Below are 57671 nucleotides of genomic sequence, written 5' to 3'. Positions count from 1 at the left end.
AATGACACAAAAAGAAGTAGCAGATCATTTAGGTATTTCACAGTCATATATTTCACGATTAGAAAAGAAAATTATTTTAGATTTACGTGAATTTTTAAATGAACCAATTGCATAGCACTGGCTAAAATTGGCTCGCATAGCTAAAAATTTTCCGGACAAACTGACTCTAAAGAAAGAGATTATAGAAGTTCGGAAGGTGAAAGCGAATGCGTACAAAAGTAGAGCTTTGCGGTGTTGATACATCTACATTACCTATATTAAAACCTGATGAAATGAAAGAGCTTTTTATACGGTTACAGCAGGGAGAAGAATATGTTCGAGAAGAATTAGTGTTTTGTAATTTACGTTTAGTACTTAGCATTGTCGGAAGATATGCATATAGAGGAGAGCAAGCAGATGATCTGTTTCAAGTTGGTTGCATTGGATTATTGAAAGCGATCGATAATTTTGATCTTAAACATAATGTCCGTTTTTCAACATATGCGGTACCAATGATTATGGGAGAAATACGTCGTCATTTACGAGACCATCATTCATTGCGCGTGTCTCGCTCATTACGAGATATTGCCTATAAGGCGATGCAGGCAAGAGAAAAATTCATTGTCGAAAATTTAGTAGAACCTACAATCGAACAACTTGCAAAAGCAATTGAAATGAAAAAAGAAGATGTGCTATTTGCTCTTGATGCAATTCAAGATCCAGTATCATTACAAGAACCAATCTTTTCAGATGGTGGCGACGCAATTTATATGATCGACCAATTGAAAGACAAAATAACAGAAGAACATTGGGTTGGCACAATTTCATTGCAAGAAAGTATGAAAAAACTAGATGTACGACAAAGGATGATAATAACTAAACGTTTTTATTATGGAGAAACGCAATCAGAAATTGCGCAATCTTTAGGAATTTCACAAGCACAAATTTCAAGGTTAGAAAAAAGCGCTGTTGAAATGATGAAACGAGATTTTCGTTAAGTCTTGAAGGGAATAAGGTAAAGTGTGGGACAGTCCAAGTGTTGTGGGCCGTCCCTTTTCAATACATTGAAGGAAGGATGCGGGCATGCGCTTTACGTCTGTTCAGGAAAAGGAAATTATCGAAGCCTCAAGTGGGAAATTTATTGGTTATATCGTAGATGCGGAAGTTTGCGAAAAGGAAGGAGTTATATTAGCATTCATTATTTCTACACCTAAAAAGTTTTACCACTTATTTCAAGGGGAAGAAGCTATTAGAAAGATTGCCTTTAGTAATATTCTCACAGTTGGAAAAGATGTCATACTTGTAAATACTGGAGAGGAATAGGTCGCGCTATTCATTGAAAATTATAGACTCCCTTGATACAATGAAAGAAACTATTGTTGTAAAGTTGGGAAAAAAGTGGCGAAAATCGTAAATAACTTAGAAAATATCCAAAACAAAATAGAACAAGCAAAACAGCGTGCAATGCGCCAGCAAGATGTAAAAATTATTGCGGTTACTAAAGAAGTAGATGTTCTACGCACAAATGAGGCAATTGAAGCAGGACTTATTCACCTAGGTGAAAATCGTCCAGAAGGATTACAAGTAAAACTGCAATCGATTCAGTCTGAAGTAGCTTGGCACTATATTGGTTCGCTACAAACGCGTAAAGTTAAGCAAGTAATTGATCATATTGATTATTTACATTCTTTAGATCGTTTAAGTTTAGCAGAAGAAATTGAAAAAAGAGCTTCAAAAACTGTGAAATGTTTCGTTCAAGTAAATGTTTCCGGAGAAGAATCTAAACATGGTTTGACAAAAGAGCAAGCGCTTGATTTTGTGAAACAGCTAGAGCAATTTTCAAAAATCGAAGTAATTGGTTTAATGACAATGGCACCTTTTTCTGAAGATGAATCAATCATACGACGCGTATTTCAGGATTTAAAACAGTTGCAACAGGAAGTTCAACAATTAAACATTCCAAATGTACCTTGTAAAGAATTATCAATGGGCATGTCCAATGATTATGAAATTGCTGTTGAAGAGGGTGCAACGTTTGTAAGAATTGGAACAGCTCTTGTTGGTTAAGGAGGATTTACTATGAGCATAAAAAATATTTTCGATAAGTTCTTTTATTTAGAAGAAGCAGAGGAAGATTATCAAGCTCCAGCACAAACAACACAACATGCTGCTCCCAAAGCCGTGCCTGCTCAAAACTATGAGCAAATGCAGCAACAACAAGTTATTCACAATCGTATGAAAAAAGAACGAAAAGTTCAGCAACCGCGAAATGAAGTATCGGTGCAAAATAATGTTGTAAGTTTACAAGCTGCTACGTCTTCAAAAAATTCAAAACTTGTCTTAATTGAACCTCGTGTTTATGCAGAGGCACAAGATATAGCTGAGCATTTAAAAAATAAGCGAGCAACGGTTGTCAATTTACAACGAATTGACCGTGATCAAGGGAAGCGAATTATCGATTTTTTAAGCGGAACAGTGTATGCTTTAGGTGGAGACATTCAACGAATTGGAAATGATATCTTTTTATGTACACCAGAAAATGTAGAAGTATCTGGTGAAATTTCTAATTTAACTTTCGAGTAATTTAAAATAGTGAGGTAAAACAATTTATGATCGTATCACTGATAGGAACAGCATTTCTCGTTTATCGATTTATGCTAATTGGTTACATATTAATGTCTTGGGTACCAGCGCTGCAAGAATCACCAGTTGGTCGCTTTTTAGAAACAGTATGTGAACCGTATTTAGGGTTTTTCCGTAAGTTTATCCCACCGATTGGCATGATAGATATTTCACCAATTGTCGGTCTATTTGTACTATACTTCATTGAGAGTGGAGTTTATAGTGTACTAAGATTTTTCTTATATTAGCGATTTCCCCTGCGTATGTGGGGGTTTTCTTTATTATAGGGACGTATATTATTTTATTAGTAGAAATGTGTTTGTTTTGCCTTTACATGGCATAGTTTAAGGCTATGAGAATGTGGAATACTAAGTATATATTTTGAACGAAGGTGGTAGGGGTAGTTGTGGAGCATTTAATTCAACATTTCCGAAAAGATGAACAGCCTTTTATCGAACAAGTAATGGGATGGCAGCGTGAAGTAGAAGACCGCTACGCGCCAAAATTAACTGATTTTTTAGATCCGAGACAGCGTTTTATTGTTGAATCAATTATTAATCAGTCAGATGACTTAAATGTCTTTACTGAAGGTGTATTTGAGCAACCTGAAAGAAAACGAATGCTAATTGCACCGTCCTATTTACAGCCCTCTGAAGAAGATTTTCAAATTGCTATTTATACCATTAGCTACCCATCAAAATTTATTCAGCTCCGTCATCCAGATGTTTTAGGCGCATTATTATCAGTCGGTATTGATCGTAGTAAATTTGGAGATATACGGTTATCAGAGCATACAATCCAATTTGCTATTGCAACAGAAATTGCTGATTATGTTCGTGCGAATTTAATAAGTATTGGAAAGGCGAAAGTACATGTCGAGGAAGTAAATGGTACAATGCCACTTATTCAAAATGAAGAGCAGTGGAATGAAAGTTCTTACACCGTTTCATCAATGCGATTAGATGTAGTACTGGGAACTGTTGCCAACATATCCAGACAGAAATCACAAAATTTAATAAATGCTGGGAAAGTTAAAGTAAACTGGACTGTACGTGAAGCCGTTGCTTTTGAGTTACAAGAGGGTGATATCATTTCGGCAAGAGGTTTTGGACGCTTAAAGGTGATTATGACCGAAGGACGAACAAAAAAAGATAAAATACGACTACAGGTAGGACGTTTAGAGCAAAAAGCATAAATATCAAGTAATTTTTATTAAAATAGGATGTTATTCAAGTTAGAAACGATTATAATAACAATTAAAGATAATTGATGCAAAGGAGAGTAGAACGATATGCCATTATCACCTCTTGATATACATAACAAAGAATTTACTCGTGGATTCCGTGGTTACGCAGAAGACGAGGTAAACGAGTTTTTAGATCAAATTATTAAAGATTATGAAATTCTATTACGCGAAAAGAAAGAGTTAGAAGAAAAAGTGAAAACGATGTCTGATCATATGAATCATTACAATTCACTTGAAGAGACACTTCAAAAATCAATCGTCGTAGCTCAAGAGGCAGCTGATGAAGTACGCCGTAACTCTCAAAAAGAAGCAAAATTAATTGTAAAAGAAGCTGAGAAAAATGCTGATCGAATTATCAATGATGCTTTAACGAAAGCGCGTAAAGTAACTATTGAAATTGATGAATTAAAGAAACAATCAAAAGTATTCCGAAACCGTTTCAAAATGTTAGTTGAAGCGCAATTAGATTTATTAAATACAGATGATTGGGAACACTTACTTGAATATGATGTAGATATTACAGAAATTCAAAATCAAAATCGTTCAGAGGATTGCCTCGATTCGTCAACTGAAGAATCCAACTTATTAAGGAAACATACTTGACAGTTTGTGCACCTTTTTTCTATACTGAAAAATAATGAATAGGATGCAACTTGCATATAAGCAAAGATGGAGACAGTAAATTTTGAGTTGTGGTGAAGCGATTCGAGGGTGGTGAAAGCTCGAACGAAGCAATCAAAATGGAAAATCACTCCTGAGCTAAATGGCTGAATGAAGTAAGCTATTTCGTTTTACACGACGTTATAGTGTCTAATGAGGCAATTCTTTAGAATTGTGAAATTAGGGTGGTACCACGAGAGTCATGCTCCTCGTCCCTTTTTATGAGGGATTGAGGGGCTTTTTGCATTCAAAAATATTTAGGAGGCTTTTAACAATGGTAGAGTATAAAGATACGTTATTAATGCCGAAAACAGATTTCCCAATGCGCGGTGGTTTACCAACAAAAGAACCGCAAATTCAAGCGCAATGGAATGAAATGGACATTAACAAATTAGTTTTAGAGCGCACAAAGGACCGTCCACATTTTTTATTACATGATGGCCCTCCATATGCAAATGGAGACATTCACACAGGTCACGCATTAAACAAAGTACTTAAAGATATGATTAACCGTCATAAATCAATGACTGGTTATTCTGTTGATTATGTTCCAGGTTGGGACACACATGGTTTACCGATTGAGCAAGCATTAACAAATAAAGGCGTAAAGCGTAAAGAAATGTCAGTTGCAGAATTCCGTGAGCTATGTGAAAAGTATGCTTATGAGCAAGTAGCTAATCAAAGTGCACAATTCCAACGCTTAGGTGTACGTGGTGACTGGGCAAACCCATACATCACTTTAAAACCAGAATTTGAAGCACGCCAAATCGAAGTATTTGGAAAAATGGCGGAAAAAGGCTATATCTATAAAGGTTTAAAGCCAGTTTATTGGTCACCATCATCTGAATCTGCACTAGCAGAAGCGGAAATTGAATACAAAGATGTAAAATCAGCATCAATTTATGTATCATTTGCAATTAAAGATGCAAAAGGTGTTGTTCCTGAAGATGCAAAATTCATTATCTGGACAACAACGCCGTGGACATTACCTGCAAACTTAGGGATTTCCGTATCTCCTGAATTGGAATATGTAGTTGTAGCAGTTGGGGAGAAAAAATTCATTATCGCAGAAGCGTTACTTGAAAATGTTGCAAATGCAATTGGCTGGGAAAGTTATGAAGTTGTTCAAAAAATTAACGGTAAAGAATTAGACCGTATCGTAGCGCTACACCCATTCTATGATCGTGAATCATTAGTAATGGTTGGTGAGCATGTTACTGCAGATGCAGGTACAGGATGTGTACACACAGCCCCAGGACACGGTGAAGACGACTTTAATATTGGTCGTGAATATGGCTTACAAGTACTTTCTCCAGTAGATAATCGTGGTTGCTATACATCTGAAGCACCGGGCTTTGAAGGAATCTTCTACGATGATGCGAATAAAATCGTAACGGAAAAACTAAAAGAAGTAGATGCACTAGAAAAATTAAACTTCTTTACACACTCATACCCGCATGACTGGCGTACGAAAAAGCCAGTTATTTACCGTGCAACACCACAATGGTTCGCTTCGGTAGATATGTTCCGAAGTGAATTATTAGATGCAGTAAAAGCGACTGAATTTACACCTGCATGGGGAGAAACACGTCTTTACAATATGATTCGTGACCGAGGAGATTGGGTAATTTCCCGTCAACGTGCATGGGGTGTACCAATCCCAATCTTCTATGCAGAAAACGAAGAACCAATCATTACACCAGAAACAATTGCTCATGTTTCAAAATTATTCCGTGAGCATGGTTCAAATATTTGGTTCCAAAAAGAAGCAAAAGATTTATTACCTGATGGCTTTACGCATCCTGGAAGTCCAAACGGTGAATTTACAAAAGAAAATGACATTATGGACGTATGGTTCGACTCTGGTTCATCTCACCAAGGTGTATTAGTGGAACGCGGTATGAAATATCCTGCAGATCTTTATTTAGAGGGTTCTGACCAACATCGTGGATGGTTTAACTCATCATTAATTACTTCTGTAGCAATTAACGGATATGCACCATACAAAGGCTTGTTGACGCACGGGTTCGTATTAGATGGTGAAGGACGCAAAATGTCAAAATCACTTGGGAATACAATCGATCCATTAAAAGTAATGGACCAATATGGCGCAGATATTTTACGTATGTGGGTAGCGTCAGTTGATTATACAGGTGACGTTCGTATTTCTATGGATATGTTAAAGCAAGTATCTGAAACATACCGTAAAGTACGTAATACATTACGTTTCTTACACGGTAACGTATCGGACTTTAATCCAGAAACAGATCGTGTAGCATACGAAGATTTACGTGAAATGGATCAATACATGTATATGCGCTTGCAAGATGTTGTTAAAGCGGTACGTGCAGCATATGATCGCTATGACTTCTCAACAGTATATACAACGGTAAATAACTTTGTAGCAATCGAACTTTCTTCATTCTACCTTGATATCGCAAAAGACGTTGTTTATATTGAAGGCTTTGATAATAAAGATCGCCGTGCTATGCAAACGGTTATGTATGATACATTAATGGCACTATTAAAAGTATTAACACCAATCATTCCGCATACGACAGAAGAGCTGTGGGGATATGTTGAATTTGAAGGTAAATCAGCTTCTGTTCAATTGACAGACTTCCCAGAGGTTGATGAAAAGGCAAACTTTGCTGAATTACGTACAAAATGGTCTAAAATCATTGCTGTTCGTAACGAAGTTTTAAAAGCGTTAGAAGAAGCGCGTAATGCGAAAACAATTGGTAAGTCATTAGAAGCGAAAATTTCAGTTTATGCAGATAGCGAAACAGTGGAATTGTTAAATGATGCGAATATTGATTTCGCTCAGCTTTCAATTGTCTCTCAATTTGTTATTGCAGGTAGTAAAGAGGAAGCACCAGCTGAAGGGCTAGTATTAGATAAAACAACTTTAGTTGTTGAAAAAGCCGACGGTGAAAAATGTGAACGTTGCTGGACAATTTCACAAACTGTAGGTACTTCTGAAGCGCATTCGACTTTATGTAAACGTTGTGCAGAAGTGGTAGAAAACTATTACGTATAATATTAAGGGCGCTGTTGTCAATTTGACAATGGCGTTCTTTCTAACTTTTTTTATTTTCTGAATTAATAAATTTTTAGGGGGATATTAAATTGATGCAGGCTCAAGAAAAAGTCATAACACAAAATACTTTTCTGCAGGGCGTGAAGGATTGTATTCCGACTTTATTAGGCTATATAAGTATCGGGGTGGCATTTGGTGTCGTAGGAATTGCTTCGGGCATTTCAGTGTTTGAAGTATTTTTATTGTCAGTGCTTGTGTATGCAGGTTCGGCACAATTTATTTTTTGTGGGCTCTATTTAGCAGGAGCCCCCGTTACAGCTGTAATCGTCACAATATTCATTGTGAATTTACGTCATTTACTCATGTCATTAACGATTGCCCCGTACTTTACAAAGTACTCGACTTTACGGAATATCGGCTTTGGCACATTACTAACTGATGAAACGTTTGGTGTTTCAGTCGTAACAGCAGCAAAAGAAGGGCGCCTTGGTGGAAAATGGATGGATGGGTTAAATATTACCGCCTATACGACATGGATTGCAGCCTGTACGATTGGTGGTATTATTGGGCAGTGGTTACCTAATCCGGAGCAATGGGGCTTAGATTATGCGCTTGTCGCTATGTTTATTGCTTTGCTCGTTTTAACACTTGAAAGTATTCCTCGTCAAAAGCTTATGCATTATTTAAAGCTTATTGTCATCATGATTATTAGTATGTACGGTATGCTCTATTGGATGCCAGGGCATTTAGCGGTATTATTGTCCACATTAGTTGTTGCAACGATTGGGGTGGCAGCTGAAAAATGACAACTTCTATAGCAATGGTATTGTTAATTTTAGGATGTGCACTCGTAACGTGGATACCAAGGATATTACCATTTGTGTTAGTGAAAAATATGAAAATGCCAGACATTGTACTCCGTTGGCTTGCATATATTCCGGTGTGTATATTATCTGCGCTTATTATTGAAGGTTTTTTTGAAAAGGGTAACAAACTTGTTGTCGTCGATTGGATGAATGTTGGTGCATTTATTCCGACTTTAGCTGTTGCATTACTTACGAAAAGTCTTTCGAAAACGGTTGTTGCAGGCGTTGTTACAATGGCAATATTGCGCTTTTTCCTTACATAATTTATATTCTTCGACTTACTTAGCCGTTTGGTTAAGTGAGTTTTTTTAATTATAATGTAATATGTAAAACTATGTTTTCGCACTTTTATCATGCTAAAAGTGTCGTTTAACAGCACAATTATGATAAGATAGGTTAGATATATCGTAAACGGAGGATTAGCTGTGTATAAATATTATGGGTTGGCATTATTTGCAGTCATTCTTGACCAATGGACAAAATGGCTGATCGTTAAAAATATGGAATTAGGGGAACGTATTAGCGTATGGGACCCTTGGTTTGGCATTTTATCACATCGTAATCGAGGCGCTGCTTGGGGCATGTTAGAAGGACAAATGTGGTTATTTACAATTGTCACGGTCGCAGTTATTATCGCCATTTTATATTTTTATCATACAGAAGCAAAAGGCAAACCACTATTTCAAATTAGCTTAATGCTACTTTTAGGTGGTGCTCTCGGGAACTTTATTGACCGATTATTCCGTGGAGAAGTAGTTGATTTTGTGGATGTATATATTCCAATTATTAACTATGACTTCCCGATTTTCAATATTGCGGATGCAGCATTAACAATTGCTGTAGTAATGCTCTTTATTACGATCATTTTAGATGAAAAAGCAGGAAAGAAAAAGGTGAAAAAATGACAGTAGTCACAATAACAATAGAGGAATTTGCGGGTGAACGAATTGACAAGGCACTTTCATTAATGGAAAGCACGTGGTCACGCTCACAAATTAGCAATTGGCTGGACGAAAGCCGCATTACAGTAAATGGTGCAGGTGTAAAAGCGAAATATAAAGTAAAGCAAGGGGACGTGATTGAAATTAACGTTCCTGATGAAGTAGAGGAACTAGAAATCATTCCAGAAGACTTAAACTTAGAAATTGTTTATGAAGATGCGGACGTATTAGTTGTGAATAAGCCACGTGGTATGGTTGTACACCCTGCTCCTGGACATACAACAGGTACTTTAGTAAACGGTTTAATGTTCCATTGTAAAGACTTATCAGGTATTAATGGTGTAGCACGTCCAGGTATTGTACATCGAATTGATAAAGATACGTCAGGTTTACTTATGGTCGCTAAAAATGACGTTGCTCATGAAAGTTTAGTTAATCAATTAGTCGAAAAATCTGTAACACGTAAATACACTGCCCTTGTACATGGTCATATTGCCCATGAAAAAGGGACAATTGATGCACCAATTGGACGTGATCAAAAAGATCGTCAAAAACAAGCCGTTGTAGATAACGGAAAACATGCGGTAACCCATTTCCAAGTAGTAGAACGATTTGGTGATTTTACATTAGTAGAATGTCGTTTAGAAACAGGTCGCACACACCAAATTCGCGTGCATATGAATTACATTGGCTATCCATTAGCTGGTGATCCAAAATACGGACCAAAAAAGACAATAGACTTTGATGGACAAGTATTACATGCAGGTGTGTTAGGTTTTATTCACCCAGTAACAAAAGAGTATTTAGAATTTGAAGCGCCACTTCCTGCAGACTTTGTGGAAGTTTTAGAGGCACTACGAAATTAATTGCTCAAAATTCGTCATTTGAACTTCGGTTTGAATGGCGTTTTTATTATATTGAAATAACTGATAATTCCTACTTTTAAAACATTTTAAATACGTTGTCTGACCTCTCGTACTGTTGTTGACATCGAAATAAAAGAAGCATATACTGACAACAGTGAATGAAAGAACTTGACGAGAGCAAGTGAGTAGTCACGATTACACTTAAATATTGTTCACCTTTAATGACAGTCCAGAGAGGCTGAGAAGGGATTATGTGAAGCTTTAGGGAGATTTTTGTATAAATCTATGCCTAAATGCAATTTAAACATGGACTTTTTCAACCCTCTAGCAAATTCTAGAGGGTTTTTTATTGGCCTAAAAGCATTTTCCGTGAACATAGTAAAAATTTAATGAGAGGAGAATAAACATGCAGCACACTTCGGTATTACTAGATGGTCCAAGCTTGAATCGTGCCGTTACACGCATTGCACACGAAATTATCGAGCGCAATAAAGGGATTGATGAAGTGATATTAGTTGGAATTAAAACGCGCGGTGCTTTTCTAGCAAAACGTATCGCAGAAAGAATTGAAGCAATCGAAGGGAAAGCCATTCGAGCAGGTGAATTAGATATTACACTTTACCGCGACGATTTATCAACAAAGCAAGTTGATGATCAAGCCCAAGTACAGCAAGTAGATATAGAATATCAGGTAAATAATCAAAAAATTGTACTTATTGATGATGTCCTTTATACAGGTAGAACAGTTCGTGCGGCACTTGATGCTGTAATGGACTTAGGAAGACCTTCACAAATACAATTAGCTGTCCTTGTTGATCGTGGGCATCGAGAGCTACCGATCCGAGCAGATTATGTTGGAAAAAATATTCCGACAGCGGGTCACGAACGAATTGTAGTCAACTTGGAAGAAGTAGATGGACAAGACGTAGTAAAGATTGTTAAAGAAGATTAAAAAAGTTCGTAAAAGAATATTGAGAAAAGAGGAAATAAAAATGTCTTCAAAAGCTGTGTTAGATATTAATGACAAGCCAAGTGTCGGCCAGTTGATTACTTTCAGCTTTCAGCATATGTTTGCGATGTTTGGGTCAACAATTTTAGTACCAAAATTAGTAGGGTTAAGCCCAGCAATTGCATTATTAACAAGTGGAATCGCGACAATTATTTTCTTACTTGTAACGCAGTTTAAAGTACCAGCTTATTTAGGTTCTTCATTTGCCTTCATCTCTCCAATCATTTTGGTAGCTGGAATGTCTAAAGCAGGTGTAGCAATTAACCCAGGGAATGCCATGATGGGGGCAATGCTAGTCGGTCTTGTATATGCGATCGTTGCTTTAATTATTTGGAAAACGGGCTATCAATGGTTGATGAATATTTTACCGCCAATCGTCGTTGCGCCAGTAATTATTGTAATCGGGTTAGGATTATCAGGTGTCGCAGTAGATATGGCAATGAATGTGAATGGGGAATATAGCGGACGTCACTTCTCTGCCGCAATGGTTACGTTAGCTGCTGCCATTGTCTTCACAGTATTCTTTAAAAATATATTAAGTGCGATGCCAATCTTACTCGGAATTATCGTAGGGTATATTTATTCGGTAATTGTTGGAATTGTTGACTTCACAGCAGTTAAAGAGGCGAAATTTTTTGCACTACCAGAGTTTTTAATTCCAGGTGTAGATTATGATTTAAACTTTACATGGGCGATCGTAGTTGGTATGGTTCCGATTGTGATCGTAACGATCTCAGAACATATTGGTCACCAGTTAGTATTAGGGAAAGTAGTAAATCGTAACTATGTGAAGGACCCAGGTTTACACCGCTCGATTTTAGGTGACGGCTTAGGAACATTTGCTTCAGCGTTACTTGGTGGACCACCAAAAACAACATACGGTGAAAATATTGGTGTACTTGCGATTACACGAGTTTACTCAGTTTACGTAATATTAGGTGCATCGATCATCGCCATTATCGTTTCGTTCTCAGGTCAGTTAATGGCATTAATTGAAACAATTCCAACAGCGGTGTTGGGCGGAATTTCGATTTTACTATTCGGTATAATCGCATCAAGTGGTTTGCGAATGTTAGTAGAAAATAACGTTGATTTCGGAAATAACCGAAACATGGTGATTGCATCAGTCATCTTAGTTATCGGAATTGGCGGTGCTGCGCTACGTGTAACTGACAACTTCGCGATAGAAGGAATGGCGTTAGCATCAATCATCGGGGTACTTTTAAACTTAATCCTTCCAGGTCGTGAAAAAGTAGAAAAAGATATTTACGAAACAGAATAATACGTACCTTTTAAGACTGTCCGAGAGGCAGGCAAGGGGAATGAATCAGTTTAAAGATAGCGCATTTTGCCTACCTTTAGCCTGTCATATCCTTGTAAGCCTCACTTTCCAAAAAGTGGGGCTTTTTAATGCAAAAAAGTCATGCAGATAGCTGGTACTGCAAAGTGTAAAAGAAATATTCAAAATATAATGGAAGTAAATAAAATACGAGCAATTCAAAATAAAGAGGCGATTTCTAATCGGAGGCGCGAGCATGAAAAATTTATTGTCGATGGAACATTTATCGAATGAAGAAATAGTGGCTATTTTAAACCGAGCACATGATTTTGAAAACGGGATGAAACCAAATTTAACACGCTCATACAATGTAGCAAACTTATTTTTTGAACCAAGTACACGTACAAAGACAAGCTTTGAAATGGCTGAACGTCGGGTTGGATGTAATGTAATCCCATTTGATGCTGGATTTTCGAGTACGACAAAGGGCGAAACAATGTATGACACGGTAAAGACACTTGAAATGATTGGTATTGATGCAGTCATCATTCGAGATAAAGAGGATGAATATTACAACGAGCTATTAGAGGGGATTAACTGCGCAGTCATAAATGCCGGCGATGGTGCAGGGCAACATCCTTCTCAAAGCTTGCTAGATCTTTATACTATCCGAAAAGAATTCGGGGAATTTGAAGGGCTTAATATTACAATCGTTGGCGATATTTCTCATAGCCGTGTTGCCAAATCTAATGCATCTGCATTACAACGTTTAGGAGCAAACATTCGATTTTTATGTCCGCCAGCTTGGGCAGGCGATTTTGAAGCAGCACATTCATGGGATGAAGTACTAGAAGATAGTGATGTCATTATGTTATTACGTATTCAGCATGAGCGACATTCCGTAAGCAAAAATTTCTCAAAAGATAGTTATCATGAGGAATACGGGTTAACAGCGGAACGTGAGAAACGCATGAAAGAGGGTGCGATTATTATGCATCCCGCACCAGTTAATCGCGATGTTGAAATTGCAGATGAATTAGTTGAATGCAGGCGATCACGAATTTTTGAGCAAGTACGAAATGGTGTGTTCATTCGTATGGCCATTGTAGAGACGATTTTGAAAGGAAGAGAATAAATGACAACAGCTATTCAAAACATAAAGCTTCTAAATGAACAAGGGGAATTAGTACTTTCTTCTATTATAATAGTCGATGGGAAAATTGCTTCAATTGGTGGCGAAGTGCCAGAGCACGCAACAATAATTGATGGAAAAGGACACTTTGTTGCACCAGGGTTCATAGATGTACATACGCATTTACGCGAGCCGGGTTTTGAGCATAAGGAAACAATTGCAACGGGTACAGCATCTGCTGCAAAAGGTGGCTTCACAACGATTTGTGCCATGCCGAATACAAAACCGGTTCCTGATTCAATTGAAAATATGAAGTTAATTAACGGTTTAATTAAGGACAGCGCAGTCATTCGTGTATTACCATATGGATCATTAACGAAGGACATTTCCGGTGAAGTACGAACAAATATGGAAGAATTAAAGGCGCATGGTGCGGTTGCATTCTCTGATGATGGAGTTGGGATTCAACTAGCTTCAACAATGTATGAGCAAATGCAGCAAGCAGCAAAACTAAACGCTGTGGTTGTGGCACATTGTGAAGATAACTCACTAATTTATGATGGGGTTATGCATGAAGGGAAGCGTAACAAGGAACTTGGATTACCAGGAATTCCTTCAGTTTGCGAGTCCGTACAAATTGCACGAGATGTTTTACTAGCTGAGGCAGCGGGTGCTCGCTATCACGTATGCCACGTCTCAACGAAGGAATCTGTGCGTGCGGTACGCGACGCCAAAGCAGCAGGCATAAAAGTTACAGCAGAAGTTTGCCCACACCATTTATTACTTGAAGAAATGGATATTCCTTCAGATGATGCAAATTGGAAAATGAATCCTCCATTACGTGCAGCAGACGATAAAGATTCCTTACACGCGGCACTACTTGATGGCACGATTGATTGTATCGCAACAGACCATGCACCACATACAGTAGAAGAAAAATGCTGTGGTATGGTTGGCGCACCATTCGGTATTGTAGGCTTTGAAACGGCTTTCCCATTACTTTATACAAACTTTGTTGAGACGGAAAAATGGACATTAAAGCAATTAGTAGACTGGATGAGTGTTAAGGCTGCTCAAATTTTTGACTTACCATATGGGACACTAGAAGTCGGTGCTTCTGCAGATTTAGTATTAATCGATTTAGAGAAAGAACAAGCAATAGATGCACAAGGGTTTGTATCAAAAGGTCGAAACACACCTTTTGATGGCTGGGTAGCAAAAGGTTGGCCAGTAATGACTATTTGCGAAGGTAACATTGCATATCAGGAGGCAGAATAATGAAAACACGTTACTTAATTTTAGAAGACGGTACAGTATTTACGGGTACTGCATTTGGTAGTGAACAAGCTTCACAAGGTGAGGTAGTATTTACAACAGGAATGACAGGTTATCAAGAAACATTATCTGATCCTTCTTTCTACGGACAAATCGTAACATTAACATATCCATTAATCGGGAATTACGGCATTAACCGTGATGACTTTGAATCAATAACACCGGCAATCCGTGGATTCGTCGTACGTGAATTAGCAGATCAACCATCTAACTGGCGTTCAGATATGACATTAGATGCTTATTTAACTTCTCAAAATATCCCGGGCATTGAAGGGATTGATACGCGTAAATTAACGCGCATTATTCGAGCAAAAGGTGCAGTGCGAGCAATCTTAACAGAAGCTAACGTAGAGGTGGACGTAGAAAAAATCGTAGAAGAATTACAAAATACACCTTACATTACTCACCACGTGCGTGAAGTATCACCAAAAGCAGCATATCCATCACCAGGTCGTGGGAAACGCGTCGTATTACTCGATTTTGGAATGAAGCACGGGATTTTACGTGAGCTGAACAAGCGTGACTGTGATGTAATAGTTGTTCCTTACAATACAACAGCAGAGCAAATTTTAGCGATGCACCCAGATGGTATTATGCTTTCTAATGGTCCTGGTAACCCAGAAGAGGTAACGGAAGGTATTGAAACAATTAAAGGATTAATCGGAAAAGTGCCAATGTTCGGCATTTGCTTAGGTCACCAATTATTCTCTTTAGCATGTGGTGCGAAAAGCTTCAAATTACCATTCGGACACCGTGGCGGTAACCATCCTGTAAAAGATTTGCGAACAGGTCGTACAGATTTAACTTCTCAAAACCATGGCTATGCAATTGATATCGAGTCATTAAAAGAGACGGATCTTGAATTAACTCATATCGCACTGAATGACGGTACTTGTGAAGGTGTTCGCCATAAGAACTATCCAATCTTCACAGTTCAATATCACCCAGAGGCTTCACCGGGTCCAGAAGATTCAAATCACTTATTTGATGAATTCATTGAAATGATGGAAAACGAAGCAGCGAAGGAGAATCAACATGCCTAAACGTACAGATATAAACACAATTTTAGTAATCGGATCAGGTCCAATCGTCATCGGTCAAGCAGCAGAGTTTGACTACGCAGGTACACAAGCGTGTCTTTCATTAAAAGAAGAAGGGTACCGCGTAATTTTAATCAACTCAAACCCAGCAACAATTATGACGGATACAGAAATCGCAGATAAAGTATACATCGAGCCAATTAGTTTAGAATTCGTATCACGTATTTTACGTAAAGAGCGCCCGGATGCGATTCTTTCAACTTTAGGTGGTCAAACAGGTTTAAACATGGCGATTGAGCTTGATGAGTCAGGTATATTAGACGAGTTAGGTATCGAGATTTTAGGTACAAAACTAGATGCTATTCATAAAGCAGAAGACCGTGATTTATTCCGTAATTTAATGTATGAATTAGGTGCACCAGTTCCTGAATCAGATATTATTCACAATATGGAGGAAGCGAAGGCGTTCGTTGCAAAAATCGGTTACCCAGTAATCGTACGTCCAGCGTTCACACTTGGTGGAACTGGTGGCGGTATTTGCTACAACGATCAAGACTTACAAGAAATCGTAACGTCCGGTTTAAAATATTCTCCTGTAACACAATGCTTACTTGAAAAATCAATCGCAGGTTTTAAAGAGATTGAGTATGAAGTAATGCGTGACGCGGCGGATAACGCCATCGTAGTTTGTAACATGGAAAACTTTGACCCAGTTGGGATTCATACAGGTGACTCAATTGTAGTTGCGCCAACGCAAACATTATCAGACCGTGAAAACCAAATGCTACGTAATATCTCACTTGATATTATCCGTGCGTTAAAAATTGAAGGTGGCTGTAATGTACAGTTAGCACTTGATCCAAACAGCTTCCAATACTATGTTATTGAAGTAAATCCACGTGTATCACGTTCGTCCGCCCTTGCTTCAAAAGCAACAGGTTATCCAATTGCAAAGCTAGCAGCGAAAATTGCAGTAGGTCTTACATTAGATGAAATTAAAAACCCAGTTACAGGGTCAACATTTGCTTGTTTCGAGCCAGCCCTTGATTACATTGTAGCGAAAATTCCACGTTGGCCATTTGATAAGTTCGAATCTGCTAAACGTAATTTAGGAACGCAAATGAAGGCAACTGGTGAGGTTATGGCACTAGGGCGTACATTTGAAGAAGCGCTACTTAAAGCAGTTCGTTCATTAGAAACAGGGCATGTGCATATCGAAATGAAAAATGCAGAGGAGTTAACGGATTCATGGATTGAAAAGCGTATTAAAAAGGCTGGAGATGAGCGTTTATTCTTCATTGGAGAGGCACTACGTCGTGGGGTAACAATTGAAAAAATCCATGAGTGGTCTGCGATTGATTTATTCTTCTTAAATAAATTGAAGAAAATCGTGAATATGGAAAGTACATTAGAAGCAAACAAGCATAACAAAGATGTATTGCGTACAGCAAAACGTCTAGGATTTGCAGATAAAAAAATCGCACAGCTGTGGAATACAACAGAGCAAGAAATATATACATTCCGTAAAGAGCAAGGAATTATTCCAGTATATAAAATGGTCGATACATGTGCGGCAGAATTTGATTCACAAACACCATACTTCTACGGCACATACGAAGAAGAGAATGAATCAATTAAAACAGATAAGCCATCTGTAGTTGTACTTGGTTCGGGACCAATTCGTATCGGTCAAGGGGTAGAATTTGACTATGCAACTGTTCACTCAGTATGGGCTATTCAAGAAGCAGGCTATGAAGCAATTATTATTAACTCAAACCCTGAAACAGTTTCAACGGACTTCTCGATTTCTGATAAATTATACTTCGAGCCATTAACAATCGAGGACGTAATGCATATTATTGATCTTGAGCAACCAGAGGGCGTTGTTGTACAGTTTGGTGGACAAACAGCAATTAACTTAGCAGATAAGCTAGAAGCAAATGGTGTGAAAATTTTAGGTACATCATTAGAAGATATTGACCGTGCTGAAAACCGTGATAAATTCGAGCAGGCATTAAAGCAACTAGACATTCCGCAACCACCAGGTGACACAGCAACTTCAGCAGAAGGTGCATTAAAAATCGCTGAAAAACTGGGCTTCCCAGTGTTAGTTCGTCCATCTTACGTTCTGGGTGGTCGAGCAATGGAAATCGTATATAACATGGAAGAACTTGCACACTACATGGCAAATGCAGTAGAAGCATCTCCAGATCATCCGGTATTGGTAGACCGTTATTTAACAGGTCAAGAAATTGAAGTAGACGCAATTTGTGATGGTGAAAATGTGTTAATCCCTGGTATTATGGAGCACGTTGAACGAGCGGGGGTTCACTCTGGTGACTCAATCTCTGTATATCCACCACAAAAATTAACGGATGCACAAAAAGAAACATTAGTTGATTATACGACGCGTCTTGCAAAAGGCCTTGGTATTGTTGGCTTAATGAATATCCAATATGTAATGAGTAAAGGGGAAATTTACGTAATTGAAGTAAACCCTCGTTCATCTCGTACAGTACCATTCTTAAGTAAAATTACAAATATCCCGATGGCAAATATTGCGACGAAGGCAATTTTAGGTCAATCAATTCCATCTCAAGGCTATCCGACAGGGTTAGCTTCAGAAAAACCAGGCGTGTTTGTGAAAGTGCCGGTATTCTCTTTTGCTAAGTTACGTCGTGTAGATATTACATTAGGTCCTGAAATGAAGTCTACAGGGGAAGTAATGGGGAAAGATGCTACGTATGAAAAAGCATTATATAAAGGCTTTGTTGCAGCAGGCATGGAAATAAAAACGCATGGCACTGTTTTGTTTACAGTATCTGACAAGGATAAAGAAGAGGCTGTTTCATTAGCAAAACGCTTCTCAACGGTGGGCTACCGCATCGTCGCAACAGAAGGTACAGCGAAATTATTTGAAAATAATGGTATTAAAGCGGACGTTGTAGAAAAAATCGGTGGTAAAGGTAAAACATTAGTGGACATGATTCAAAATGGTGAAGCTCAACTGATTGTCAATACATTAACAAAAGGCAAGCAACCAGCTCGTGATGGCTTCAGAATTCGTCGTGAGTCTGTAGAAAATGGTGTTCCTTGCTTAACGTCACTGGATACAGCTGAAGCAATGCTTCGAGTTATTGAATCGATGACGTTTACAGCAGAAGAAATGCCGAAAGCGGAGGTAGTACATTAAATGATTCGTCAAGAGAAAATGAGCGTCGTACGACAACAGCAAATTGCTACGAACATTTTCGAATTGACACTTCAAGGACAACTGGTTCAGGACATGATGCCTGGCCAGTTTGTTCATGTAAAAGTGTCAGATACGTTCGAGCCATTATTACGTCGTCCAATTAGTATTGCTAATGTAGACAAGGAAAACAATGAATTTACCATGATTTATCGTGCGGAAGGGCGCGGAACAAAATTTCTTGCGACTAATCGTGAAGGGCAAGTGGTGGATGTATTAGGGCCACTAGGAAATGGATTCCCTTTAGAAGCAATGAAGCCAGGCCAAACTGCACTCCTTGTAGGAGGAGGTATCGGTGTACCGCCACTTCATGAATTATCAAAGCAATTAAACGAACGTGGTGTGAAAACGATTCACGTACTAGGCTTCCAATCTGAAGATGTATGCTTTTATGAGGAACAGTTTAATAAATTAGGCGCTACGTACTATGCAACAGTAGATGGAACGAAGGGGACGAAAGGCTTTGTTACAACTGTATTTGATGAAATAAGGCCAGAGTTTGATGTATTTTATTCATGTGGACCACTGCCGATGTTACGTGCACTAGAGCAATACTATCCAGAAAAAGAAGGATACCTTTCGTTTGAAGAGCGAATGGGCTGCGGAATTGGTGCGTGCTTCGCATGTGTATGTGACACTACAGATCAATATGAAAAAAATTATGTGAAAGTGTGCTCAGATGGGCCGGTATTCCCGAAAGGAGTTGTCGCATTATGAGCCGTTTAACAGTAGATTTACCAGGGTTATCATTAAAAAATCCAATTATGCCTGCGTCAGGCTGCTTTGGCTTTGGACGTGAGTACGCACAGCTGTATGATTTATCCAAGCTTGGTGCCATTATGATTAAGGCGACAACAGTTGAGCCACGTAAAGGAAATCCAACACCACGTGTAGCGGAAACTTCTGCAGGAATGTTAAATGCAATCGGTTTACAAAACCCGGGTATCGAGCAAGTGTTAGCTGAGGAGCTAAAATTTTTACAAGGCTATGATGTGCCGATCATTGCAAATGTTGCGGGGACGGAAGTGGCGGATTATGTAGAAGTGGCAGAACGGATTTCAAAAGCATCGAACGTGAAGGCGTTAGAATTAAATATTTCATGCCCAAATGTGAAATGCGGGGGCATTCAATTTGGTACGGATCCATCGACTGCAATGGAATTAACCCGAGCTGTAAAGACTGTTTCCACTGTACCTGTCTATGTCAAGTTATCTCCAAATGTAACGAACATCGTGGATATTGCTAAAGCAGTTGAAAAGGGTGGCGCAGATGGTATTACGATGATTAATACGCTTGTCGGCATGCGTCTAGATGAGCGTACAGGGAAGCCAGTAATTGCGAATGGTACGGGTGGTCTGTCTGGTCCGGCTGTAAAACCTGTTGCCATTCGTATGGTGTATGAAGTGTATAAGGCTGTCAATATTCCGATTATTGGGATGGGTGGCGTAACATGTGCACAGGACGTCATTGATTTTATGTCAGCTGGAGCATCAGCAGTTGCAGTAGGTACAGCAAATTTTGTTGATCATTTCGTATGCCCAACGATTATTGAAGAACTACCAGCAAAGCTTGATTCTTTAAATGTTGACCATATATCGGAATTAATCGGAAGGAGCCATCGCTAATATGAATAACAGCAAACCAATTATTGCTTTGGATTTTTCAAATGAACAAGATGTATTTTCATTTTTATCTAAATTTAACGAGCCTTTATTTGTAAAAATCGGGATGGAATTATACTTACAGGAAGGTCCGGATATTGTACGTAAAGTAAAAGATCTAGGGCATGATATTTTTTTGGATTTAAAATTACACGATATCCCAAATACGGTGAAGTCTGCAATGAAGGGCCTAGCACGATTAGGCGTTGATTTAGTAAATGTGCATGCTGCGGGTGGTCGTCCCATGATGGAAGGCGCATTGGAAGGACTAGAAGCTGGAACTGCAGCAGGTAAACAGCGCGCAGCATTAATAGCTGTTACCCAATTAACTTCGACAACGGAACAACAAATGCAAAAAGAGCAGAAAATTAATTTAACATTAAATGAATCGGTATTACATTATGCACAGCTAACAAAACAGTCTGGTTTAAATGGAGTTGTATGTTCTGTTCATGAAGCACAGGCAATTCGTGAAGTGTGCGGTGAACATTTCTTACGCGTTACACCAGGAATCCGTATGCTTGGCGGTGACGCTCACGACCAAAAGCGGATTGCTACACCTAATGGAGCACGTAAGGATGGTTCTTCATTAATCGTTGTAGGTCGTGCAATTACAGGGGCACAAAATCCAGTAGAAGCATATAAAGAAGTTTGTGAATTATGGGAGGAAAAATAAAATGTCTTTACAAAATGAAATAGCGCACGCAATGTTAAAAGTCGGAGCAGTGGAATTGAACCCAAAGGATTTATTTACATGGGCATCTGGAGTTAAATCACCAATATACTGTGATACACGTTTAACTATTTCAGATCCAGTAATTCGTAAGCAGCTTGCTCATGGTTTAGCTACGTTAATCCAAGAAAAATTTAGTGAATGTGAAGTGGTAGCTGGTACCGCAACAGCTGGTATTCCACATGCTGCTTGGGTATCCGACATATTAGAATTACCAATGGTTTATGTACGTTCAAAGGCAAAAGAACATGGACGAGGAAAACAAATTGAAGGGAAGTATCGTGCTGGTCAAAAGGTCGTTGTAGTTGAAGATATTGTATCAACGGGTGGTTCATCGATAACTGCAGTAGAAGCTTTGCGTGCAGCTGGCTGTGAAGTGTTAGGCGTCGTTTGTGTTTACACATACAATTTACCAAAAGCTGAGGAAGCATTTAGTAAAGCGGATATTAAATATGTTTCATTAACAAATTTTGACTATTTAATTGATGCTGCAAAAGAATCAGGGACAATTGAAGAAAATCAAATTCCTTTCTTAAAAAACTGGCATAATGATTTAAAAAACGGTAATTTAAAATAAAAAAATATTAAAACAATTCAAAAACGTGTGAATGTATTGAAAATATACTTTACACGTTTTTGCTATAGTTATATAATTCTCCTATGCCAAATATCATTATTTAGTAAAATGAAGTTTAAAATGATTTCGTTTTATTAAACTTTGATGAACGATATTATGTATGAAGTAATATTTTTTAGTAAAAAAGTGCTGGATTATATTTAATTTTTATGATAAATTATCAGAACATTTGAATTTAATTAATAATTTGCTATTGTTTAAAATAAAATGTTAAATTAGAATAGTTAGAAAGTTTAATTATTGACTTTGTGTATATTTTATGGATAATTTATAATGTAATACTAAATATTTACAAATACATAATATTAATTAAACAGAGAGTTAGTTAGGTTAATAGAGTGAGTATAGATGAGCTAAATGTTAATAAGAAAGGAGCGATTTTTTAGTGTCTACGAATGAATTATTAACAATTCGTAATTTACGTACGAGTTTCCGTATTAAAGATACTTTTTATCCTGCTGTAGACAATGTTTCATTAACGCTTCGCAAAAACGAAATTTTGGCAATTGTTGGTGAGTCAGGTTGTGGTAAAAGTACGTTAGCCACTTCGATTGTCGGATTACACAATTCAATCAATACAAAAGTTGAAGGTGAAATTCTTTATAACAATCAAAATTTGGCGAATTTAACGGAAGAGCAATTTAATAAGCTGCGAGGAAATGATATTGGATTTATTTTCCAAGATCCATTATCTGCTTTAAATCCTTTAATGCGTATTGGTGAGCAAATTGAAGAAGGTTTAATTTATCACAGTAAATTAAACAAACAGGAACGTGAAAAACGCGTAATCGAATTACTAGATCAAGTTGGTATTCCGAATTCGCCACGAGTGGCAAAGCAATTCCCTCACCAATTATCAGGAGGTATGCGTCAGCGAGTAATGATTGCGATCGCTTTATCTGGTAAACCTGCGATTATTATTGCGGACGAACCAACAACGGCACTTGACGTAACGATTCAGGCACAAATTTTGGATTTATTAAAATCGCTACAAGATGAAATTCAATCGGGCATTATTTTAATTACACACGATTTAGGTGTTGTTGCTGAGGTTGCTGACCGCGTTGCTGTAATGTATGCAGGGCAAGTAATTGAAGAGGCGCCAGTAGTTGAACTGTTCAGAAATCCAAAGCACCCGTATACGAGATCGTTATTAAAATCAATCCCTCAAACAAATAGTGAGAATGAGAGTTTAGAAGTTATTCAAGGGATGGTACCATCTTTAACGAAATTACCACGTGAAGGTTGCCGATTTGCATCACGTATTCCATGGATGGATGCTTCCGTACATGAAGCAAATCCAGAGCTACATGAGGTAGGACCAGGGCATTTAGTTCGCTGTACATGCTGGGAACACTTCCATTTTGAGGATGAGGAAGGGAGCGTAAATCAATGAGTTTCTTGCAAGTACAAGATTTAAAAGTTCACTATCCTATCCGAGGTGGTTTCTTAAATAAAGTAGTGGACCACGTGTACGCTGTAGATGGTGTCACAATGGAATTTGAAAAAGGAAAAACTTACGGTTTAGTAGGGGAATCAGGTTCAGGGAAATCAACGACAGGTAAAGCAATCATTGGGTTAGAGAAAATTACGTCTGGAAAGATTATTTATGAAGGTAAAGACGTAACAAATCAAAGCCGTAATCGAGATTCAGCATACAATCGTGATATTCAAATGATTTTCCAAGATTCACACTCTAGTATGAATCCACGTAAGCGTGTACTCGATATTTTAGCAGAGCCAATTCGTAATTTTATGCGGTTGTCCCCACAGGAAGAGCGTAAGCGTATAAATGAATTGCTTGCGATTGTCGGGATGAGTGAAGACGTCTTACTAAAATATCCACACGAATTTTCAGGTGGACAAAAACAACGTTTAGGTATTGCACGCGCAGTTGCATGTAATCCTAAAATGATTATTGCTGATGAACCTGTATCTGCGCTTGATTTATCTGTACAAGCGCAAGTATTAAACTTTATGAAGGAAATTCAAGAACAATACGGAATTAGTTATTTATTCATCTCGCATGACTTAGGGGTTGTTCGTCATATGTGTGACCACATCTCTATTATGTATAAAGGTAGATTTGTTGAAACAGGTAAACGTGGCGATATTTACAGTAATCCACAACATATTTATACAAATCGTTTACTATCAGCTATTCCCGATATTGAGCCGGAAACACGTATGGAACGTAAAATCGTTCGTCAAAAAGTTGAAGCAACATATCGTGAAGAACAGCATAAGTATTATGATAAAGAAGGTAAAGTTTATCCTTTAAAATCAATTTCAGAAACGCATAAAGTTGCCATGTCTGAGACAGAAAAGGAGGGACTATAATATGTGGAAAACAATCATTCGTCGATTCTTAATAATGATTCCGCAATTGTTTATTTTAAGTCTTCTCATTTTCATTTTAGCGAAGCAAATGCCAGGAGATCCGTTTACAGGGTTAATTACACCAGAAACTGATCCATCAGTTATTGAAGAATTACGTGAAAAAGCAGGCTTAAATGATCCTTGGTATGTACAGTACTACAATTGGATTGCGAATGCTGCGCAAGGTGACTTTGGTCAAAGTTACACATTTAAAAAACCAGTAGCAGATATTATTGGAGACCGTGGTATGAACACGCTTCTTTTATCATTACTGAGTGTTATTTTAGTGTATGCAATAGCTATACCGTTAGGGGTCATTGCAGGTCGTTATCAAGAATCGATTGCCGATAAAACAATTGCTCTTTATAGCTTTATCTCTTATGCAATACCTACATTCGTATTAGCATTAATATTCGTATTCATATTCGGATACCGATTAATGTGGTTCCCAACAAGTGGTACAGTTGATATAACACTTGATAAAGGGACATGGGAGTACTATTGGAGTATGTTCCATCATTTACTATTACCAGCGATAACATATGCAATATTAGGTACTACTGGGATTATTCAATATTTACGTACTGAAATTATCGATGCAAAAACGATGGACTATGTAAAAACAGCACGTAGTAAAGGGATTCCGATGAAAAAGGTTTATTCACGCCATATTTTCCGTAACTCTTTATTACCAATTGCAGCCTTTTTAGGATTTACAATTACTGGCCTTCTTGGAGGATCTATCTTTATTGAAACTGTTTTCGGATATCAGGGGATGGGTAAGCTATTTATCGATTCGGTTTTAAGTCGTGACTACAGTGTTATCACAGCATTAGTTATGCTTTATGGCTTCTTAGCATTATTAGGTAGTCTATTGTCCGACATTATATTAAGTATTGTCGATCCACGTATTCGTATAGACTAAGAAATTTAATAATGACTAAGGAGAGGTGATTTTAATTATGGATAACAAAGATAAGCAAACAGTAGAAAAGTTAGAATCTCAAAGCTCTCCACCAACTGGACTTCAAGTAGTTTGGCGAGAGTTTAAAAAAGATAAATTAGCCTTGTTCTCGGTGTTTGGCATCGTCGCATTAATGTTAACGGTTATGATTTTAGCATACTTTGTCATTGACGAAGCACAAGTTATGAAAATCCAATTATTAGAGCGCTTTACCGAACCAGGTGTTCGAGGTTATATATTAGGTGCTGATGAAGCTGGCCGAGATATGTTAGGTCAATTAGTAATCGGTGCAAAAAACTCTATTTTAATTGCAATAGCCATTACGTTAATTGCCAATGGAGTCGGTATTGCACTAGGGATTGTTATGGGGTATTACGGTGGATTTATTGATAATTTCTTTATGCGAATTATCGACTTCTTCATTACATTACCAACTTTAATGATTATCATTGTAGTTGTAACGATTGTACCGAAATATGGGATGACGGAATTGATTTTAATTATTGCAGCATTCCAATGGATGGGGACGGCCAGACTTGTGCGTTCAAAAGCGCTGTCTGAAGCACGGCGAGATTATATTAGTGCATCCAAAACGATGGGGACAAGCGATTTCGCAATTATGTTTAAAGGGTTATTACCAAACTTAAGTTCACTGTTAATTGTTGAGGTTACATTAAGCTTTGCAGGTAACGTTGGTATTGAAACAGGATTATCTTTCTTAGGATTTGGTTTACCACCGTCAACACCAAGTTTAGGGACATTAGTAAGTTATGCCATGAACCCGATTATTTTATCGAGTAAATGGTGGGTATGGTTACCCGCATCATTATTTATTTTAATTATGATGCTTGGTATAAATTACGTTGGTCAAGCGTTACGACGTGCGGCTGACGCAAAACAACGATTAGGATAAAGGGAGGAAATACAATGAAGAAAAAGTATTGGTTATTACTTTCTACTGTATTCGCAATCATGCTAGTTCTTGCTGCATGTAGCGAGGATGAAGACAATTCTTCAGAAACAACTGGAGAAAAACCAGGTACAGAAGAAACAACAAAAACTGAAGGTGGAGCGGCTACTACTGAAGCACCAACACTTTCTGATGAAGTAACTAACGATGGAGACGCTATTGAAGGCGGTACTTTAAAATTCGCTTTAGCATCAGATTCTCCATTCTCAGGTGTTTTACTTACTGAGTTATATGAAAATGGTTATGACGCTGACCTTTTAGATTTCATGTCTAACTCAATTTTCGATGTTGACGGTGACTTTTTAATCACTGATGAAGGTATCGCAAAATTAGATGTAGATGCTGACAATAACAAAGTAAAAATTACAATTCAACATGACGTAAAGTGGTCTGATGGTACGCCATTAACTGCAGACGACATTATTTATTCATATGAGATTATTGGTCACCCAGATTACACAGGTATCCGTTATGACGGTGATTTCCAAAACATCATCGGAGCTGCTGAATACAAAGCAGGTACAGCTGATACAATCTCAGGTATTAAAAAAATCGATGACAAAACGGTAGAAATTTCGATGACAAAAGTATCACCAGCTATTTATTCTGGTGGTGACGGTTTATGGGGATCTGCTGCACCAAAACATCAGTTGAAAGATATTCCAGTAAAGGATTTAATTAGTTCTGATCCAGTTCGTAAAAACCCAATTACATTAGGTCCTTTCAAATTAGACAAATTAGTTGACGGTGAGTCAATTCAATATGTTCGTAACGAACACTACTGGAAAGGTGTACCGAAGTTAGAAAAAATCGTATTACAAGTTGTTCCAAACTCTTCTGTTGGTGAAGCATTACGTACAGGTCAATATGACTTAACTTCTACTTACCCAACAACACAATATGACGGTGTAAAAGATTTAAAAAACCTAACTGTTTTAGCACGTCCTGAAAAAGCTTACACTTACATTGGTTTCAAAGTAGGTAAATGGGATGCTACTAAAGGTGTAAACGTTACAAATCCTGATGCAAAAATGAATGACCAAAAATTACGTCAAGCAATAGCTTACGCAATTGACGTTGAACAAGTAGGCGAGCGCTTCTACCAAGGCTTACGTACTCGTGCAACATCTTTAATTCCACCAGCGTTCTCTTCATTCCATGATAAAACTTTAGCTGGTTACAATTATGATCCAGAAAAAGCAAAAGCGTTATTAGATGAAGCTGGTTATAAAGACGTTGATGGTGATGGTATCCGTGAAGATAAAAACGGTGAAAAATTCTCAATTAACTTTGCAGCTATGTCAGGTACTGATACAGATGAAGCAATTATTGAGTACTACCGTCAAAACTGGAAAGATGTAGGTTTAGATGTACAATTAACAACAGGTCGTTTAATCGAGTTCAACAGCTTCTACGATAAAGTAAAAGCGGATGACCCAGAAATCGATATGTTCCAAGCTGCGTGGGGTACTGGTGATAATCCATCTCCTCTGGGCTTATATGGAGAAGCTGCTGCATTTAACTATAGCCGCTATGTAACACCAGAGTTACAAGATTTACTAGCTGCAATCGACTCTAAAGAGGCGATTGATCCAGCAAATCGTGTAGCTGCATTCCGTGCTTGGGAAGAGTACATGTTTGAGCAAGCAACAACTGTACCTATTTACTTCCGTACAGAAATTATTCCTGTTAACAAACGTATCAAAAATTACAGTGTTAACTGGGCAAATACAACTGAATGGCATGAAGTTGAGGTTGTAGCTGAAGATCCAATTAAATAATTCTTTTTAAAATCCCGATCTACATTTGTAGGTCGGGAATTTTCTTTTTTGTTGGTTCTATAATATTTGTTGGGGTATCTACACCTTGGTTAACAGAGAGTTGATTGGAATGGAAGGCGGCAGACTCCTGCGGGAACAGCACGTGCGGAAAATCCACTACCAACGGGACGCATCCCGTTGGTAGTTAGTTGGAGCCGTGCCCGCGGAAAGCGTCCGCCCGTAATGGAAATCAACGGACTTGTTTAGAAAAAACAAAAAGGTAGTGCAGATTGATGGATCATTATGACATTACCCCAACATTTGACTTAGACCTTTTTGTTTAAATTAGGATGAGATAAAAAATGTAATAATTTCTCAATAACATAAAGCATAAAAAAACTACATAAAGGAGGAATTCTTGTCAGTTTTATAGAATAAAAGTTATTGAGCTAATAATAAAAAGTCAAACCGAATAACCATTTTTTCTGACAGTTGTTGAGTGAGAAAATAAGTATTGGCTTATCCCGTATAGTATTTATACGGAAAGTATATAAGCAATAAGTAGCGTAGTTAAAAGGAGGAGAAATAGTGGATACGGTTTTAAATGCCCGCATTCGTTACAATGGGTTAGAAGACAAAATAGTATCAGCAGAAACAGCGGCATCATGGATTAAAGATGGCATGACGTTAGGGATGAGTGGCTTCACACGTGCTGGAGATGCCAAAACGATTCCATTAGCGCTTGTTGAAAAAGCAAAAAATGAGAAATTTCAAGTGGATGTGTATACAGGTGCTTCACTCGGTCCTGAAGTGGATCAACTAATGGCAGAGGCTGGTATCATAAGGAAACGTGCTCCATATCAAGGTGATCCTGCTATGCGAAAAGCGATTAATACAGGGGTAGTACTTTATACGGATATGCATTTATCCCATAATGCAGAGCTAATTCGCCAAGGTATTATTGGCCCTATTGATTTTGCTATAATTGAGGCAACTGCAATTACGGAAGACGGTCAAATTATTCCAACTACTTCTATTGGAAACTCGCCAATAATTGTTCAAATGGCAAAAGAAATTATTATCGAATTAAACCCTGAGCAACCGAATTTAGAGGGGATTCATGATATTTATATACCAGCTAATCAAGGGGAACGAGGTCCGATCCCGTTATTACAGGCAGGAGACAGAATTGGTACGATAGGGATTCCAGTTGATGTCAACAAAATAAAAGGGATTGTTCATTCTTCTATTAAAGATGCACCATCATTAATTGTAGAACCAGATGAGGAGACGGAGCAAATTGCTCAACATCTTTTAGAGTTTCTACGAGAAGAAATCAAAGAAGGGCGCCTACCGAAAAATTTATTACCGTTACAATCAGGAGTTGGTTCAGTAGCGAATGCGGTTTTAAATGGCTTTTTAAATTCCGAATTTGAAGAGCTTGAAATTTATTCGGAAGTACTACAGGATGCGGTATTCCATTTATTAGATGCGAATAAAGTAAAGGTTGCATCAGGAACTTCAATAACGTTAAGTGAGGAATGCGGGGAACGAGTATACGGCAATATTGAGCAGTATAAGGATCGACTCGTGTTACGCCCACAGGAAATTTCAAATCATCCGGAAATCATTCGCCGATTAGGAATTATTACGATTAATACGGCACTTGAGCTAGATATTTACGGCAATGTGAATTCGACGCATGTATTAGGTACGCATATGATGAATGGTCTAGGGGGCTCAGGTGACTTCACACGAAATGCCCGCATAGGAATTTTTGTAACGAAGTCCTACGCAAAGGGTGGCGATATTTCATCGATTGTCCCAATGGTTGCGCATCATGACCATACTGAGCATGATGTAGATGTAATTGCAACGGAGCAAGGAATTGCCGACCTGCGAGGTAAGGCACCGAAAGAGCGCGTAAAGGCGATTATCGAAAACTGTGTACACCCTGACTTTAAGGAAGCTTTATGGGATTATTATAACAAAGCAGTTGAAGTCACTGGTAATGCTCATACACCGCACAATTTAGAGGAAGCGCTTTCATGGCATGTGAAATTTAAAAATAACAAAACAATGAAGTGAAAATAAGAGCGAGAGCAGACAATTTCTGCTCCCGCTCTTACCTATTTTTTTAATTGCATTACAACGGCTTCATCTGGTGTTACGAACAGTGTTTTTTGCTCGAAATAAATAACGAATCCTGGTTTTGATCCATTTGGTTTTTTGACATGTCGAATTTCTGTGTAATCAACAGGTACTGACGATGATTCACGTGCTTTACTAAAATATGCACTTAATATAGCTGCCTCTTTTAAAGTTGTTTCATCTGGGGTATCTGAATGAATGACAACATGTGATCCGGGAATGTCCTTTGTGTGTAACCAAATTTCATTTCTCTTCCCAATTTTAAAGGTTAAATAATCATTTTGCTTGTTATTTTTTCCGACAGATATTGCTGTTCCTGTTGAAGAAATATATTTTTCTGGTTCAGGCTTTGTCGGTTTTTTCTTTCGTTTTGCATGACGCAAACGTAATAACCCTTGTTCAGCTAATTCCTCACGAATCTCTTCAATATCTGAAGGAGAAGCCTGTTGTACTTGTTGTGAAAGCATCTCTAAATAATGGATGTCTTCAAGCGCTTTCTGCTGCTGTTCTTCAATCATTACGAGGGCTGTTTTTGCCTTATTGTATTTCGTATAGTAGCTTTGGGCATTTTCAATCGGTGTTTTACGTGGGCTAACTGGAATACGCACGACTTCAGCGTTTTCACTATAATAGTTTTCCACATCAACGTAATCGGCACCTTTTGCGAAGTTATATAAATTGGCCATTAATAGCTCGCCAAAAAGCTGGAACTGCTCCAAGTTTTGGGCCCGTTCAAAATCCTTTTGGAGCTTCTTTTGTTTTAATTTTAGTTTATTTAATTCATTTTGAAGCCAGCGTTCTAGATCGCCTGCTTGTTGCTTCACACGATCCCGTTCTGCCCGTGCAAAAAAGACGCGGTCTAATAACTGTCCTAATGAATGGTAATGCGTTTTTGTTCCTTGTAAATGCATTAATTCTGTAGGAGAAAAATAGGATTTCCCTTCTAGTTCTACATAAGTTGGTTTATCGATTGTTGCGATTTCATTTAATAATTGGCGGCTTGCAGTAACAGCACCTTGCTCTTGAATACGATAGAGTAATTCTTTTGCATGCAATGGTGAAAAGCCAGCAAACTGATCAATGATATCTTTAAATGAAATATCTTCTGTGAAAAACTGGCGTAATTCGTCATCGGAAAGGCTCGACATAGAAATTTTCTCTTGCTTAGGTGGTGCTATATATTCTTGACCAGGTAACACCGTACGATAACTATTAACAGATGGAGGCAAATGCTTTAAGCTATCTATAATTTTATTCGTTTCCGCATCAATTAATAGTAAGTTACTATGTCGCCCCATAATTTCAATGATGATTTTTCTTTTTACTGCGTCACCAATTTCATTTTTACTATCAATGTCAAATTGAATCATACGTTCAAAGCCATCTTGTGTAATTGCTGTTATAAATCCACTTTCAATATGTTTACGTAATAACATACAGAACATTGGAGGATCCGCAGGATTTTCGATCGATTGCTCTGTTATATGTACGCGTGAATAAGAAGGGTGGATGGAAAATAGTAATTTCGAATTTTGACCGTTCGCGCGAATTTGTAATACAACTTCCAGCGCGTTTGGTTGATATATTTTTGTAATACGTCCTGATGTTAGAGCTTGTAATTCTTTATTCATTGAACGTGTAAATAACCCATCAAATGCCATCTTCATTCCTCTTTCGTAACGATAATGTTAAATCTGTTTATCTATCATACCATTTTTTTTGAGTTCAGACTGTTGCTGTACATATTTAGTCGGTTAAGATTAAATAACGTAAGCCCGTAATCAAATAACGCATATAAAGCGCTAGGCACCTCCGGTACGATAGACGTATCAATCAAAGGAGGTGCCATTCTTATGCCCGCAAACAAATTGACCATTGTTCCCGTCAAACTTGATCCTCTTCCAACTGAAGCTTCTTCGTTTCATTCTTCTCAATACAATGCTGCACCAGGTTGTGTGATTAAAACCGCTGTAGCTGAAATAGCTTTCTTCAATGGCGTAGATGAACGCATCATCCAAACTATTATGAAGGAGCTGAAAAATCGATGAAGCGTGATTTTACGAGCGTACAAAACATCTATATTATTTGCGGGAAGACCGATATGCGCAAAGGCATCGATGGTCTCGCAACGCTGGTTCAAGATTCTTTCGAATTAGATCCGTATAGCGATTCTATTTTTCTCTTTTCAGGATGGAGTAAGGACCGCTATAAATGTTTGTATTTTGATGGAGATGGCTTTGCCATGCTTTACAAACGATTGGATAATGGTAAGCTTCAATGGCCAAAAGATGAAAATGAGGTGCGAAGCCTTTCACAACAGGAACTGCGCTGGTTATTAGAAGGATTATCTTTACAACAGCCGAAGGCCATTGCGAAATCTGCAAAAGGTGTCTTTTAACTACATCATCAATAATGGTATAATTACCCATATATAAAATTGGACGGAATGTGGTGAACGATTTGATGCCTGTTAATCAAAAGCAAGAAGAACAAAACGAACGTATTATTCGATTACTTGAGCAACAACTAGCTCAGTCAAATCGACAAATAGAAGCCTTAACAGAGCAAGTTCGCCAATTAACAAAAGCGTTATATGGCTCTAAATCGGAGAAAGCCAAGTATCAAGCTCCTGATGGACAAGTCTCTTTATTTGAAGACGATCCGTCTTTTAATGAACCTGAGCAGACAGAAGAACAAAGCACCGATACGGTTAGTTATACGGTTACTCGTAAAAAGACAAATAAAAAACGAAATGATTCGTTTCGTGAGGATATTGAAATTGAAGAAATTCATCATCACCCAGCCAACTTAGCTTGTGAGTGTTGTCAGGGGGAAATGGTAGAATTCAGTTCTACGTTGATACGTGAAGAGGCGAAATTCATTCCAGCTTCCCTGAAGCGCGTGCAGCATTTTGAACATGTGTATGAGTGTAAATTGTGTAAAAACGATGCCCTACGAAAAGCTCAAATTAAACGTGGTAAAGCACCACAAGGTGCTATCCAAAGAAGCATTGCTGGCCCAACTGTTTTGGCCAAGCTTATCTACGATAAGTTTATTCAGTACTTGCCTCTTTACCGTCAGGTAAATGAATGGGAACGCCATGGCCTACATACAAACGATAAAAATCTTTCCAATTGGGTAATACGTGTGGCAGAAGATTGGCTTCAACCACTTTATGATTTGATGAAGCAGCTATTAACGGCAAAGTCTGTACTGCATATCGACGAAACCTATGCACAAATAATCAAGCGTTCTGATGGAAAGCCAGCTCAATCAAACGCTTTTAATTGGGTATGTCGCAGTGTACAAAGTGAAGGCCCCATTATCGTTTTATTTAAGAGTGCTCTTTCTCGAGGGCGAGCTATATTAGAAGATTTAATTAAGGGATTCAAAGGCACTGTCATCTGTGATGGGTATTCAGCTTATGGTCAATTACCGCACGTTCAATTCGCCAACTGTTGGGCGCATGTACGCCGTTATTGGCTAAAAGCCGATAGTAAGAATGGCCGAATAGGCGTGCAATATTGCGATCGGTTGTTTCATATCGAGCGTCAAATCAAACATCTTTCAGCGGAAGAGCGCGTGAAAGCTCGTCAACAAGAAGCAAAACCGATTGTCGATGAATTTTTCGATTGGATTGATCGTTCGCCTTTCTTCGGCAAAAATGCTATTGCGAAAGCAGCTGAATATACATTAAGCCGTTCATCTGAGTTAAAAGTTTTCCTTGAAAATGGGGACGTTGCTATTGATAATAATCCCGCTGAAAATGCGATTCGTCCAAATGTCATTGGTCGCAAAAACTGGCTTTTCTCTGTGAGTGAAGCAGGTGCGAAAGCGAATGCCATTTGTTTAAGTTTGGCCGAAACAGCCAAAGCAAACGGAATTGATTTTTATCAGTATCTGGTAAAGCTGATGACGGAATTACCTAATGTACCGTTTCATCAGCAACCAGAGATTTTACATAATTACATGCCTTGGTCGGAAAATATTCAAGCCACATGTGCAAAATAGCCAGCTATCTGAAAAAAATTTCAGATAGCTGGCCGATCGTCGTGCGTACCGTGAAGGTGCGCTATTTTTTTATATTTCGGGCTTACTAAATAACAATTCAAAAATATTTATTTAATAAAATACATCATTTTACGTTATTTTGCTTGATTGTGTTTTCTAACGCAAACGATTGCGCTAAAATGGTTAGACATATGATATAATTGGAGCAATATGCAAAGAAGGATGTGACGAACCTTGGTGCGTAGTATGACCGGATTTGGCAGGGGGGTCACAACAACGAATAGCTTTCAACTAACGGTTGAAATTCGTGCTGTGAATCATCGTTTTTTAGAAATGAATACAAAGTTTCCAAAAGAATGGATGGAATCAGAAGTAATCGCAAAAAAAATGTTGTCGGATGCACTTTCTCGTGGGAAAATAGATGTTATCATTTTTCTAAAGGAATTGCATGATGCAGAGCAGACGATTCGTATAAATTGGCCATTACTAAATGCATTTATCCAAGCGAAGCAGGAGCTTGAGCAATCAGTTAAAATGGAAGAAAAATGGACGATGCAAGAAATTTCTAGTCTAGAACAAGTTTTACAAGTTGAAAAGATTGAATTATTGCAAGAGGAAATTGTAGAGGCAGTCAAATCTGCAATGTCAGAAGCGATTTCTAATTTAGTTAGCATGCGTGAGCGTGAGGGGAAAGAATTACATCACGTTATGTTACAATATAAATTTGAACTCGAGCAGCAAATTGAACAAATTCGAAAAGAAGCGCCACAAGCAGTAGCAAAATATCGTGAGCGTTTATTAGGACGTTTACTAGAAATTTCAAGCGGACAAGCGCTTGAAGATCGATTGGTTGCAGAGGTTGCTATTTTTGCTGAACGAATTGATATTACAGAAGAGCTAGATCGGCTAGAAAGTCATGTTAGTCAGTTAACCGAGACACTTGAAGAAACGACTGCAATTGGTCGTAAGTTAGACTTCATTATGCAAGAGATGAATCGTGAAATAAATACCATTGGTTCAAAAAATCAATCCGCTACATGTTCGATTGCCGTAGTACAAGCGAAAGCAATTTTAGAAAAAATGCGCGAGCAAGTGCAAAATATTGAATAACAAAAGGAGTTACATATGAATAAACAACGTGGATTATTAATTGTCTTATCAGGTCCCTCAGGTGTTGGTAAAGGGACGGTTCGTAAAGAGCTGTTTTCTCAGCCTGATACAAATTATGAATATTCGATTTCGATGACAACACGTAATCCTCGCGAAGGAGAAGTAGATGGTGTAGACTATTTCTTTAGAACACGTGAGGAATTCGAAGCGTTAATTGAGCAGGGAGGTTTACTAGAGCATGCCGAATTTGTTGGCAATTACTATGGTACGCCACTCGCATATGTTAAAGAAACGTTAGAAGCTGGACGTGATGTATTTTTAGAAATTGAAGTTCAAGGTGCAGCACAAATTCGTGAAAAAGCACCTGAAGCGTTGTTTATCTTTTTAGCGCCACCAAGTATTATGGAATTAGAGCAACGTTTAGTTGGTCGTGGAACTGAAACAGAAGAGGTTATTGCAAAACGTATCGCAACCGCTCGTGAAGAAGTAGAAATGATGAGCTTGTACGATTATGTTGTTGAAAATGACCAAGTACAGAATGCATGTGATAAAATTAATGCGATAATTGTAGCGGAGCACTGTCGTCGTGAACGTGTTGAAAAACGCTACTTGTCAATGTTGAGAGGAGAATAAAATATGTTATACCCATCAGTAGATAAATTAAAAAAACAAATTGATTCTAAATACTCTTTAGTGAGCTTAGCGTCAAAACGTGCGCGTCAAATGCAAGAAGAAGGCGGAGAAAACTTAGATTCTTACGTTTCTTACAAGCCAGTTGGTAAAGCGTTAGAGGAAGTTGCTGCAGGCAAGCTTCGCAAAGTGCAGCAAGATGCTTCAACAGTGTACGAGGATGAAATTTAATCTATCGTAGCTTAATTTGATACGACTTGAGTAAGAGCTCCCTAAGAATTTTTCTTTGGGAGCTTGTACTTTGAAAGGACGGTTATAAGGATGAAGAAAAACAATGTATTAGTATGCGTTTCAGGTGGGATTGCAGTTTATAAAGCAGTAGCGCTCGTAAGTAAATTATCGCAAGCTGGAATGAATGTTAAGGTCATTATGACTGCTTCTGCACAACAATTCGTAACACCATTAAGCTTTCAAGTAATGTCTAAAAATGATGTGTTTTATGACACATTTGATGAAAAAGATTCATCTGTCATCGCACATATTGATTTAGCGGATTGGGCAGATTTAGTTATTGTTGCACCGGCAACGGCCAATGTCATTGCAAAAATGGCACATGGTATGGCGGACGATATGTTAACAACAACATTGTTAGCGACAACTGCACCAGTATGGGTTGCACCTGCAATGAATGTGCATATGTATGAACATCCAGCCGTCCTACGTAATATTGCACAATTACATGAAGATGGCGCAAAATTTATCGAACCATCGGAAGGTTTTTTAGCGTGCGGTTACATTGGAAAAGGCCGTTTAGAAGAGCCAGAAAAAATTACTGCGCTTGTGGTGAATCATTTTAACGAGCGTTTATCAAGTGATGCTGGTGCAAAATGATGATTGCACAAGTGATCGTGGACGTTTCAGCATATCCTGTTGATCGCCCATTTGATTATTTAATTCCGGAGCAGTGGGAAGAGTTGATCGATACTGGCTGTCGAGTAAAAGTGCCATTTGGTCCAAGAAATGTACTTGGCTTTATCGTAGGACTCAAACAAGATACGGATGTCCCGCTTGATAAAATTAAAGCAGTTGCTGAAATATTAGATTTGGAATCTATCTTAACTGATGAGATGCTTGCACTTGCAAAATGGCTTAAAACACAAACGATTTGTTACGAGATTGATGCATTACAAGTAATGCTCCCTGGAGCTTTACGTGCAAAATATGAAAAATTTGCTGTTAATCAAGTAGATATAAAGCAATTACCCGAAACGTTACAAGCGTACTTCGAAAAAACTTCAAAAGTAAACATTAAGCAATTGGAACAAGCAATGCTCTTAAAACCTTTAAAGCAAGCCATTCGGGAAGGGTATATCCTGATTGAAAACGAAGTAAAGCAAAAAGGTCAAGTGAAGCAAGTACGTAAAGTTCAAATTGCGGAACTAGCTGTTCTAGAAGAAGTAGAACAAATGATTTCATCTCGTGCACAAAAGCAAAAGCAACTTGTTGAATGGATGAAGCAAAATAGTGGTGCTGTTGTAACACCTGATGAGATTACAGATGCTCTTTCAATAACAAGTGCGGTGTTAAATAGCGTTATCGAAAAAGGCGCAGCACAGTATATTCAAGAGGAAGTTTATCGAGATCCATATACTAAAGATATCGTCCAAACAGATTTTTTGAAACTTACTTCTGAGCAACAAGAGGCATTAACTAAAATTAAGCAAGCAATGGCACAAAGACGTGCAGAAACATTTTTACTGCACGGTGTAACAGGTAGTGGGAAAACTGAAGTGTATTTGCAAGCTATTCAACAAACGATTGCAGATGGGAAGGAAGCAATTGTACTCGTACCAGAAATCTCATTGACGCCACAAATGACTGAGCGCTTTAAATCCCGCTTTGGAGAACAAGTAGCAGTCATGCATAGTGGTTTATCTGTCGGAGAAAAATATGATGAATGGCGTAAAGTGCAGCAACAGAAAGTAAAGGTTGTTGTTGGAGCGCGTTCGGCGATCTTTGCTCCTTTTAAAAACTTAGGACTAATTATTTTAGATGAAGAGCATGAATCAACATATAAGCAAGAGGATTCTCCTCGTTATCATGCGCGAGATGTAGCAATTTGGCGAGGTCAGTATTACAATTGTCCGGTTATTTTAGGGAGTGCAACACCAGCATTGGAGTCCTATGCACGAGCGAAAAAGGGTGTTTATACATTATTAACATTAGAAAATCGTGCGAAAAACCAAGCACTTCCTACTGTTCAAATAATTGATATGCGTGAACAGCTACAAGCGGGAAATCGTTCGATGTTTTCAATGCCACTTATGGAAGCATTGCAGGAACGCCTTCGAAAAAAAGAGCAATCTGTCCTGTTTTTAAATCGTCGTGGTTATTCATCCTTTGTGTTGTGTCGAGATTGTGGAACGACGGTACAATGTCCAAACTGTGATATTTCCTTAACCTATCATCGTTATCAGGAAAAATTGAAATGTCACTATTGTGGCTATGATGAATATGTACCAAATGCTTGCCCACAATGCCAAAGTGAGCATATTCGTTATTTTGGTACGGGTACACAAAAGGTGGAAGAGGAAATTTATAAGCTATTCCCTGAGGCACGAGTATTACGAATGGATGTTGATACGACAAAGCAAAAGGGTGCGCATGAGAAAATGTTGGATGCTTTTGGTGCTGGTGAAGCCGATATTTTACTAGGGACTCAAATGATTGCTAAAGGTCTAGATTTCCCAAATATTACATTAGTCGGGGTGCTTAGTGCGGATACGTCACTTCATTTACCTGATTATCGAGCAGCTGAAAAAACATTTCAACTGATGACGCAAGTAAGTGGCCGTGCTGGGCGACATGACAAACCAGGGGAAGTATTTGTGCAAACTTATACACCAGAACACTATGCAATTGAGTTATCAAAGGAACAATTGTATACACCGTTTTATGAACGGGAAATGCATACGAGACATCAGGCAGGCTATCCCCCATATTATTATCTTGCACTCGTGCAAGTATCCCATGAGGATGTTGTCATGGCTGCAGAATATGCAGGACGCGTTGCTGAATATTTGCGCTCTAATTTGTCGTTTAATGTATCGGTCATTGGACCAACGACAGCGAGTATTAGTCGTCTCCAAAATAGATATCGCTATCAATGTTTGATAAAATATAAAATAGAGCCTAACTTAATTTCCGTGTTGTTACAGTTAATCAAATTGTATCGCTCGGAGTGGATAAAAAAAGGCATTATGCTAACGGTCGATTTAGATCCGATGATGATCTAAATCAAATGGAAAGAGGTAAATAATTATGGCTATCAAAGAAGTAATAAAAAATCCCGCAGACATTTTAACTATGCAAACAAAAGAGGTTGAAGTTATTAATGAAGACATCATTCAGCTTCTAGATGATTTATATGAAACGATGGATGAACATGATGGCGTAGGAATAGCGGCACCACAAATTAATGTTGGCTTACGCGTGGCAATTGTTGAACTAGGAGAAGATATTTTAGAGATGATTAACCCGGTTGTTCTTGAAACACGTGGTGAAGAAGAAGACGTAGAAGGTTGTTTAAGCTTCCCTGATTTATTCGGTATGGTAAAGCGCCCAACTTATGTGAAGATCGAAGCAGCAGATCGAGAAGGTCGTATTTATGAATTAGAAGCGGAAGACTTTGAGGCACGTTGTATCTTACATGAAATCGATCATTTAGATGGTGTGTTGTTTGATTCAAAAATGACACGTGTACTAACTGAAGATGAATTAGAAGAGTTATACGCAGAAGCTGAGGAGGAATAATCGATGACAAAAATCGTATTTATGGGAACACCCGCCTTTTCTGCACCAATTTTACGTATGCTTCATGAAGAAGACTATGAGATAGTGGCAGTCGTAACACAACCAGACCGTCCGGTTGGGCGTAAAAAAGTGTTAACGCCACCTCCAGTAAAGGTAGAGGCTTTAGCACTTGGTCTACCTATTATTCAGCCAGAAAAATTACGAGGCTCACAAGAGTTAGAAGAAATTTTATCATTAAATCCAGATTTAGTCGTAACGGCAGCATTTGGCCAAATTTTACCGAAAGAATTATTAGATGCACCACGCTTAGGGTGTATTAATGTACACGCATCTTTATTGCCAGCTTATCGTGGTGGTGCGCCAATTCACCAAGCCATTATGGATGGGCAAGCAAAGACTGGTGTAACGATTATGTATATGGCTGAAAAATTAGATGCGGGAAATATTATTTCGCAACGTGAGATTGTTATTGAAGATTCTGACCATACAGGTGGTATGTTTGAAAAACTGAGTGATGTTGGACGTGAATTATTAAAAGATACTTTACCTTCAATTGTTGATGGTACAAATGATTCAATTGAACAAGACGAATCCCTTGTAACTTATGCACGTAATATTAGCCGCGAGCAAGAGTTAATTGATTGGAATAAGGATGCACGCACATTATATAATCAAGTGCGAGGTTTACATCCATGGCCAGTTGCTTATACAACCTTTGAAAATGCAAACTTCAAAATTTGGTGGGCACAGATTGGTGAAACATCAACAAATGCTGCACCTGGTGAAGTTGTAAAAATTGCGAAGGATTATTTTGAGGTAGCGACAGGTGATGGGCACACACTAGCACTTTTCGATGTACAGCCAGCAGGCAAAAAACGTATGACAGCAGAAGAGTATTTACGAGGTACGGGCTCGAAATTACAGATTGGGGACCGTTTTCAATGAGTAAGAAAAAGCAAATCATCTGGGATGGCAATGTTCGAGACGCAACATTAACTATTCTTTTAACCGTCGATAAAAGCCAAGCGTACAGTAACTTATTATTACACCAAACAATCGAAAAACATAAAATTGAGGCAAAGGATCGCGGGCTTTTAACCGAGTTAACATATGGTACCCTACAGCATAAATTAACGCTTGATTACTATCTTGAGCCATTTATTCGAGGAAAGGTAGATATTTGGGTGCGTTGGCTACTAAGAATGTCACTATATCAAATGCATTATTTAACTCGTATACCGGCTCATGCAGCAGTAAATGAAGCAGTTGAAATTGCTAAGCGTCGTGGTCATAAAGGAATTGCCTCAATGGTAAATGGCATATTACGTTCGATTTTACGTGAAGGTGTTCGCTCAACAGATTTAATCGAAGATGCCAATGAACGACTAGCGGTAGAAACAAGTCATCCACAATGGCTAGTAGATCGTTGGGTAGAAAGCTACGGTTATGCCCATACAAGAGAAATGCTTTTAGAAAATAATATTCCCCCACTTCAAACAGTACGTGTTAATACAACAAAGGCAACTGTTGAGCAAGTATTAACGACATTAGAGCGTGAAGGTGTGAAGGCACGTCGCAGTGAAGTTATGCCGGAATGCATTTATTTAGAAAGTGGTCAGGCAGCAAGAACAGGTGCCTTTCGTAATGGGCTTATTACTATTCAGGACGAGAGCTCAATGCTCCCTGCTACTGTATTAAATCCACAGCCAGGTATGAAGGTACTTGATATGTGTGCGGCTCCAGGTGGAAAAACAACGCATATAGCGGAAAAAATGAATAATGAAGGCGCGATATTAGCAACGGATCTTCATCCGAAAAAACTTGATTTAATTGATGAAAATGTTGCGCGTCTTGGTATAGACATTGTTCAAACAGCCCCAATCGATGGTCGTAAAGCTGCTACTCTTTTACAAAAGGAAAGTTATGATGCGGTATTAGTTGATGCACCATGCTCAGGTTTAGGTGTTATGCGTCGTAAGCCAGATATTAAGTACACAAAGCGTGAAGAGGATTTAGAAAGTTTACAAACAATCCAATTAGCAATTTTAAATAATGCAGTACAAGTATTAAAGCAAGGTGGTCGATTAGTGTATTCAACATGTACTGTTGACCGTCGAGAAAATGAAGGTACGGTAAAAGCCTTTTTAGCAGAGCATCCAGAAATGGAAGCTGTACGTTTAGAAAATTTACCACCCCAACTAGAAGCGAAACAACAAGACGGGATGCTACAAGTATTCCCTCAAGATATTGGTAGTGACGGATTTTTCGTTGCTGCATTCGTAAAAAAAGGAGCGTCCAATTAAAAAATGGAGCAAGAACAATTAAAAAAATTTGAAGAACGTATTCAGGATTTAGTAGAGGAAGCAACAGATAAGCCAGTGCGACGTGAAAAAAAGGAAAAGCCCCAACTGAAACCGTCTATCTATTCATTACGTCTAGATGAATTAAAAGAATGGTTAACGAGTAATGGAGAAAAAGCCTTCCGTGCAGGGCAAATTTATGAATGGCTTTATGAAAAACGTGTAAAAACCTTTGAAGAAATGTCAAACCTATCAAAAGGCTTACGTGAAAAGTTAGAAAAAGAATTTGTGTTAACTACACTTTCAACAATTATTAAGCAAGAGTCAAAAGATGGTACGATTAAGTTTTTATTCCAATTACAAGATGGCTATTCAATTGAAACCGTATTAATGCGCCACGATTACGGAAATTCAATTTGTGTTACGACACAAGTAGGCTGCCGTATTGGCTGTACGTTTTGTGCCTCAACATTAGGTGGCCTAAAACGTCATTTAATGGCAGGAGAAATTGTTGAGCAAGTAGTAAAAGTACAACAACAGCTTGATGAAACAAACGAACGTGTATCGAGCATTGTTATTATGGGGATTGGCGAACCGTTTGATAACTATGATGCGATGATGAACTTCCTGAAAATTATGAATGATGATAAAGGATTAAATATTGGTGCACGACATATAACTGTATCAACATCAGGTATTGTACCAAAAATTTATCAATTCGCAGATGAAGGGATGCAAATTAACTTTGCTGTATCACTGCACGCACCAAACCAAGAGGCGCGTCAAAAGTTAATGCCGATTGCTCGTGCCTATAAATTAGAGGAATTAATGGAGGCAGTCAATTACTATACAAAGAAAACAGGACGTCGTGTTACATTTGAATATGGCTTAATGTCAGGTGAAAATGATACGGAAGAAGTAGCATTAGAACTAGCAGCATTAATAAAAAATATTAAATGCCATGTCAATTTAATTCCGATCAACTACGTACCAGAGCGTGACTATATTCGTACATCGCGCAGTAAAATTTTTGCCTTTGAAAAAACGTTAAAAGAAAAAGGAATTAATGTAACGATCCGTCGTGAGCAAGGGGCAGATATTGCAGCGGCTTGTGGTCAGTTACGAGCGCAAGAACGATCACACGAAACAAAGTAGGTGGATTAAAGTGGACTTTACAGTGGAAAGTGATATTGGGTTAAAGCGAACAATTAATGAAGATCGGGCGGCTTTTTTTGAGCGCCCTGATCGTTTTAAGCTTGCGATTTTAGCAGACGGCATGGGTGGACATAATGCAGGCGATGTAGCTAGTGAAATGGCGATTAGTGAGATGGAGCAATTATTTCTAGAAGTAGAGGCTAACGTTTTAGCTGCAAAAGCTACGAAAATGGAATGGTTACGAGACGCGGTTTCACATATTAATCAAACAATTTATCAGTATTCGTTAACACATGAAAATTGCAACGGTATGGGTACAACGATGATTGCTATTCTACTTGATGGAAAGGACTGCTTAATTAGCCATGTCGGAGATAGTCGTGTATATCATTTTACAAATAATGAAGTTCAGTTAATTACACGAGATCATTCGTACGTCAATATTTTGCTGGAAAGTGGCGAAATTAGTGAAGAAGAAGCGCAAAATCATCCACAGCGAAATTTTATTTTAAAAGCACTAGGAACGGAAATATCCATAGATCCAGACTTTTATGAAATTACATTGACAAATGAAGCCTATTTGCTAATTTGTTCGGATGGATTGAGTAATAAACTATCGGCAAGAGAAATGGCTACTATTATTGAGTTACCTATTTCGATTCAAGAGAAAGGGAAAAAATTAGTTCAACTTGCAAATGATAGTGGGGGCGAAGATAATATTTCGCTTATTTTAATGACAACTCAAGAGGAGGTGTAGAAATGCTTGTAGGTAAACATATTAGTGGTCGATATAAAATTATACAGCTTATTGGCGGTGGCGGAATGTCCAATGTGTATTTAGCCCATGACATTATATTAAATCGCGATGTAGCTATCAAAATTTTACGATACGACTTTACAAATGAAGAGGAATTCCATCGACGTTTCCAGCGTGAAGCATTGTCTGCAACGAGCCTTACGAATCCGAATATTGTCAGTATTTATGATGTAGGCGAAGATGAAGATATGCATTATATCGTCATGGAGTACATTAAGGGGAAAACATTAAAACAATACATACAGGAGTTTTCACCTTTATCTGCTGCCCGTAGTGTGCATATTATGAAGCAACTGACATCGGCAATTGCCCATGCGCATGAAAATGGAATTATTCATCGAGATATTAAGCCACAAAATATTTTGATGGATGAAGAAGGAAATGTGAAAATTACTGATTTTGGCATTGCAACATCTCTTGGAGCAACGTCTTATACGCAAACGAATTCTGTTATTGGTACAGTGCATTATTTATCACCAGAACAGGCGCGCGGTGGATTAGCAACAATGAAATCGGATGTATACTCACTTGGCATTGTGTTCTATGAGCTTTTAACGGGTGAATTACCGTTTTCGGGTGAATCTGCTGTATCGATTGCCTTAAAGCATTTGCAATCGGAAACGCCTTCTGTTCGAGAATTTGATGCATCGATTCCACAAAGTGTCGAAAATATTGTCCTGAAGGCAACCGCAAAAGATACAAATCATCGATATGCTTCTGCTGAAGAAATGCATGAAGATTTGGAAACGTCTTTATCGATGAATCGCATAAATGAACCGAAATTTATGCCACCACTAGATGATGATGCAACGAAGCTCATACCGATAATTAAAGATCCAAAAGTAGAGCCAGCAAAGAAGCAACCGGTAGTGGATCAAACGCTGATAATGGATAAGAAATTAGGGGATTCCCCCGTTTCAAAGCAAAAACAAAAACCTAAGACAAATTCAAAAAAGAAATGGTCACTTATTGTAGGTGTTGCGGCGGTACTTCTTATACTAGGCACAGTTCTTGCGTTCTTATTAACACCAGATAAAGAGAAAGTTCCAGATGTAGTGAACATGGAATTAGAACAAGCGATTCGTTCATTAGAGGAAAAGGGCTTTGTCATTGGTGAGCAAGAAGAACGTTATAACGAAGAGGTGGAGGCTGGAAAAGTCATTGAAACGAATCCATCTGCCGGCTTAGAGAAAGTAAAAGGAACCGAGATAGACCTAATTATAAGTATCGGGAAACAACCTGGCACTATGGACGACTTCGTTGGAAAACAAGTTGAACAAGTATTGGCGACGTTAGATAGCCAAGAAGTTAAATTTAAGGAAGTAAAAATTAACGAAGTATATTCAAATAATGTTGATGGAGAAATTATCGATCAATCACCTAGTGCTGGAGAAGAAGTCATCGTAGAGGATACTGAAATTGTTTTAACGGTAAGTAAAGGACCGGAGAAGGTAACCCTTATTAACCTAGTAGGGAACTTCAATGAGGCAAATTTGAAGGAATATGAAAGAAGCTCTGGTTTTAAAATCCGTATTACAGGCGAGAAATATTCGAACACAGTGCCTGCTGGGAATGTGATGGAGCAAACACCAAAAGCAGGATCAAATTTAGAACAAGGTAGCACCGTTAATGTAGTCCTATCGAAAGGACCTGAAGCGAAAAAACAAAAACTATATACACTTAGAGTCGATATTCCGTATGAGCCTTTAGAAGAAGGTTCCGAACAGACAGTTTCGGTTTATATTCAAGATAAAACACGTACGATGGCGGAGCCAGTTGAAACAATAAAAATCACCGAATCAACAAGTTATTTAATTCAGTTGGAAATTGTCGAAGGAGATAAGGCGGCGTACCAAATTGTTCGAGATAATAACGTGATCGCGAACGAAACAATTACGTACGACAGCCTGGTGAAGGAATAAGGAGGAGTTGGATGGCGCAAGGCCAAATTCGAAAAGCATTAAGCGGTTATTATTATATTGAAAAGGATGGCGAGCTAATCCAATGTCGTGGGCGAGGGATTTTCCGTAACCGAGGAGAATCCCCGTTAGTTGGCGATTTTGTCGACTATACGTATGATGGTGAATCAGATGGCTCTGTTGATAAAATTTATGAGCGTAAAAACGCATTAGTTCGTCCACCTATTGCCAATGTAGATCAAGCACTTCTTGTTTTTTCTGCTAAAGAGCCAGATTTCAATACGATTTTATTAGATCGTTTTTTAGTTGTCCTAGAATCTTTTCAAGTACAGCCAATCATCATTTTAACAAAAATGGATTTACTTAATGATGATGAAAAAAAGACGCTGGAGCAATATGTGAGTGATTATGAAGCAATTGGTTATGAAATTATTCAAACCTACAAGAACGACGCAAGCTTAATGGCAAAAATTGAACCTTTATTACAAGGTAAGACATCTGTTTTAGCCGGGCAATCAGGAGTCGGTAAATCGACATTATTAAATACGCTATTACCTGAGCTTGAGTTAAAAACAGGTATTATTTCGAAAAGCTTAGGGCGTGGAAAGCATACAACACGCCATGTGGAATTAATTGAAGTATGTGGGGGTCTATTAGCAGATACACCAGGCTTTAGTTCCTTTGATTTTGATACAATTGAAAAAGAGGAATTGACGAGCTGCTTCCCGGAATTTCTACGTTTAAGCGAAGACTGTAAATTCCGTGGATGTTTGCATAAAAAAGAGCCTAAGTGTGCTGTGAAGGCTGCTTTAGAAGCAGGAGAGATTCGTCCATATCGCTACGAGCACTATGAACAATTTTTACAAGAAATTATCGATCGAAAGCCGAGGTACTAAACATGATTAAAATTGCACCATCAATTTTAGCAGCAGATTTTGCAAAGCTAGGTCAAGAAGTAAAAGAGGTTGAAGCAGCAGGAGCAGAACTAATCCATATTGATGTAATGGATGGTCACTTTGTACCAAATATATCTTTTGGGGCAATTGCGTTAGAAGCAATTCGACCGCTTTCAACATTACCGATGGATGTTCATTTAATGATTGAAAATCCAGACCAATATATCGAACAGTTTGCAAAAGCTGGTGCAGATTATATAACGGTACATGTAGAGGCATGCCGTCATTTGCATCGTACAATTCAATTAATTCGTTCATTTGGTGTGAAGCCTGGTGTTGTATTAAATCCACATACACCGATTGAAACTATTCAGCACATTTTAGAGGACATCGATATGGTGTTATTTATGACAGTGAACCCTGGTTTTGGTGGGCAAAAATTCATTGAATCGGTTGTACCAAAAGTCGAAGCTTTATCGAACATTATTAAAGAGCGCGGCTTAAACATTGAAATTGAAATTGATGGTGGCATTAATGCAGAAACGATCGTGCCGTGTGCAAAAGCAGGTGCAACAATTTTTGTTGCAGGCTCAGCAATTTACGGGAAAGAAAATCGCGCACAAGCTTTACAAGAAATTAAACAAGCAGGATTGGACGCAATTAAGTGATTGTAGCCATTTGCGCAGGCGGCCCTATTGAAGAGGTCGCCTTTTCTTTAACACCACATGTATGGATTGGGGTTGATCGAGGAGCCCTCTATTTAATCGATCAACACATTATCCCTAATGAAATTGTCGGCGACTTTGACTCTGTTACAGAAGCTGAATTTGCGCGAATTTCAGCATCTGTTGCACATATTGAACAGTTTCAAGCAGAAAAAGATGAGACAGATACAGATTTAGCTTTGCAAAGAGCTCTTCAATATAAGCCGAGTGAAGTTTGGTTAACTGGTGTAACAGGAGGACGTCTTGATCACTATGAAGCTACGCTAAGATCACTCTATGCTTTGCAAACTTCGTATCCGTCTATTCAATTTAAAATAGTTAATCCACAAAATGAAATTTGTTTTCTTTTGCCCGGACTACATAATCTAAAAAAATCGAGTTATGAGTATGTTTCCTTTTTTGCTTATGGACATCGGCTCGAAGAGGTAACATTACGTGGTGTAAAGTATGAAACGACGAATGAAGTGATCGAGCAAGGGACAACTCGTTTTACGAGTAATGAAATCCTCGCAGAAGGGTCTATTTCCTTTAATGGTGGCATATGTTTAATGATAATGAGTAAAGACTAAGGAGGAGAATTCCTGAAGGTTTATACGTTTCAGTTGCCGAAGTGGATTAGTGGTATGGCAAGAGGTTGTGTCAAGTTGTTCCGCCGTGAGAAAAAGAGTTAAAGAAAACGATGGTTATAGTTCGTTTTTTAACGAACTATAACCATTTTTTTATCCAAAATAAAAAGAGCATCAGCTTATTGCTGATGCTCTAACGCGATTATACGCGCTCGATTTTACCTGATTTTAAAGCACGAGCAGAAACCCATACACGTTTTGGCTTACCGTTAACTAAAATGCGAACTTTTTGAAGGTTAGCACCCCAAGTACGTTTGTTAGCGTTCATAGCGTGTGAACGGTTATTGCCTGTACGAGCTTTACGGCCAGTAATTACACATTGTTTTGGCATTGTAAAATTCCTCCTTACAGCTGAATCTGAAATCGGTATTTCAGTTCGATATTTCACATACCATAATAATTTAACACACCTACCGAACGAGTGCAAGACATTTTACACAACCTTTCAAGAAAAAAACCTTTACACCTATTTTGTTGTAGAATGGTTGATAAGTGGGAGCAACAAAAAATTTTCATTTTGCCTAATCATTTTGAATTCTTTAGGAAAAGCTAGGATAAATGCCTAGCTTTTTTTATAATTCCGTTTGCTACTCAATTTGAATAATTATTTTACTAAAATTACGAAATAAACGTCGACTTTTGTCATAAAAAAACACTTCCAACTGGACGTAGATGAACGTTTTCTTTTATAATCGACTTTTGTGTAGTACAATATAGATTAGTCAAATAGAGCCAAGGGGGCATTACTATGTCAGTAGAATTAAATAACGAATTCGGCCATATTGATATTTCAAATGATGTGATTGCACAAATTGCTGGTGGAGCAGCGATCGAATGCTATGGTATTGTAGGCATGGCATCAAAACACCAAATTCGTGACGGTTTAACAGATATTTTACGTAAAGAGAATTTTGCTAAAGGTGTACTTATTCGTCAAGAAGGTGAAGACCTACATATTGATATGTACATTATTGTCAGCTATGGTACAAAAATTTCTGAAATTGCATATCAAGTTCAGTCGAAAGTAAAATACACAGTAAATAAAACATTAGGTATGAGCGTTAAGTCGGTTAATATTTTTGTTCAAGGCGTTCGTGTTGCGAATGTGTAAGAGGAGGAAATGAATCGGATGAAGTCTTTAGACGGAATTAAATTTGCTGAAATGGTTCAAATGGGTGCTCATCACCTATACCAAAATGCAAGTTATGTAGATTCACTAAACGTATTCCCTGTACCAGACGGGGATACAGGTACAAATATGAATTTGTCAATGACATCTGGTGCTACTGAAACGGAGGCAAACGTAAACAAGCATATTGGTAAAACTGCACAAGCTTTATCAAAGGGCTTACTTATGGGTGCACGTGGTAACTCAGGTGTTATTTTATCGCAATTATTCCGTGGTTTCGGAAAAGCGATTGAAAAAGAAGCGGCAATTGACGCAAAAGGTTTAGCGAATGCATTCCAAGCAGGTGTCGATACAGCATATAAAGCAGTTATGAAGCCCGTGGAAGGCACAATCCTAACTGTAGCACGTGAAGCGGCAGCAAAAGGTGTAGAAGTTGCAGAAACAGAAGACGATCTAATCGCTTTAATGGAAGCATTTATTGGGGAAGCTAAGGCATCACTAAATCGTACACCAGATTTACTACCTGTTTTAAAAGAAGTAGGCGTAGTAGATAGCGGTGGTCAAGGATTAGTATTTGTTTATGAAGGTTTCCTTGCTTCATTAAAGGGTGAGCCACTGCCAGAAAAAAATGAATCATCATTAGATGATTTAATTAACGCAGAACATCATCGTGTACAAGATTTCATGGACACATCAGACATTGAGTTTGGATATTGTACAGAAATCATGGTACGCCTCGAAGCGGATAAAGAGCCTTTTGATGAGGAGCACTTCCGCCAAGAGTTAAATCCGATGGGTGACTCATTATTAGTTATTTCGGATGATGAAATTGCAAAAGTACATATTCACTCGGAAACTCCAGGTGCAGTACTTGCAGCAGGTCAAAAATATGGTAGCTTAATTAAAATTAAAGTTGATAACATGCGTGAACAACATTCTGCTATCGTGAATGACACATCTAAACCAGCGCCAAAGCCAGCTCAACAAAAAATTCCATATGCGATTGTTACAATTGCAATGGGTGAGGGTGTATCAAATTTATTACGTTCAATCGGTGCATCTTATGTAATTGAAGGGGGTCAAACGATGAACCCTTCAACAGAAGATATCGTAAAAGCCGTAAAAGAAATTGGTGCTGAACGCGTCTTAATTTTACCAAATAATAAAAACATTATTATGGCAGCAGAACAAGCAGCTGAACTTTTAGAAATCGAAGCGGCTGTAGTTCCTACAAAAACAATTCCTCAAGGGATGGCAGCTATTTTAGCATTTAATCCTGAGGAGTCAGTTGAAAACAATAAAAACTACATGACAGAAGGCTTTGCTCACGTAAAGACTGGTCAAGTAACATTCGCAGTTCGTGATACATCAATCGATGGTGTTGAAATTCGCAAAGACGACTATATGGCACTTGCTGAAGGCAAAATCATTTTATCAACACCTGAAATGATGGATGCAGCGAAGAAAGTGTTAGAAGGCTTAATGGATGAGGATTCTGAAATTGTAACAGTAATTTATGGTGAGGATGCAACAGCAGCTCAAGCAGAACAATTACAAACCTTTATTGAAGAAAACTATCCGGATGCGGAAGTAGAAATTGTTGAAGGAAAACAATCATTATATCCATTTATCTTATCTGTAGAGTAAAATAAAAGCAGTGCGTACACATTATTGTGCGCACTGCTTTCCTCGTCTAGGCTATTTGTTTTTGGATTTTTTTGAAAAAGCACCCTTTCAACAATAGTGCATTAAAGTTAGTTTCCTTTTATATGAATTACGATTGATTGATAGAAAATTTGTTAATTGTAGCATAAATGGTTAAAATGATAGTAAAAGAATGTATGAATGAAAAGGAGGTACTTCATGAAATTTACATCGGTATTCGATATTATTGGGCCAGTGATGATTGGCCCATCCTCCTCGCATACAGCAGGAGCTGCTCGTATCGGTCGTGTAGCACGTGACTTATTTGGGCGCCAACCGAAGTGGGTAAAAATTTATTTATACGGTTCCTTTGCAGAAACGTATCGTGGTCATGGCACAGATGTTGCATTAATTGGTGGATTATTAGATTACGATACGGATGATGAACGAATTAAAACGGCTTTTGAAGAAGCGGAAAAAGCAGGTCTTGAATTTGAGTTCATTCCAGAGACAGCAAATCGAGAGCATCCAAATACAGCACGTCTTGTAATGGGGGATGCTGAATCAGAATTAAGCGTTGAAGGTATTTCTATAGGCGGAGGGAAAATTGAAATTAGTGAGGTGAATGGCTTTAAACTTCGACTAACAGGTGGTATGCCAGCCATTTTAGTCGTTCATGATGACCGTGCAGGATGCATTGCCAATGTCGCCAACTGTTTAGCAATGCATAATGTGAACATTGGGCATATGGAAGTGTCGCGTATTGAACGTGGGCTAACAGCGCTAATGGTTATCGAAGTCGATCAAAATATTGAAGATCGTATTATCGACCAAATTTCATACATCCCACATATAACAAAGGTTTCTAAAATTAACAACTAAGGGGGTGCACATACATGGATGTATTATTTCGTAGTGTTAGAGAATTAGTCGAACTTGCAGAAAATGAAGGGAAGCTCATCTCGGAAATTATGATTGAGCAAGAAATGTTAATTAGCGGGCGCACACGGGAAGAGATTTTTGCGCAAATGGATCGAAACTTAACTGTTATGGAGGAAGCTGTAGAACGAGGGTTACGTGGCGTTCAGTCAGTAACTGGCTTAACTGGTGGAGATGCCGTGTTAATTCAAAAATATATTGCATCAGGAAATACATTATCTGGTGAATTACTGTTAGATGCAGTAAGTAAGGCTGTAGCGACAAACGAAGTAAATGCTGCGATGGGAACAATTTGTGCAACACCGACAGCAGGTTCTGCAGGTGTTGTACCAGGTACGTTATTTGCCGTTCAAAACAAATTGAAGCCAACTCGTGAGCAAATGGTACGTTATTTGTTTACTTCAGGTGCATTTGGTTTTATTGTCGCGAATAATGCTTCCATTTCAGGTGCGGAAGGTGGTTGTCAAGCAGAAGTCGGAAGTGCATCTGCAATGGCAGCTGCTGCAATTGTCGAAGTGGCAGGAGGATCACCACAACAATGTGCAGAAGGCTTTGCGATTACGTTGAAAAATATGCTTGGTCTTGTATGTGATCCTGTAGCGGGTTTAGTTGAAGTACCTTGTGTAAAGCGTAATGCGATGGGGGCTTCGAATTCTTTAGTAGCGGCGGATATGGCTTTAGCGGGTGTAACTAGTCGCATTCCATGTGATGAAGTTATCGGCGCAATGTATCGGATCGGTCAAGCGATGAGCCCGAATCTAAAAGAAACAGCCCGCGGGGGATTAGCAGCAACACCTACGGGTAAAGCAATTACCCATGCGATTTTTGAGGGTGGAGACTTAAAGGCTATTTTAAAATCTAAAGTATCCAATAATTAAATAATAGTATTGATCTAAAACGATTTTGACTTTGTTCGAAATCGTTTTTTTTCTCATTGAATCTACTATTGTATACGAACATACGCACTGATTTTATGCTATGCTTATGGAAGAATTTATAGGTAAAGGAGATGTCGGAAATGGAGTTCGAACCGGTATCGAATTTAAAAGGAATAGGTAAGGAAACAGCAGAAGCACTTGAAAAGATGGGAATTCACACAGTACATGATTTAATATGGACATTTCCGTATCGTCATGAAGATTTTAGATTAAAAGATTTACTTGAAACACCCCATAATGAGCGTGTCACAATTGAAGCTCGTGTCGAAAGTGCTCCAACCGCCTTGTTTCTTGGCAAAAATAAATCACGTTTACAATTTACTGCCCTAGCAGGAAGACATTTAGTTAAAGTTGTATTTTTTAATCAGAACTATTTACGCCAAAAAATTATACCAGGCATGGTTATTACAGTTACAGGGAAATGGGATCGAGGTCGACAAGTAATAGTTGGATCTTCTGTTACGTTCGGTCCAAAGACAGATCAAATTGATTTTGAACCTGTCTATAGTTTGAAGGGAAATTTACAACAAAAGCGTTTTCGCAAATTCATGCGTCAAGCATTAGACGCTGTTTCGGATAGTATACAAGAGCCATTACCCGAAAGTCTCCGAACAAAATATCAGCTTGTAGAAATTCACCAAGCACTTGAAGGTGTTCATTTTCCTTTAGATGCAGAGCATGCCAAACAAGCGAGACGTCGTTTCGTATACGAGGAGCTTTTAGATTTTCAATTACGTATACAAGCTTTACGAAAAGCGAATAAGGAAAATGAAAAAGGGCTAACCATTCAATATGATTTAAATAAATTAAAACAATTTATTGCCACATTACCTTATGAGCTAACGGGTGCACAAAAGCGTGTAGTAAATGAAATTTGTAAAGACTTACTTACACCACAACGAATGAATCGTTTGTTACAAGGAGATGTTGGTTCTGGGAAAACAGTTGTTGCAGCCATAGGGCTGTATGCAGCGGTTTCAGCAGGTTATCAAGGTGCCTTAATGGCGCCAACTGAAATTTTAGCAGAACAACATGCGGATAATTTACATGCTTGGTTTGATGAGATTGGTGTGAAGGTGGCCCTACTTTCAGGTTCGACAAAAGCAAAAGCAAAAAGAGAGTTACTTGCTCAATTAGCAACTGGAGAAATTGATATTGTAATTGGTACGCATGCCCTCATTCAGCCGGACGTTATTTTTCATAAATTAGGCTTTGTTATTACCGATGAACAACATCGTTTTGGGGTAGAGCAACGTCGTGTGCTGCGGGAGAAGGGTGAAAATCCAGATGTGCTCTTTATGACAGCGACACCTATTCCTCGTACATTAGCAATTACCGCATTTGGAGAGATGGATGTGTCAATTATTGATGAATTACCAGCAGGACGTAAAGAAATCGAAACCCATTGGTTAAAAAAAGAGCAGTTGAATAGCGTATTATTGCGGATGACACAAGAGCTTGAAGCTGGAAGACAAGCATATGTTATTACACCGCTCATCGAAGAGTCGGATAAATTAGAAGTTCAAAATGCAGTGGAGGCGTATGAACAACTGCAAGCGTATTTTGGTAATCGTTTTAAAGTGGGACTTATGCATGGACGTTTACATCCAGATGAAAAGGATGCGGTGATGCGTGCATTTAGTGAAGGATCTGTGCATGTATTAGTATCAACAACAGTTGTCGAAGTAGGAGTAAATGTTCCGAACGCCACGTTTATGACTATTTATGATGCCGAACGATTTGGGCTTGCTCAACTTCACCAATTACGTGGACGTGTAGGGCGTGGTGAACATCAGTCGTATTGTGTTTTAATAGCGGATCCGAAAACCGATGAAGGAAAAGAGCGGATGTTGTCGATGACCGAAACGAATGATGGCTTCCGTTTAGCTGAAAAAGATTTAGAGTTGCGAGGCTCAGGGGACTTCTTTGGGAAACGGCAAAGTGGTTTACCTGAATTTAAGCTAGCTGATTTAGTGCATGACTATCGTGCTCTTGAAACGGCAAGGCAAGATGCAGCAAACCTTTTATATGATGAGGAATTTTGGCAATTACCTGAATATGCGGTGCTACGAGAAAAACTATCTACTTCGGGTGTATTAGAAGGCGAACGAATGGACTAAAGTGTTTATTTTTATTGTTGATTGGAAAGGGTAATTTTACGTTAATCAAATTATAAACGAGAAGAGGAAATGGAATGGGCAAAATGAATCCGTACTTTGTTTTTAATGGTGAAACCAAAGAGGCTGTAAAATTATATGCAAAAGTATTTAATGCAAAAAATGTAACGATTTCTACTTTTGGCGATTTACCACCGAATCCAGAACATCCTGTTCCGGCTGAGGCAAAAGATTTAGTAATGCATGCCTTAATTGAATTAGAAGAAGGGAAAATGATGTTCTCGGATACGTATCCAGGTTCACAACAGGTGACAATAGGTGATAATATTACGATTGCTTATTTTTCAAAGGATGAGGAAGAAATACAAACAATTTTTAATAGTCTTGCTGAAGGTGGCAATGTAACAATGCCATTGCAAGAAACATTTTGGAGTAAATGTTACGGACAAGTAACGGATAAATTCGGTGTTTTATGGCAATTAAGTCACGAAGCATAAACAAAAGAAGAGGGGATGCAACAAAAAAGTTGTTGCGTTCTTTTTTTTATCCATGTATATTGGTATTAGTACCAAGTGCTAATACTAATCTTATAGAAAATTAAAGGCAGGTAACAAATACGTATGAAGCGTTCAAAAAAAGAGCGTCAATCCATGTTGACTGAAAAAATAGCCGACAATCCTTTCGTTACAGATGAACAATTAGCAGCTGAATTTAATGTAAGCGTTCAAACGATTCGTCTGGATCGTATGGAGTTAGCCATTCCGGAGTTGCGTGAGCGTATTAAAGATGTTGCTGCAAAAAAATACGATGAAGTAAAGTCACTACCGCTTGATGAGGTCATTGGTGAAATTATTGATATTGAACTAGATAACCGTGCGCTTTCAATATTTGATGTCGGTGAAGAACACGTATTCCAAAGAAATGGTATTGCGCGAGGACATCATCTATTTGCGCAAGCGAACTCTTTAGCAGTTGCCGTAATTGACGATGAGCTAGCATTAACCGTGAAATCCAACATTTCATTTGTTAAGCCTGTTAAATCAGGAGATCGCGTTGTAACTAAAGCAATCGTCAAAGGGAAGCATGCTGAAAAAAATCGTACATTCATTGAAGTAACTTCTACTGTAGAAAATGAAGTTGTTTTCAAAGGTGAGTTTGAAATGTATCGCACGAAAGGTGAAGAAACAAAATGAAATTAGCCGTAGATGGTATGGGTGGAGATAACGCACCACAAGCGATTGTGGAAGGCGTATTAATGGCCCTAGATGATTTTCAAAATTTAGAAATTCTTTTATATGGGGACGAGCAAAAAATGACTCCCTATTTAAAGCAACATAATCGATTACAAGTTGTTCATTGTACAGAAGTAGTAGAAGCGGAAGACGATCCAGCTCGTGCAGTACGACGAAAAAAAGACTCTTCAATGGCTCGAATGCTTGAGGCTGTGGCCGAGGGGACAGCTGATGCGTGCCTATCTGCAGGAAACACTGGTGCACTAATGGCTGGTGGATTATTCAAAGTAGGGCGTATTGAAGGAGTATCTCGTCCAGCGCTTGCAACGACTTTACCTACAATGAATGGTGAAGGGTTCTTAATGCTTGATTTAGGAGCAAATGCAGATGCAAAGCCTGAAAACTTATTACAATATGCCATTATGGGTGATATTTATGTAAAACAAGTACGTGGACAAAAATCACCTCGTATTGGATTACTAAACATCGGTACAGAAGATAAAAAAGGCAATGAGTTAACAAAGGCAGCCTTCGCACAATTAAGTGAAGCAAATTTTAATTTTGAAGGTAATGTAGAGGCACGCGAATTATTAAATGGCGTAGCTGACGTGGTTGTAACGGATGGTTTTACAGGTAATATGGTTTTAAAAAGCATCGAGGGGACAGCGGGAGCGATATTCAAAATGTTAAAAGAGGCATTATTTGCTACTACGAAATCAAAATTCGCTGCGATGCTTGTAAAAAACGATTTGAAACAACTTAAAGATAAAATGGACTATACAGAGTATGGTGGCGCGGCATTATTCGGCTTAAAGTCACCAGTAATTAAAGCACACGGTTCTTCAAATCCACGTGCGATTTATAGTGCCATTCGACAAGCACACATTATGGTCGAACATAAAGTTTGTGAAACAATTGCAGAGACAATTGCACAAATGCCGAAATCAGAATAATTGATTCACAAAGGGGATAAGTTTAATATGTCTAAAATTGCTTTTATTTTTCCAGGACAAGGTTCGCAATCTGTGGGGATGGGTGCGGACTTTGTAGCCAATGACGAAAAAAGTAAAGAATTTTATGAGCGTGCTGATGAGGTGCTTGGGTTTTCATTGACGGATACGATATTAAACGGTCCGCAAGAAAAGCTAAC

Annotated in this window: 56 protein-coding genes, 1 pseudogene and 1 other annotated feature (2 of these 58 cut by a window edge); of the genes and pseudogenes, 55 read left to right on the top strand and 2 right to left on the bottom strand. The window is 38.3% G+C overall.

All coding sequences use genetic code 11. From position 1 onward, the window contains the following. From sigE to MKZ17_RS15495, 29 genes are all read left to right on the top strand, one after another. Positions 1 to 115, top strand: partial view of an RNA polymerase sporulation sigma factor SigE gene (gene sigE / locus MKZ17_RS15635; protein WP_340724660.1) — the end only. Its footprint begins 593 nt before the window's first position; only the last 115 of its 708 coding nucleotides appear in the window; the start codon falls outside the window, past its left edge; it ends in the stop codon at positions 113 to 115. Positions 116 to 206: 91 nt separating this feature from the next. Continuing rightward, positions 207 to 977 (top strand): RNA polymerase sporulation sigma factor SigG, encoded by a 771-nt coding sequence (sigG, locus tag MKZ17_RS15630; RefSeq protein ID WP_340724659.1) that lies wholly within the window; start codon positions 207 to 209, stop codon positions 975 to 977. A gap of 85 nt (positions 978 to 1062) precedes the next feature. Continuing rightward, positions 1063 to 1302 carry a PRC-barrel domain-containing protein gene (locus MKZ17_RS15625; protein ID WP_340724657.1) on the top strand — a complete coding sequence of 80 codons (240 nt, stop codon included), beginning with the start codon at positions 1063 to 1065 and terminating at the stop codon, positions 1300 to 1302. Positions 1303 to 1377: 75 nt separating this feature from the next. Further along, positions 1378 to 2046 (top strand): YggS family pyridoxal phosphate-dependent enzyme, encoded by a 669-nt coding sequence (locus MKZ17_RS15620; protein WP_340724655.1) that lies wholly within the window; start codon positions 1378 to 1380, stop codon positions 2044 to 2046. A 12-nt stretch (positions 2047 to 2058) separates the two neighbouring features. Next, positions 2059 to 2562 carry a cell division protein SepF gene (locus MKZ17_RS15615; protein ID WP_340724654.1) on the top strand — a complete coding sequence of 168 codons (504 nt, stop codon included), beginning with the start codon at positions 2059 to 2061 and terminating at the stop codon, positions 2560 to 2562. A 26-nt stretch (positions 2563 to 2588) separates the two neighbouring features. Further along, complete coding sequence (locus tag MKZ17_RS15610) at positions 2589 to 2849, top strand: YggT family protein (RefSeq protein ID WP_340724653.1); 261 nt, start codon at positions 2589 to 2591, stop codon at positions 2847 to 2849. Between the two features lie 158 nt (positions 2850 to 3007). Next, positions 3008 to 3796: a YlmH family RNA-binding protein gene (locus tag MKZ17_RS15605; RefSeq protein ID WP_340724652.1), complete on the top strand. Its 789-nt coding sequence runs from the start codon at positions 3008 to 3010 to the stop codon at positions 3794 to 3796. Positions 3797 to 3892: 96 nt separating this feature from the next. Beyond that, complete coding sequence (locus MKZ17_RS15600) at positions 3893 to 4450, top strand: DivIVA domain-containing protein (RefSeq protein WP_340724651.1); 558 nt, start codon at positions 3893 to 3895, stop codon at positions 4448 to 4450. 54 nt (positions 4451 to 4504) lie between these two features. Next, positions 4505 to 4727, top strand: a binding site (T-box leader). A gap of 54 nt (positions 4728 to 4781) precedes the next feature. After that, positions 4782 to 7547 carry an isoleucine--tRNA ligase gene (ileS, locus tag MKZ17_RS15595; protein ID WP_340724649.1) on the top strand — a complete coding sequence of 922 codons (2766 nt, stop codon included), beginning with the start codon at positions 4782 to 4784 and terminating at the stop codon, positions 7545 to 7547. Between the two features lie 92 nt (positions 7548 to 7639). Next, on the top strand, positions 7640 to 8353 hold the full coding sequence (locus MKZ17_RS15590) for an AzlC family ABC transporter permease (protein ID WP_340725569.1): 714 nt from the start codon (positions 7640 to 7642) through the stop codon (positions 8351 to 8353). After that, positions 8350 to 8676: an AzlD domain-containing protein gene (locus MKZ17_RS15585; RefSeq protein ID WP_340724648.1), complete on the top strand. Its 327-nt coding sequence runs from the start codon at positions 8350 to 8352 to the stop codon at positions 8674 to 8676. Before MKZ17_RS15590 ends, MKZ17_RS15585 begins: the two co-directional genes overlap by 4 nt. A gap of 162 nt (positions 8677 to 8838) precedes the next feature. Then, a complete protein-coding gene (lspA, locus tag MKZ17_RS15580) occupies positions 8839 to 9318 on the top strand; it encodes a signal peptidase II (RefSeq protein WP_340724647.1) in 480 nt (159 codons plus the stop codon). After that, complete coding sequence (locus tag MKZ17_RS15575) at positions 9315 to 10220, top strand: RluA family pseudouridine synthase (protein ID WP_340724646.1); 906 nt, start codon at positions 9315 to 9317, stop codon at positions 10218 to 10220. The genes lspA and MKZ17_RS15575 overlap by 4 nt, the downstream gene beginning before the upstream one ends. A 406-nt stretch (positions 10221 to 10626) precedes the next feature. Then, the gene (gene pyrR / locus MKZ17_RS15570) at positions 10627 to 11172 is read left to right on the top strand and encodes a bifunctional pyr operon transcriptional regulator/uracil phosphoribosyltransferase PyrR (RefSeq protein WP_340724645.1); all 546 of its coding nucleotides are present in this window, start codon (positions 10627 to 10629) and stop codon (positions 11170 to 11172) included. Positions 11173 to 11212: 40 nt separating this feature from the next. After that, a complete protein-coding gene (locus MKZ17_RS15565) occupies positions 11213 to 12511 on the top strand; it encodes a solute carrier family 23 protein (protein ID WP_340724644.1) in 1299 nt (432 codons plus the stop codon). Positions 12512 to 12764: 253 nt separating this feature from the next. Continuing rightward, positions 12765 to 13643, top strand: coding sequence for an aspartate carbamoyltransferase catalytic subunit (locus MKZ17_RS15560; protein WP_340724643.1), 879 nt, complete (start codon positions 12765 to 12767; stop codon positions 13641 to 13643). Then, positions 13644 to 14918: a dihydroorotase gene (locus tag MKZ17_RS15555; protein ID WP_340724642.1), complete on the top strand. Its 1275-nt coding sequence runs from the start codon at positions 13644 to 13646 to the stop codon at positions 14916 to 14918. It begins immediately after the preceding gene. Then, positions 14918 to 16018: a carbamoyl phosphate synthase small subunit gene (locus tag MKZ17_RS15550; RefSeq protein ID WP_340724641.1), complete on the top strand. Its 1101-nt coding sequence runs from the start codon at positions 14918 to 14920 to the stop codon at positions 16016 to 16018. Before MKZ17_RS15555 ends, MKZ17_RS15550 begins: the two co-directional genes overlap by 1 nt. Continuing rightward, positions 16011 to 19208 (top strand): carbamoyl-phosphate synthase large subunit, encoded by a 3198-nt coding sequence (gene carB, locus MKZ17_RS15545; protein ID WP_340724640.1) that lies wholly within the window; start codon positions 16011 to 16013, stop codon positions 19206 to 19208. The genes MKZ17_RS15550 and carB overlap by 8 nt, the downstream gene beginning before the upstream one ends. Continuing rightward, positions 19209 to 19982, top strand: coding sequence for a dihydroorotate dehydrogenase electron transfer subunit (locus MKZ17_RS15540; RefSeq protein ID WP_340724639.1), 774 nt, complete (start codon positions 19209 to 19211; stop codon positions 19980 to 19982). Next, on the top strand, positions 19979 to 20890 hold the full coding sequence (locus tag MKZ17_RS15535; protein WP_340724638.1) for a dihydroorotate dehydrogenase: 912 nt from the start codon (positions 19979 to 19981) through the stop codon (positions 20888 to 20890). The genes MKZ17_RS15540 and MKZ17_RS15535 overlap by 4 nt, the downstream gene beginning before the upstream one ends. Before the next feature lies 1 nt (position 20891). Next, positions 20892 to 21602: an orotidine-5'-phosphate decarboxylase gene (gene pyrF, locus MKZ17_RS15530; RefSeq protein ID WP_340724637.1), complete on the top strand. Its 711-nt coding sequence runs from the start codon at positions 20892 to 20894 to the stop codon at positions 21600 to 21602. Between the two features lies 1 nt (position 21603). Continuing rightward, on the top strand, positions 21604 to 22236 hold the full coding sequence (gene pyrE / locus MKZ17_RS15525) for an orotate phosphoribosyltransferase (protein ID WP_340724636.1): 633 nt from the start codon (positions 21604 to 21606) through the stop codon (positions 22234 to 22236). A 445-nt stretch (positions 22237 to 22681) separates the two neighbouring features. After that, positions 22682 to 23692, top strand: a complete 1011-nt coding sequence (locus MKZ17_RS15520; RefSeq protein WP_340724635.1) for an ABC transporter ATP-binding protein — start codon at positions 22682 to 22684, stop codon at positions 23690 to 23692. Next, positions 23689 to 24636: an ATP-binding cassette domain-containing protein gene (locus MKZ17_RS15515; RefSeq protein WP_340724634.1), complete on the top strand. Its 948-nt coding sequence runs from the start codon at positions 23689 to 23691 to the stop codon at positions 24634 to 24636. The genes MKZ17_RS15520 and MKZ17_RS15515 overlap by 4 nt, the downstream gene beginning before the upstream one ends. 1 nt (position 24637) lies before the next feature. Further along, positions 24638 to 25600: an oligopeptide ABC transporter permease gene (gene opp4B, locus MKZ17_RS15510; RefSeq protein ID WP_340724633.1), complete on the top strand. Its 963-nt coding sequence runs from the start codon at positions 24638 to 24640 to the stop codon at positions 25598 to 25600. Positions 25601 to 25637: 37 nt separating this feature from the next. Next, positions 25638 to 26552 carry an ABC transporter permease gene (locus tag MKZ17_RS15505; protein WP_340724632.1) on the top strand — a complete coding sequence of 305 codons (915 nt, stop codon included), beginning with the start codon at positions 25638 to 25640 and terminating at the stop codon, positions 26550 to 26552. A 14-nt stretch (positions 26553 to 26566) separates the two neighbouring features. After that, entirely contained in the window at positions 26567 to 28390 is a 1824-nt protein-coding gene (locus tag MKZ17_RS15500; RefSeq protein WP_340724631.1) for an oligopeptide ABC transporter substrate-binding protein, read from the top strand. Positions 28391 to 28957: 567 nt separating this feature from the next. Then, positions 28958 to 30457, top strand: coding sequence for an acetyl-CoA hydrolase/transferase family protein (locus MKZ17_RS15495; RefSeq protein ID WP_340724630.1), 1500 nt, complete (start codon positions 28958 to 28960; stop codon positions 30455 to 30457). Between the two features lie 41 nt (positions 30458 to 30498). On the opposite strand, the gene MKZ17_RS15490 is transcribed toward MKZ17_RS15495, so the two are convergent. Continuing rightward, positions 30499 to 32181 carry an Rqc2 family fibronectin-binding protein gene (locus MKZ17_RS15490; RefSeq protein ID WP_340724629.1) on the bottom strand — a complete coding sequence of 561 codons (1683 nt, stop codon included), beginning with the start codon at positions 32179 to 32181 and terminating at the stop codon, positions 30499 to 30501. 192 nt (positions 32182 to 32373) lie between these two features. On the opposite strand from MKZ17_RS15490, the gene MKZ17_RS15485 reads away from it, so the two are divergent. The 17 genes and pseudogenes from MKZ17_RS15485 (at position 32374) to MKZ17_RS15405 (ending at position 48465) form a co-directional block, all read left to right on the top strand. Next, entirely contained in the window at positions 32374 to 32568 is a 195-nt protein-coding gene (locus MKZ17_RS15485) for a hypothetical protein (protein WP_340722996.1), read from the top strand. Further along, positions 32565 to 32918, top strand: coding sequence for an IS66 family insertion sequence element accessory protein TnpB (tnpB, locus tag MKZ17_RS15480; RefSeq protein WP_340722997.1), 354 nt, complete (start codon positions 32565 to 32567; stop codon positions 32916 to 32918). The genes MKZ17_RS15485 and tnpB overlap by 4 nt, the downstream gene beginning before the upstream one ends. A gap of 65 nt (positions 32919 to 32983) precedes the next feature. After that, entirely contained in the window at positions 32984 to 34531 is a 1548-nt protein-coding gene (gene tnpC / locus MKZ17_RS15475; RefSeq protein ID WP_445326942.1) for an IS66 family transposase, read from the top strand. A 234-nt stretch (positions 34532 to 34765) separates the two neighbouring features. Beyond that, positions 34766 to 35641: a YicC/YloC family endoribonuclease gene (locus MKZ17_RS15470; RefSeq protein WP_340724628.1), complete on the top strand. Its 876-nt coding sequence runs from the start codon at positions 34766 to 34768 to the stop codon at positions 35639 to 35641. A 15-nt stretch (positions 35642 to 35656) separates the two neighbouring features. Beyond that, on the top strand, positions 35657 to 36274 hold the full coding sequence (gene gmk, locus MKZ17_RS15465) for a guanylate kinase (protein WP_340724627.1): 618 nt from the start codon (positions 35657 to 35659) through the stop codon (positions 36272 to 36274). Between the two features lie 3 nt (positions 36275 to 36277). Next, the gene (rpoZ, locus tag MKZ17_RS15460) at positions 36278 to 36502 is read left to right on the top strand and encodes a DNA-directed RNA polymerase subunit omega (RefSeq protein ID WP_340724626.1); all 225 of its coding nucleotides are present in this window, start codon (positions 36278 to 36280) and stop codon (positions 36500 to 36502) included. Between the two features lie 90 nt (positions 36503 to 36592). Further along, positions 36593 to 37135 (top strand): annotated as a pseudogene (coaBC, locus tag MKZ17_RS15455) (bifunctional phosphopantothenoylcysteine decarboxylase/phosphopantothenate--cysteine ligase CoaBC); the annotation flags it as partial. A gap of 26 nt (positions 37136 to 37161) precedes the next feature. Continuing rightward, entirely contained in the window at positions 37162 to 39567 is a 2406-nt protein-coding gene (priA, locus tag MKZ17_RS15450; RefSeq protein ID WP_340724625.1) for a primosomal protein N', read from the top strand. 25 nt (positions 39568 to 39592) lie between these two features. Then, the gene (gene def, locus MKZ17_RS15445) at positions 39593 to 40084 is read left to right on the top strand and encodes a peptide deformylase (protein WP_340724624.1); all 492 of its coding nucleotides are present in this window, start codon (positions 39593 to 39595) and stop codon (positions 40082 to 40084) included. A gap of 3 nt (positions 40085 to 40087) precedes the next feature. After that, positions 40088 to 41029 (top strand): methionyl-tRNA formyltransferase, encoded by a 942-nt coding sequence (gene fmt, locus MKZ17_RS15440; RefSeq protein ID WP_340724623.1) that lies wholly within the window; start codon positions 40088 to 40090, stop codon positions 41027 to 41029. Further along, complete coding sequence (gene rsmB / locus MKZ17_RS15435) at positions 41026 to 42387, top strand: 16S rRNA (cytosine(967)-C(5))-methyltransferase RsmB (protein WP_340724622.1); 1362 nt, start codon at positions 41026 to 41028, stop codon at positions 42385 to 42387. Before fmt ends, rsmB begins: the two co-directional genes overlap by 4 nt. A gap of 3 nt (positions 42388 to 42390) precedes the next feature. After that, complete coding sequence (gene rlmN / locus MKZ17_RS15430) at positions 42391 to 43539, top strand: 23S rRNA (adenine(2503)-C(2))-methyltransferase RlmN (RefSeq protein ID WP_340724621.1); 1149 nt, start codon at positions 42391 to 42393, stop codon at positions 43537 to 43539. A gap of 10 nt (positions 43540 to 43549) precedes the next feature. Then, positions 43550 to 44296 carry a Stp1/IreP family PP2C-type Ser/Thr phosphatase gene (locus MKZ17_RS15425; RefSeq protein ID WP_340724620.1) on the top strand — a complete coding sequence of 249 codons (747 nt, stop codon included), beginning with the start codon at positions 43550 to 43552 and terminating at the stop codon, positions 44294 to 44296. Positions 44297 to 44298: 2 nt separating this feature from the next. Further along, positions 44299 to 46278 carry a Stk1 family PASTA domain-containing Ser/Thr kinase gene (gene pknB, locus MKZ17_RS15420; RefSeq protein ID WP_340724619.1) on the top strand — a complete coding sequence of 660 codons (1980 nt, stop codon included), beginning with the start codon at positions 44299 to 44301 and terminating at the stop codon, positions 46276 to 46278. 11 nt (positions 46279 to 46289) lie between these two features. Next, positions 46290 to 47171, top strand: coding sequence for a ribosome small subunit-dependent GTPase A (rsgA, locus tag MKZ17_RS15415; protein WP_340724618.1), 882 nt, complete (start codon positions 46290 to 46292; stop codon positions 47169 to 47171). 2 nt (positions 47172 to 47173) lie between these two features. Next, a complete protein-coding gene (rpe, locus tag MKZ17_RS15410; protein ID WP_340724617.1) occupies positions 47174 to 47839 on the top strand; it encodes a ribulose-phosphate 3-epimerase in 666 nt (221 codons plus the stop codon). Further along, positions 47836 to 48465 (top strand): thiamine diphosphokinase, encoded by a 630-nt coding sequence (locus MKZ17_RS15405; RefSeq protein ID WP_340724616.1) that lies wholly within the window; start codon positions 47836 to 47838, stop codon positions 48463 to 48465. The genes rpe and MKZ17_RS15405 overlap by 4 nt, the downstream gene beginning before the upstream one ends. Positions 48466 to 48664: 199 nt before the next feature. On the opposite strand, the gene rpmB is transcribed toward MKZ17_RS15405, so the two are convergent. Then, the gene (gene rpmB, locus MKZ17_RS15400; RefSeq protein WP_024362078.1) at positions 48665 to 48853 is read right to left on the bottom strand and encodes a 50S ribosomal protein L28; all 189 of its coding nucleotides are present in this window, start codon (positions 48851 to 48853) and stop codon (positions 48665 to 48667) included. A 417-nt stretch (positions 48854 to 49270) separates the two neighbouring features. Between rpmB and MKZ17_RS15395 the strand changes: the two genes are divergently transcribed. The 9 genes from MKZ17_RS15395 to fabD all read left to right on the top strand — a co-directional run. Then, complete coding sequence (locus MKZ17_RS15395) at positions 49271 to 49633, top strand: Asp23/Gls24 family envelope stress response protein (protein ID WP_241367942.1); 363 nt, start codon at positions 49271 to 49273, stop codon at positions 49631 to 49633. Positions 49634 to 49651: 18 nt separating this feature from the next. Further along, positions 49652 to 51298 (top strand): DAK2 domain-containing protein, encoded by a 1647-nt coding sequence (locus tag MKZ17_RS15390; RefSeq protein ID WP_340724615.1) that lies wholly within the window; start codon positions 49652 to 49654, stop codon positions 51296 to 51298. Between the two features lie 216 nt (positions 51299 to 51514). Then, a complete protein-coding gene (sdaAB, locus tag MKZ17_RS15385; protein WP_340724614.1) occupies positions 51515 to 52177 on the top strand; it encodes an L-serine ammonia-lyase, iron-sulfur-dependent subunit beta in 663 nt (220 codons plus the stop codon). Between the two features lie 14 nt (positions 52178 to 52191). Further along, positions 52192 to 53112: an L-serine ammonia-lyase, iron-sulfur-dependent, subunit alpha gene (gene sdaAA, locus MKZ17_RS15380; protein ID WP_340724613.1), complete on the top strand. Its 921-nt coding sequence runs from the start codon at positions 52192 to 52194 to the stop codon at positions 53110 to 53112. Positions 53113 to 53243: 131 nt separating this feature from the next. After that, positions 53244 to 55292, top strand: coding sequence for an ATP-dependent DNA helicase RecG (gene recG, locus MKZ17_RS15375; RefSeq protein ID WP_340724612.1), 2049 nt, complete (start codon positions 53244 to 53246; stop codon positions 55290 to 55292). A gap of 74 nt (positions 55293 to 55366) precedes the next feature. Continuing rightward, complete coding sequence (locus tag MKZ17_RS15370) at positions 55367 to 55786, top strand: VOC family protein (RefSeq protein WP_340724611.1); 420 nt, start codon at positions 55367 to 55369, stop codon at positions 55784 to 55786. Positions 55787 to 55909: 123 nt separating this feature from the next. After that, positions 55910 to 56482 carry a transcription factor FapR gene (gene fapR / locus MKZ17_RS15365; RefSeq protein ID WP_340724610.1) on the top strand — a complete coding sequence of 191 codons (573 nt, stop codon included), beginning with the start codon at positions 55910 to 55912 and terminating at the stop codon, positions 56480 to 56482. After that, entirely contained in the window at positions 56479 to 57474 is a 996-nt protein-coding gene (plsX, locus tag MKZ17_RS15360) for a phosphate acyltransferase PlsX (RefSeq protein WP_340724609.1), read from the top strand. Before fapR ends, plsX begins: the two co-directional genes overlap by 4 nt. A 27-nt stretch (positions 57475 to 57501) precedes the next feature. Then, a protein-coding gene (fabD, locus tag MKZ17_RS15355; RefSeq protein ID WP_340724608.1) for an ACP S-malonyltransferase crosses the window boundary here: on the top strand, positions 57502 to 57671 show its 5' portion. The gene runs 784 nt beyond the window's last position; the window shows 170 of its 954 coding nt (coding positions 1-170); it begins with the start codon at positions 57502 to 57504; its stop codon lies beyond the right edge, outside the window.

Source organism: Solibacillus sp. FSL R7-0682 (genome assembly GCF_038005985.1).
GTDB lineage: Bacteria > Bacillota > Bacilli > Bacillales_A > Planococcaceae > Solibacillus.
This window is presented reverse-complemented; position numbering and strand designations above follow the sequence as displayed.

Excerpts from the sequence above, each read along its gene's own strand:
- carB (WP_340724640.1), top strand. The coding sequence starts at position 16,011 with ATGCCTAAACGTACAGATATAAACACAATTTTAGTAATCGGATCAGGT.
- pknB (WP_340724619.1), top strand. The coding sequence starts at position 44,299 with ATGCTTGTAGGTAAACATATTAGTGGTCGATATAAAATTATACAGCTT.
- MKZ17_RS15565 (WP_340724644.1), top strand. The coding sequence starts at position 11,213 with ATGTCTTCAAAAGCTGTGTTAGATATTAATGACAAGCCAAGTGTCGGC.
- tnpB (WP_340722997.1), top strand. The coding sequence starts at position 32,565 with ATGAAGCGTGATTTTACGAGCGTACAAAACATCTATATTATTTGCGGG.
- MKZ17_RS15370 (WP_340724611.1), top strand. The coding sequence starts at position 55,367 with ATGGGCAAAATGAATCCGTACTTTGTTTTTAATGGTGAAACCAAAGAG.
- fapR (WP_340724610.1), top strand. The coding sequence starts at position 55,910 with ATGAAGCGTTCAAAAAAAGAGCGTCAATCCATGTTGACTGAAAAAATA.
- MKZ17_RS15610 (WP_340724653.1), top strand. The coding sequence starts at position 2,589 with ATGATCGTATCACTGATAGGAACAGCATTTCTCGTTTATCGATTTATG.
- rpmB (WP_024362078.1), bottom strand. The coding sequence starts at position 48,853 with ATGCCAAAACAATGTGTAATTACTGGCCGTAAAGCTCGTACAGGCAAT.
- MKZ17_RS15490 (WP_340724629.1), bottom strand. The coding sequence starts at position 32,181 with ATGGCATTTGATGGGTTATTTACACGTTCAATGAATAAAGAATTACAA.
- sdaAA (WP_340724613.1), top strand. The coding sequence starts at position 52,192 with ATGGATGTATTATTTCGTAGTGTTAGAGAATTAGTCGAACTTGCAGAA.
- MKZ17_RS15395 (WP_241367942.1), top strand. The coding sequence starts at position 49,271 with ATGTCAGTAGAATTAAATAACGAATTCGGCCATATTGATATTTCAAAT.
- MKZ17_RS15505 (WP_340724632.1), top strand. The coding sequence starts at position 25,638 with ATGGATAACAAAGATAAGCAAACAGTAGAAAAGTTAGAATCTCAAAGC.
- MKZ17_RS15575 (WP_340724646.1), top strand. The coding sequence starts at position 9,315 with ATGACAGTAGTCACAATAACAATAGAGGAATTTGCGGGTGAACGAATT.
- gmk (WP_340724627.1), top strand. The coding sequence starts at position 35,657 with ATGAATAAACAACGTGGATTATTAATTGTCTTATCAGGTCCCTCAGGT.
- MKZ17_RS15585 (WP_340724648.1), top strand. The coding sequence starts at position 8,350 with ATGACAACTTCTATAGCAATGGTATTGTTAATTTTAGGATGTGCACTC.
- rsmB (WP_340724622.1), top strand. The coding sequence starts at position 41,026 with ATGAGTAAGAAAAAGCAAATCATCTGGGATGGCAATGTTCGAGACGCA.
- pyrE (WP_340724636.1), top strand. The coding sequence starts at position 21,604 with ATGTCTTTACAAAATGAAATAGCGCACGCAATGTTAAAAGTCGGAGCA.
- plsX (WP_340724609.1), top strand. The coding sequence starts at position 56,479 with ATGAAATTAGCCGTAGATGGTATGGGTGGAGATAACGCACCACAAGCG.
- rlmN (WP_340724621.1), top strand. The coding sequence starts at position 42,391 with ATGGAGCAAGAACAATTAAAAAAATTTGAAGAACGTATTCAGGATTTA.
- MKZ17_RS15500 (WP_340724631.1), top strand. The coding sequence starts at position 26,567 with ATGAAGAAAAAGTATTGGTTATTACTTTCTACTGTATTCGCAATCATG.
- MKZ17_RS15590 (WP_340725569.1), top strand. The coding sequence starts at position 7,640 with ATGCAGGCTCAAGAAAAAGTCATAACACAAAATACTTTTCTGCAGGGC.
- MKZ17_RS15550 (WP_340724641.1), top strand. The coding sequence starts at position 14,918 with ATGAAAACACGTTACTTAATTTTAGAAGACGGTACAGTATTTACGGGT.
- pyrR (WP_340724645.1), top strand. The coding sequence starts at position 10,627 with ATGCAGCACACTTCGGTATTACTAGATGGTCCAAGCTTGAATCGTGCC.
- sigG (WP_340724659.1), top strand. The coding sequence starts at position 207 with ATGCGTACAAAAGTAGAGCTTTGCGGTGTTGATACATCTACATTACCT.
- pyrF (WP_340724637.1), top strand. The coding sequence starts at position 20,892 with ATGAATAACAGCAAACCAATTATTGCTTTGGATTTTTCAAATGAACAA.
- rsgA (WP_340724618.1), top strand. The coding sequence starts at position 46,290 with ATGGCGCAAGGCCAAATTCGAAAAGCATTAAGCGGTTATTATTATATT.
- priA (WP_340724625.1), top strand. The coding sequence starts at position 37,162 with ATGATTGCACAAGTGATCGTGGACGTTTCAGCATATCCTGTTGATCGC.
- recG (WP_340724612.1), top strand. The coding sequence starts at position 53,244 with ATGTCGGAAATGGAGTTCGAACCGGTATCGAATTTAAAAGGAATAGGT.
- fmt (WP_340724623.1), top strand. The coding sequence starts at position 40,088 with ATGACAAAAATCGTATTTATGGGAACACCCGCCTTTTCTGCACCAATT.
- MKZ17_RS15625 (WP_340724657.1), top strand. The coding sequence starts at position 1,063 with ATGCGCTTTACGTCTGTTCAGGAAAAGGAAATTATCGAAGCCTCAAGT.
- tnpC (WP_445326942.1), top strand. The coding sequence starts at position 32,984 with ATGCCTGTTAATCAAAAGCAAGAAGAACAAAACGAACGTATTATTCGA.
- MKZ17_RS15540 (WP_340724639.1), top strand. The coding sequence starts at position 19,209 with ATGATTCGTCAAGAGAAAATGAGCGTCGTACGACAACAGCAAATTGCT.
- ileS (WP_340724649.1), top strand. The coding sequence starts at position 4,782 with ATGGTAGAGTATAAAGATACGTTATTAATGCCGAAAACAGATTTCCCA.
- MKZ17_RS15515 (WP_340724634.1), top strand. The coding sequence starts at position 23,689 with ATGAGTTTCTTGCAAGTACAAGATTTAAAAGTTCACTATCCTATCCGA.
- MKZ17_RS15600 (WP_340724651.1), top strand. The coding sequence starts at position 3,893 with ATGCCATTATCACCTCTTGATATACATAACAAAGAATTTACTCGTGGA.
- opp4B (WP_340724633.1), top strand. The coding sequence starts at position 24,638 with ATGTGGAAAACAATCATTCGTCGATTCTTAATAATGATTCCGCAATTG.
- MKZ17_RS15535 (WP_340724638.1), top strand. The coding sequence starts at position 19,979 with ATGAGCCGTTTAACAGTAGATTTACCAGGGTTATCATTAAAAAATCCA.
- def (WP_340724624.1), top strand. The coding sequence starts at position 39,593 with ATGGCTATCAAAGAAGTAATAAAAAATCCCGCAGACATTTTAACTATG.
- rpe (WP_340724617.1), top strand. The coding sequence starts at position 47,174 with ATGATTAAAATTGCACCATCAATTTTAGCAGCAGATTTTGCAAAGCTA.
- MKZ17_RS15555 (WP_340724642.1), top strand. The coding sequence starts at position 13,644 with ATGACAACAGCTATTCAAAACATAAAGCTTCTAAATGAACAAGGGGAA.
- MKZ17_RS15560 (WP_340724643.1), top strand. The coding sequence starts at position 12,765 with ATGAAAAATTTATTGTCGATGGAACATTTATCGAATGAAGAAATAGTG.
- MKZ17_RS15615 (WP_340724654.1), top strand. The coding sequence starts at position 2,059 with ATGAGCATAAAAAATATTTTCGATAAGTTCTTTTATTTAGAAGAAGCA.
- sdaAB (WP_340724614.1), top strand. The coding sequence starts at position 51,515 with ATGAAATTTACATCGGTATTCGATATTATTGGGCCAGTGATGATTGGC.
- MKZ17_RS15390 (WP_340724615.1), top strand. The coding sequence starts at position 49,652 with ATGAAGTCTTTAGACGGAATTAAATTTGCTGAAATGGTTCAAATGGGT.
- MKZ17_RS15485 (WP_340722996.1), top strand. The coding sequence starts at position 32,374 with ATGCCCGCAAACAAATTGACCATTGTTCCCGTCAAACTTGATCCTCTT.
- rpoZ (WP_340724626.1), top strand. The coding sequence starts at position 36,278 with ATGTTATACCCATCAGTAGATAAATTAAAAAAACAAATTGATTCTAAA.